The organism is Nocardia sp. NPDC046763 (assembly GCF_040645495.1).
GTDB lineage: Bacteria > Actinomycetota > Actinomycetes > Mycobacteriales > Mycobacteriaceae > Nocardia.
This window is the reverse complement of sequence record NZ_JBEYYI010000006.1, coordinates 338,822-393,384: the sequence shown is the minus strand read 5'-3', so window position 1 is coordinate 393,384 and position 54,563 is coordinate 338,822. Positions and strand designations below refer to the sequence as shown.

The 54,563-nt window shown below is 68.3% G+C and carries 60 protein-coding genes, 3 tRNA genes and 4 pseudogenes (2 of these 67 running past the window's edge); 36 read left to right on the top strand and 31 right to left on the bottom strand.

Features of this window, described 5'->3' with window-relative positions; translation table 11 throughout:
* A protein-coding gene (locus ABZ909_RS13475) for a DUF2786 domain-containing protein (protein ID WP_356998479.1) crosses the window boundary here: on the bottom strand, positions 1–860 show its 5' portion. 475 nt of this gene lie to the left of the window's left edge; only the first 860 of its 1,335 coding nucleotides appear in the window; its start codon is at positions 858–860; its stop codon lies off the left edge, out of view.
* A 330-nt stretch (positions 861–1,190) separates the two neighbouring features.
* Between ABZ909_RS13475 and ABZ909_RS13470 the strand changes: the two genes are divergently transcribed.
* Complete coding sequence (locus tag ABZ909_RS13470; RefSeq protein WP_356998477.1) at positions 1,191–1,541, top strand: hypothetical protein; 351 nt, start codon at positions 1,191–1,193, stop codon at positions 1,539–1,541.
* A gap of 338 nt (positions 1,542–1,879) precedes the next feature.
* Here the strand turns inward: ABZ909_RS13470 and ABZ909_RS13465 are convergent.
* Both ABZ909_RS13465 and ABZ909_RS13460 read right to left on the bottom strand, forming a co-directional pair.
* Positions 1,880–1,956: transfer RNA gene (locus ABZ909_RS13465), tRNA-Arg, on the bottom strand.
* A 534-nt stretch (positions 1,957–2,490) separates the two neighbouring features.
* Positions 2,491–3,114, bottom strand: coding sequence for a hypothetical protein (locus tag ABZ909_RS13460; RefSeq protein ID WP_356998475.1), 624 nt, complete (start codon positions 3,112–3,114; stop codon positions 2,491–2,493).
* Positions 3,115–3,162: 48 nt separating this feature from the next.
* On the opposite strand from ABZ909_RS13460, the gene ABZ909_RS13455 reads away from it, so the two are divergent.
* Positions 3,163–3,345, top strand: coding sequence for a hypothetical protein (locus ABZ909_RS13455; protein WP_356998473.1), 183 nt, complete (start codon positions 3,163–3,165; stop codon positions 3,343–3,345).
* 82 nt (positions 3,346–3,427) lie between these two features.
* Here ABZ909_RS13455 and ABZ909_RS13450 read toward each other — a convergent pair whose 3' ends face one another.
* A complete protein-coding gene (locus ABZ909_RS13450) occupies positions 3,428–3,676 on the bottom strand; it encodes a hypothetical protein (RefSeq protein ID WP_356998471.1) in 249 nt (82 codons plus the stop codon).
* Between the two features lie 212 nt (positions 3,677–3,888).
* On the bottom strand, positions 3,889–4,038 hold the full coding sequence (locus tag ABZ909_RS13445; RefSeq protein WP_356998469.1) for a hypothetical protein: 150 nt from the start codon (positions 4,036–4,038) through the stop codon (positions 3,889–3,891).
* A 278-nt stretch (positions 4,039–4,316) separates the two neighbouring features.
* Between ABZ909_RS13445 and ABZ909_RS13440 the strand changes: the two genes are divergently transcribed.
* Positions 4,317–5,237, top strand: coding sequence for an SGNH/GDSL hydrolase family protein (locus tag ABZ909_RS13440; protein WP_356998467.1), 921 nt, complete (start codon positions 4,317–4,319; stop codon positions 5,235–5,237).
* 111 nt (positions 5,238–5,348) lie between these two features.
* Here ABZ909_RS13440 and ABZ909_RS13435 read toward each other — a convergent pair whose 3' ends face one another.
* The 3 genes from ABZ909_RS13435 to ABZ909_RS13425 all read right to left on the bottom strand — a co-directional run bounded on the left by ABZ909_RS13435 (position 5,349) and on the right by ABZ909_RS13425 (position 6,561).
* The gene (locus ABZ909_RS13435) at positions 5,349–6,155 is read right to left on the bottom strand and encodes an LLM class flavin-dependent oxidoreductase (RefSeq protein ID WP_356998465.1); all 807 of its coding nucleotides are present in this window, start codon (positions 6,153–6,155) and stop codon (positions 5,349–5,351) included.
* Positions 6,156–6,344: 189 nt separating this feature from the next.
* Positions 6,345–6,420 (bottom strand) — tRNA-Arg (locus tag ABZ909_RS13430).
* A gap of 68 nt (positions 6,421–6,488) precedes the next feature.
* Positions 6,489–6,561, bottom strand: a tRNA-Leu gene (locus ABZ909_RS13425).
* A gap of 543 nt (positions 6,562–7,104) precedes the next feature.
* Here ABZ909_RS13425 and ABZ909_RS13420 point away from each other — a divergent pair.
* The gene (locus ABZ909_RS13420; RefSeq protein ID WP_356998464.1) at positions 7,105–7,614 is read left to right on the top strand and encodes an SRPBCC family protein; all 510 of its coding nucleotides are present in this window, start codon (positions 7,105–7,107) and stop codon (positions 7,612–7,614) included.
* Here ABZ909_RS13420 and ABZ909_RS13415 read toward each other — a convergent pair.
* The gene (locus ABZ909_RS13415) at positions 7,611–7,808 is read right to left on the bottom strand and encodes a hypothetical protein (protein ID WP_356998462.1); all 198 of its coding nucleotides are present in this window, start codon (positions 7,806–7,808) and stop codon (positions 7,611–7,613) included. The genes ABZ909_RS13420 and ABZ909_RS13415 overlap by 4 nt on opposite strands.
* Before the next feature lie 524 nt (positions 7,809–8,332).
* Between ABZ909_RS13415 and ABZ909_RS13410 the strand changes: the two genes are divergently transcribed.
* A complete protein-coding gene (locus ABZ909_RS13410; protein ID WP_356998460.1) occupies positions 8,333–8,821 on the top strand; it encodes a hypothetical protein in 489 nt (162 codons plus the stop codon).
* A 55-nt stretch (positions 8,822–8,876) separates the two neighbouring features.
* Here ABZ909_RS13410 and ABZ909_RS13405 read toward each other — a convergent pair whose 3' ends face one another.
* From ABZ909_RS13405 to ABZ909_RS13385, 5 genes are all read right to left on the bottom strand, one after another.
* Positions 8,877–9,803, bottom strand: coding sequence for a hypothetical protein (locus ABZ909_RS13405; RefSeq protein ID WP_356998458.1), 927 nt, complete (start codon positions 9,801–9,803; stop codon positions 8,877–8,879).
* A 45-nt stretch (positions 9,804–9,848) separates the two neighbouring features.
* Positions 9,849–10,658 carry a helix-turn-helix transcriptional regulator gene (locus tag ABZ909_RS13400; RefSeq protein WP_356998456.1) on the bottom strand — a complete coding sequence of 270 codons (810 nt, stop codon included), beginning with the start codon at positions 10,656–10,658 and terminating at the stop codon, positions 9,849–9,851.
* A 56-nt stretch (positions 10,659–10,714) separates the two neighbouring features.
* Positions 10,715–11,560, bottom strand: coding sequence for a 3-hydroxybutyryl-CoA dehydrogenase (locus tag ABZ909_RS13395; RefSeq protein ID WP_356998454.1), 846 nt, complete (start codon positions 11,558–11,560; stop codon positions 10,715–10,717).
* 180 nt (positions 11,561–11,740) lie between these two features.
* Positions 11,741–12,088 (bottom strand): hypothetical protein, encoded by a 348-nt coding sequence (locus tag ABZ909_RS13390; protein WP_356998452.1) that lies wholly within the window; start codon positions 12,086–12,088, stop codon positions 11,741–11,743.
* 191 nt (positions 12,089–12,279) lie between these two features.
* Positions 12,280–12,615, bottom strand: a complete 336-nt coding sequence (locus ABZ909_RS13385; RefSeq protein WP_356998450.1) for a hypothetical protein — start codon at positions 12,613–12,615, stop codon at positions 12,280–12,282.
* A gap of 454 nt (positions 12,616–13,069) precedes the next feature.
* On the opposite strand from ABZ909_RS13385, the gene ABZ909_RS13380 reads away from it, so the two are divergent.
* Both ABZ909_RS13380 and ABZ909_RS13375 read left to right on the top strand, forming a co-directional pair.
* Complete coding sequence (locus ABZ909_RS13380) at positions 13,070–13,651, top strand: NUDIX hydrolase (RefSeq protein ID WP_356998448.1); 582 nt, start codon at positions 13,070–13,072, stop codon at positions 13,649–13,651.
* Positions 13,652–14,027: 376 nt separating this feature from the next.
* Positions 14,028–15,623 (top strand): ABC-F family ATP-binding cassette domain-containing protein, encoded by a 1,596-nt coding sequence (locus ABZ909_RS13375; RefSeq protein WP_356998446.1) that lies wholly within the window; start codon positions 14,028–14,030, stop codon positions 15,621–15,623.
* Positions 15,624–15,652: 29 nt separating this feature from the next.
* Here ABZ909_RS13375 and ABZ909_RS13370 read toward each other — a convergent pair.
* A pseudogene (locus tag ABZ909_RS13370) lies at positions 15,653–15,784 on the bottom strand (gfo/Idh/MocA family oxidoreductase); the annotation flags it as partial.
* A 128-nt stretch (positions 15,785–15,912) separates the two neighbouring features.
* Here ABZ909_RS13370 and ABZ909_RS13365 point away from each other — a divergent pair.
* Positions 15,913–16,344, top strand: coding sequence for a hypothetical protein (locus ABZ909_RS13365; RefSeq protein WP_356998445.1), 432 nt, complete (start codon positions 15,913–15,915; stop codon positions 16,342–16,344).
* A gap of 83 nt (positions 16,345–16,427) precedes the next feature.
* Positions 16,428–17,807, top strand: coding sequence for a glycosyltransferase 87 family protein (locus tag ABZ909_RS13360; protein ID WP_356998443.1), 1,380 nt, complete (start codon positions 16,428–16,430; stop codon positions 17,805–17,807).
* On the opposite strand, the gene ABZ909_RS13355 is transcribed toward ABZ909_RS13360, so the two are convergent.
* Both ABZ909_RS13355 and ABZ909_RS13350 read right to left on the bottom strand, forming a co-directional pair.
* Positions 17,761–18,189, bottom strand: coding sequence for a TIGR03668 family PPOX class F420-dependent oxidoreductase (locus ABZ909_RS13355; RefSeq protein WP_356998441.1), 429 nt, complete (start codon positions 18,187–18,189; stop codon positions 17,761–17,763). The two genes, ABZ909_RS13360 and ABZ909_RS13355, sit on opposite strands and share 47 nt — an antisense overlap.
* A gap of 50 nt (positions 18,190–18,239) precedes the next feature.
* The gene (locus ABZ909_RS13350; RefSeq protein WP_356998440.1) at positions 18,240–18,833 is read right to left on the bottom strand and encodes a TetR/AcrR family transcriptional regulator; all 594 of its coding nucleotides are present in this window, start codon (positions 18,831–18,833) and stop codon (positions 18,240–18,242) included.
* A 90-nt stretch (positions 18,834–18,923) separates the two neighbouring features.
* Here ABZ909_RS13350 and ABZ909_RS13345 point away from each other — a divergent pair, with 90 nt between their 5' ends.
* On the top strand, positions 18,924–20,060 hold the full coding sequence (locus tag ABZ909_RS13345) for a Gfo/Idh/MocA family oxidoreductase (protein ID WP_356998438.1): 1,137 nt from the start codon (positions 18,924–18,926) through the stop codon (positions 20,058–20,060).
* Between the two features lie 60 nt (positions 20,061–20,120).
* Here ABZ909_RS13345 and ABZ909_RS13340 read toward each other — a convergent pair whose 3' ends face one another.
* Together ABZ909_RS13340 and ABZ909_RS13335 are read right to left on the bottom strand one after the other, a co-directional pair.
* Positions 20,121–20,405, bottom strand: coding sequence for a YciI family protein (locus tag ABZ909_RS13340; protein ID WP_354839554.1), 285 nt, complete (start codon positions 20,403–20,405; stop codon positions 20,121–20,123).
* A 43-nt stretch (positions 20,406–20,448) separates the two neighbouring features.
* Positions 20,449–20,991 carry an amino-acid N-acetyltransferase gene (locus tag ABZ909_RS13335; protein WP_356998436.1) on the bottom strand — a complete coding sequence of 181 codons (543 nt, stop codon included), beginning with the start codon at positions 20,989–20,991 and terminating at the stop codon, positions 20,449–20,451.
* 195 nt (positions 20,992–21,186) lie between these two features.
* On the opposite strand from ABZ909_RS13335, the gene pgsA reads away from it, so the two are divergent.
* The 15 genes from pgsA (at position 21,187) to ABZ909_RS13260 (ending at position 34,327) form a co-directional block, all read left to right on the top strand.
* Positions 21,187–21,789, top strand: coding sequence for a CDP-diacylglycerol--glycerol-3-phosphate 3-phosphatidyltransferase (gene pgsA, locus ABZ909_RS13330; protein ID WP_356998557.1), 603 nt, complete (start codon positions 21,187–21,189; stop codon positions 21,787–21,789).
* 40 nt (positions 21,790–21,829) lie between these two features.
* Positions 21,830–22,324 (top strand): CinA family protein, encoded by a 495-nt coding sequence (locus ABZ909_RS13325; protein WP_356998555.1) that lies wholly within the window; start codon positions 21,830–21,832, stop codon positions 22,322–22,324.
* Positions 22,325–22,405: 81 nt separating this feature from the next.
* On the top strand, positions 22,406–22,849 hold the full coding sequence (locus ABZ909_RS13320) for a helix-turn-helix transcriptional regulator (RefSeq protein ID WP_354839560.1): 444 nt from the start codon (positions 22,406–22,408) through the stop codon (positions 22,847–22,849).
* Positions 22,850–23,035: 186 nt separating this feature from the next.
* Entirely contained in the window at positions 23,036–23,863 is an 828-nt protein-coding gene (pspA, locus tag ABZ909_RS13315) for a phage shock protein PspA (RefSeq protein WP_356998434.1), read from the top strand.
* Between the two features lie 573 nt (positions 23,864–24,436).
* Positions 24,437–25,243 (top strand): hypothetical protein, encoded by an 807-nt coding sequence (locus ABZ909_RS13310; protein ID WP_356998433.1) that lies wholly within the window; start codon positions 24,437–24,439, stop codon positions 25,241–25,243.
* A gap of 231 nt (positions 25,244–25,474) precedes the next feature.
* Complete coding sequence (locus ABZ909_RS13305; protein ID WP_040859444.1) at positions 25,475–25,651, top strand: hypothetical protein; 177 nt, start codon at positions 25,475–25,477, stop codon at positions 25,649–25,651.
* A gap of 69 nt (positions 25,652–25,720) precedes the next feature.
* Complete coding sequence (locus ABZ909_RS13300; RefSeq protein WP_356998432.1) at positions 25,721–26,665, top strand: NADP-dependent oxidoreductase; 945 nt, start codon at positions 25,721–25,723, stop codon at positions 26,663–26,665.
* A gap of 124 nt (positions 26,666–26,789) precedes the next feature.
* A complete protein-coding gene (locus ABZ909_RS13295; protein ID WP_356998430.1) occupies positions 26,790–27,944 on the top strand; it encodes a substrate-binding domain-containing protein in 1,155 nt (384 codons plus the stop codon).
* A gap of 12 nt (positions 27,945–27,956) precedes the next feature.
* Complete coding sequence (locus ABZ909_RS13290) at positions 27,957–28,730, top strand: ATP-binding cassette domain-containing protein (protein ID WP_040859440.1); 774 nt, start codon at positions 27,957–27,959, stop codon at positions 28,728–28,730.
* A 13-nt stretch (positions 28,731–28,743) separates the two neighbouring features.
* Positions 28,744–30,171 (top strand): ABC transporter permease, encoded by a 1,428-nt coding sequence (locus ABZ909_RS13285; RefSeq protein WP_356998428.1) that lies wholly within the window; start codon positions 28,744–28,746, stop codon positions 30,169–30,171.
* 48 nt (positions 30,172–30,219) lie between these two features.
* Positions 30,220–31,371, top strand: a complete 1,152-nt coding sequence (locus ABZ909_RS13280) for an ROK family protein (RefSeq protein ID WP_356998427.1) — start codon at positions 30,220–30,222, stop codon at positions 31,369–31,371.
* Between the two features lie 76 nt (positions 31,372–31,447).
* Positions 31,448–32,161 (top strand): PIG-L deacetylase family protein, encoded by a 714-nt coding sequence (locus ABZ909_RS13275; RefSeq protein WP_356998425.1) that lies wholly within the window; start codon positions 31,448–31,450, stop codon positions 32,159–32,161.
* A gap of 320 nt (positions 32,162–32,481) precedes the next feature.
* Positions 32,482–33,645 carry a nucleotide disphospho-sugar-binding domain-containing protein gene (locus ABZ909_RS13270; protein WP_356998423.1) on the top strand — a complete coding sequence of 388 codons (1,164 nt, stop codon included), beginning with the start codon at positions 32,482–32,484 and terminating at the stop codon, positions 33,643–33,645.
* Positions 33,646–33,963: 318 nt separating this feature from the next.
* Positions 33,964–34,155 (top strand): DUF3046 domain-containing protein, encoded by a 192-nt coding sequence (locus tag ABZ909_RS13265; protein ID WP_040859434.1) that lies wholly within the window; start codon positions 33,964–33,966, stop codon positions 34,153–34,155.
* A gap of 10 nt (positions 34,156–34,165) precedes the next feature.
* A complete protein-coding gene (locus ABZ909_RS13260; protein ID WP_356998421.1) occupies positions 34,166–34,327 on the top strand; it encodes a hypothetical protein in 162 nt (53 codons plus the stop codon).
* 16 nt (positions 34,328–34,343) lie between these two features.
* Here the strand turns inward: ABZ909_RS13260 and ABZ909_RS13255 are convergent, their stop codons facing one another.
* On the bottom strand, positions 34,344–34,865 hold the full coding sequence (locus ABZ909_RS13255) for a CGNR zinc finger domain-containing protein (RefSeq protein WP_356998420.1): 522 nt from the start codon (positions 34,863–34,865) through the stop codon (positions 34,344–34,346).
* A 154-nt stretch (positions 34,866–35,019) separates the two neighbouring features.
* On the opposite strand from ABZ909_RS13255, the gene ABZ909_RS13250 reads away from it, so the two are divergent.
* The 3 genes from ABZ909_RS13250 (at position 35,020) to ABZ909_RS13240 (ending at position 37,266) form a co-directional block, all read left to right on the top strand.
* Complete coding sequence (locus ABZ909_RS13250; protein WP_356998418.1) at positions 35,020–35,472, top strand: VOC family protein; 453 nt, start codon at positions 35,020–35,022, stop codon at positions 35,470–35,472.
* A 301-nt stretch (positions 35,473–35,773) separates the two neighbouring features.
* The gene (locus tag ABZ909_RS13245) at positions 35,774–36,655 is read left to right on the top strand and encodes a pyridoxamine 5'-phosphate oxidase family protein (RefSeq protein ID WP_356998553.1); all 882 of its coding nucleotides are present in this window, start codon (positions 35,774–35,776) and stop codon (positions 36,653–36,655) included.
* A 158-nt stretch (positions 36,656–36,813) separates the two neighbouring features.
* On the top strand, positions 36,814–37,266 hold the full coding sequence (locus ABZ909_RS13240; protein WP_356998416.1) for a nuclear transport factor 2 family protein: 453 nt from the start codon (positions 36,814–36,816) through the stop codon (positions 37,264–37,266).
* A gap of 78 nt (positions 37,267–37,344) precedes the next feature.
* Here the strand turns inward: ABZ909_RS13240 and ABZ909_RS13235 are convergent, their stop codons facing one another.
* Positions 37,345–38,757 carry an MFS transporter gene (locus tag ABZ909_RS13235; protein WP_356998414.1) on the bottom strand — a complete coding sequence of 471 codons (1,413 nt, stop codon included), beginning with the start codon at positions 38,755–38,757 and terminating at the stop codon, positions 37,345–37,347.
* Between the two features lie 94 nt (positions 38,758–38,851).
* On the opposite strand from ABZ909_RS13235, the gene ABZ909_RS13230 reads away from it, so the two are divergent.
* From ABZ909_RS13230 to ABZ909_RS13210, 5 genes and pseudogenes are all read left to right on the top strand, one after another.
* Positions 38,852–39,874, top strand: coding sequence for an Lrp/AsnC family transcriptional regulator (locus ABZ909_RS13230; protein ID WP_356998412.1), 1,023 nt, complete (start codon positions 38,852–38,854; stop codon positions 39,872–39,874).
* A gap of 183 nt (positions 39,875–40,057) precedes the next feature.
* Positions 40,058–41,092 carry a recombinase RecA gene (gene recA / locus ABZ909_RS13225; RefSeq protein ID WP_354839607.1) on the top strand — a complete coding sequence of 345 codons (1,035 nt, stop codon included), beginning with the start codon at positions 40,058–40,060 and terminating at the stop codon, positions 41,090–41,092.
* A 1,017-nt stretch (positions 41,093–42,109) separates the two neighbouring features.
* Positions 42,110–42,583: pseudogene (locus ABZ909_RS13220) on the top strand (regulatory protein RecX); the annotation flags it as partial.
* Positions 42,584–42,754: 171 nt separating this feature from the next.
* Positions 42,755–42,838, top strand: a pseudogene (locus tag ABZ909_RS13215) (recombination regulator RecX); the annotation flags it as partial.
* 66 nt (positions 42,839–42,904) lie between these two features.
* Positions 42,905–43,084 (top strand): annotated as a pseudogene (locus tag ABZ909_RS13210) (recombination regulator RecX); the annotation flags it as partial.
* Between the two features lie 30 nt (positions 43,085–43,114).
* On the opposite strand, the gene ABZ909_RS13205 reads toward ABZ909_RS13210, so the two are convergent.
* The 8 genes from ABZ909_RS13205 to ABZ909_RS13170 form a co-directional block, all read right to left on the bottom strand.
* Positions 43,115–43,636: a hypothetical protein gene (locus ABZ909_RS13205; protein ID WP_356998410.1), complete on the bottom strand. Its 522-nt coding sequence runs from the start codon at positions 43,634–43,636 to the stop codon at positions 43,115–43,117.
* 112 nt (positions 43,637–43,748) lie between these two features.
* The gene (locus ABZ909_RS13200; protein ID WP_356998408.1) at positions 43,749–44,282 is read right to left on the bottom strand and encodes a DoxX family protein; all 534 of its coding nucleotides are present in this window, start codon (positions 44,280–44,282) and stop codon (positions 43,749–43,751) included.
* 157 nt (positions 44,283–44,439) lie between these two features.
* Positions 44,440–44,940: an HAD domain-containing protein gene (locus ABZ909_RS13195; protein WP_356998407.1), complete on the bottom strand. Its 501-nt coding sequence runs from the start codon at positions 44,938–44,940 to the stop codon at positions 44,440–44,442.
* An 82-nt stretch (positions 44,941–45,022) separates the two neighbouring features.
* The gene (locus ABZ909_RS13190; protein ID WP_356998405.1) at positions 45,023–45,298 is read right to left on the bottom strand and encodes a hypothetical protein; all 276 of its coding nucleotides are present in this window, start codon (positions 45,296–45,298) and stop codon (positions 45,023–45,025) included.
* 109 nt (positions 45,299–45,407) lie between these two features.
* Entirely contained in the window at positions 45,408–46,337 is a 930-nt protein-coding gene (locus ABZ909_RS13185) for an amino acid ABC transporter permease (protein WP_356998403.1), read from the bottom strand.
* A complete protein-coding gene (locus tag ABZ909_RS13180) occupies positions 46,334–47,005 on the bottom strand; it encodes an amino acid ABC transporter permease (protein ID WP_356998552.1) in 672 nt (223 codons plus the stop codon). The genes ABZ909_RS13185 and ABZ909_RS13180 overlap by 4 nt, the downstream gene beginning before the upstream one ends.
* Positions 47,006–47,100: 95 nt before the next feature.
* Positions 47,101–47,934 (bottom strand): glutamate ABC transporter substrate-binding protein, encoded by an 834-nt coding sequence (locus tag ABZ909_RS13175; RefSeq protein ID WP_356998401.1) that lies wholly within the window; start codon positions 47,932–47,934, stop codon positions 47,101–47,103.
* Between the two features lie 52 nt (positions 47,935–47,986).
* Complete coding sequence (locus ABZ909_RS13170; protein ID WP_356998551.1) at positions 47,987–48,715, bottom strand: amino acid ABC transporter ATP-binding protein; 729 nt, start codon at positions 48,713–48,715, stop codon at positions 47,987–47,989.
* Between the two features lie 290 nt (positions 48,716–49,005).
* Here ABZ909_RS13170 and miaB point away from each other — a divergent pair, with 290 nt between their 5' ends.
* Together miaB and ABZ909_RS13160 are read left to right on the top strand one after the other, a co-directional pair.
* A complete protein-coding gene (gene miaB / locus ABZ909_RS13165) occupies positions 49,006–50,532 on the top strand; it encodes a tRNA (N6-isopentenyl adenosine(37)-C2)-methylthiotransferase MiaB (RefSeq protein ID WP_356998399.1) in 1,527 nt (508 codons plus the stop codon).
* 315 nt (positions 50,533–50,847) lie between these two features.
* The gene (locus ABZ909_RS13160) at positions 50,848–51,429 is read left to right on the top strand and encodes a hypothetical protein (RefSeq protein WP_356998549.1); all 582 of its coding nucleotides are present in this window, start codon (positions 50,848–50,850) and stop codon (positions 51,427–51,429) included.
* A gap of 70 nt (positions 51,430–51,499) precedes the next feature.
* Here the strand turns inward: ABZ909_RS13160 and ABZ909_RS13155 are convergent, their stop codons facing one another.
* Positions 51,500–52,906: an MFS transporter gene (locus ABZ909_RS13155; protein WP_356998397.1), complete on the bottom strand. Its 1,407-nt coding sequence runs from the start codon at positions 52,904–52,906 to the stop codon at positions 51,500–51,502.
* A 95-nt stretch (positions 52,907–53,001) separates the two neighbouring features.
* On the opposite strand from ABZ909_RS13155, the gene ABZ909_RS13150 reads away from it, so the two are divergent.
* Entirely contained in the window at positions 53,002–54,015 is a 1,014-nt protein-coding gene (locus tag ABZ909_RS13150; protein WP_356998395.1) for a helix-turn-helix domain-containing protein, read from the top strand.
* Positions 54,016–54,257: 242 nt separating this feature from the next.
* Here the strand turns inward: ABZ909_RS13150 and ABZ909_RS13145 are convergent, their stop codons facing one another.
* On the bottom strand, positions 54,258–54,563 hold the 3' end of the coding sequence (locus ABZ909_RS13145; protein ID WP_356998394.1) for a DUF349 domain-containing protein. 1,140 nt of this gene lie beyond the right edge of the window; only the last 306 of its 1,446 coding nucleotides appear in the window; the start codon falls outside the window, past its right edge; its stop codon occupies positions 54,258–54,260.

The window sequence follows — 54,563 nt, the reverse complement described above, 5'->3', positions numbered from 1 at the left end:
AGCAGGGCCTTCGCGTCGGTGTACGGGGTATCGAGCCACATTCGCCGTGCCCCGGGGAGATCCGGGACGGCGGTGTCGGCGTCGACGAGCACCCGATCGAGCGCGTACTTGGTCATCAGCTCCTGTGCCTTGGCCGACAGGGCCTCGGCCTCCTCGGGGAAGGACGTGGACTCGGCCTTGGCGAGCAGTCCGCGAACGCGGCCGAGCGCCTTCTCGTCGACATGATGGGGGACAGCGGCCGCCGGACGTGCGGTACCGGGCAAGGGCCTGATGAGTTCCAGTTTCGGCAGCAGGATCAGCAGGGCGAGGGCCTCGATCACGGTGGTGAGCGCTTCGTTGGTAGTCAGCATGTGCTTCGCCGCCCACTGGCCGAAATGCGGCGCCGAATCCGACCACCACGCGTCCGCCGCCAACTCACCGAGCTGAGCAACCCAGGTTTCGTCGACGGTCGCAGGCGCGAAGGGCCGCACAGCGTCCGCCATGGTGTCGATCAGAAAACTGACCGCGAAGTCGTCGACGCGCCGTCGTGCCGCCTGATGAATGTCCGTCGGCAACCAGCCATTCCGGAAGACCCGCGTCATGAGGTGCTGCCCCGCGAGGTGCGCACCCCGCTCCACTTCGTGAACGAGCGGGTCGTCGGCGGCGAGCCGGCCGGTGAATACAACAACCGGATCACGCTGGACCGATCCACCCCGCGTTCCGCGCTGGGCCGATTCCATGGCGGCCGCCAGGATCGCATTGCCGATCTCCGCAGCGGTCGGCGGCCGCCCCTCGGCCCCGCCGTGCATGGCCGCAAAGTCGGCTCCGCCGTTTCGCGCCCGCTGCTTGGCCGCCCGATGCTTCCGATTCGGCTTACCCATGATCGACTCCGCCAACCCTCGAATCGCCATGACCTGTCACGACCTCGACCGTATTTCACCGCTGTACCGCTCCCGCATTCGCCTCCAGCCGCTCCAATCGACCCCCCGATTGGTCGCTCGGCACAATCAGCACCGTGAAGGCACGGTCGAGGCGGTCACCGACCACTTCTGCGCACCCCGAACCTGATTCGCAGACAGACCGCATCGGTGCGCGGACGGCGGGAACGATGTGGGCCGGACACGGCCAAAAATTTCAGAATGGAAACAAAATAGAGCTCGGCTACGACGAACAACACAACGCCAATCGGAAGGGTCTTCATGAAAAGGTCGTTGAGTGTTGCCGCACGGGTTGCGGTCGCGGGCATTTCGGGTTTGGGTTTCGCAGCGGTCGTCGGGTCGGGTACCGCGCAGGCCGCGCCACAGGACTGCACCGTGACGAAGGGGCTGTTCGACGCGTCGGCAGTCTGCCGGCCCGACGGTGGATCCAACTACGTACTCCACCTCGACTGTGTCGGCCTCTACGCCAGCGGACCGTTCCCGCTGTACGCCGTCGGCCCCTACAAGGTGCTCAGCTACCCGTTCACCCCGTCGGGTGACCGTATTACGGCGGCCTGCACCGGCACCGGACCTGGCGTCTTCGCCGTCGCCACCAACGCCTACGTGGAAATCTACAACCCATAGGCGACCTTCGCGGAGTGACAGCAGACGCGTCACGCGTCCCCGATACCGATTACAGCGCCACCCCCTCGGCGGTGCTGATCTTCTCGCCTGTCGGTGTGCTCCGTTAGTGTCGGGATTCGGCGGGGAAGAGCCGCTCGCCGTTGTGAGACAAGGATATTCGATGACAACGGTTCGGCGGATCGCCAGTGACGTTCATGGGGGCTGCGCTGTCGAGCGCCGGTGCCGGGATCTCGGGGGCGGACGATTCCAATGGGCATTCGGCAGGCCATGAGGACCGGATACGACGAGGGCAATAGTCTGGTCACCGCGTCGCCGTCGAGCCCATGATCGTCGAAAGTTGGTATGCCCGGGAGGAATCGAACCCCCAGCCTTCTCCTTCGTAGGGAGACGCTCTGTCCGGTTGAGCTACGGGCATGTGGCTCCGCGCGGATGTCGGCGTTGACATCTACTCGGCACCGAGGTGCGCGGAGATGGATCGGTGGGTTCCCTCCGGCGGTTCGAACGCATCCACAACAACGCCGACCCGCCGTGAGTTGCGGATTTCCGCTGAGACCGGAGTGGCTCGGTGTTGCTGTCGAAGATCCGAAAGCGGTTCTCGACGAGGGGGTTGCGGTAGCCGTCGCCCGTGCATGCGTCAACGGTGACGCCCGCTCGACGTTGAGGTGCGTGGGCTGGGTGGCTTGCTTCGGGCTGGATGAGAAAGGGTCGCTCCTGGCGAATGCCGGGGAGCGACCCTGAGTGGTCTGCGGTAGTCGAGACCTTCAGGGGCAGATCCGTACGCCGACGCGGACGAGACGGCTGCGGTCGAACGTGTTCGGGCGCTGCATAAATTCGGTCACGGTGCCGCCTTTCCTGTCGTCGGGGGAGGTGTTGGAATCACGGTAGCAGCCGAGTCCTGAAGTGGTAAAACGATTTTCGACCCGGGGATGCGATGGGTGATGCCGGTGCGTCAGCGCACGGGAACGTGCACCGTGATTTCCCCGCCGAGGTGATAGCCCTCGGCCAGACGCAAATTGTCGCCACTCCAAAACCTGCCCGGGTCATACCAGTTCGGACGCTTCTCGGGCAGCAGACCCATGGCCTGATAAGTCATGGCGACGATCTCCGCGCAGTACGCGTTCTCCAGACCGGCGTCGGTTTCACGCGTTCCCGATCGCTTCGGCAGCGCTACCCGGCCCCGCAACCACCGCCCCGCGAGCGCGCTGGTGGAGGGAAAGGGCATGCCGTCCAGCCGCGCGACCATCCGCAGCGCGGCATCTTCCATCTCGCGGGTAACCGGCCGATCCAGCTGGCGAATCCACGCTTGCTGCCCGTAATCGTTGGCCCAGCGCATGATCGCGGCCCGCAGGTCGTGCAGCTGTGCACCGCGATGGTGGTTGCCCGACCAGACATCCGGCAGTGCCCGGCCGAGTTCGGCGTGCCAGATCAGGGCCGGGAGGTCATCGATGACCACCGCCATGCCGACATGGTTGACCGGGCTGTTGGTCAGCCCCCGGATCGCGCGGTCGGCACCGGTATGGCCGCGGAACAGCCACAGATCGCCGGTCCGCGCGAGCTCGACCGCGTCATCCAAACCGATACTCGAGAGCGCTTCACGTGGCACAGCGACTAGCCTAGGCGTATGCGCTGGTGGAAGGTGCTCGGCTTGGCAGGGGCCGCGGGTGTCGCGGCGACGGGAGTGGTCATCGTGCGGTCCGAGCGCAAACGCCGCGCCTACACCCCGGACCAGATCCGAGACCGGCTACACGCCCGCCTCGGCGATGCGCCCGGGCCCATCGAGCCCGTCGGCGACAGCAAACGCTGATCCGGACCGCGAAAGCGTTCGCCCACAACGGCTTCGACCGTCACCGCGGGCTCGATGCGACAGCCCCCGGAACGAACGGAAATCACGCGACGTGCAACGGCATATCGAGGTCGTTGTCCAGCAGTCGTTGTCTGGCCGAGCGTTCGCCGAGTTCGGGCATGGCACCGGCGGGGCTGCCGGCCAAGTCGGCCAGGCTCCATCGCAGAACCGATTCCACCTGCTGCCGGGATGCGGTGCTGCCGAATTCGGCACACAGCCGCGTGACCGTCCGGTCGAACGTGCAGGGCTCGATCGCCGGCGTCGGCGCCACGGTGGCAAGAGTCATGATCACGGGTACAGGCTGCCGCGCGAACCCGCCGCTCGGCAGAGCCGAAAGACTCCTCGCCATGGTCCAGGTGTCGCTGGTTCCGCGCGGCCTGTCGGCCCACCATGGGCTCGAGGCCGTCCGCCCAGGGCGCGCCGCGACGTGATCGGTACGCGGGATCCATTTCGCGACAACGGATCACGGCATGCTCGTGTCCGTTCGGACATGACGTTGCCTGGTCAGAGCCCGAACAGCGGAAACAACCCGGAGCCGTGGAACGCGACGACCCTGCTGACGCCCTCGGCGGTGACTGTCAGTACGTGCAGTGCGTGTGGATGGTGCGCACCGTCGTGGCCGCGGGCGTACACCGCGAAGGCGGGGCTGTCCACTGGCGGAGGTGGCGACCAGTTCGGCCGGACCGATCATCCGCATCTGTCCGACCAGGAAGGCGAGGATGGTGTCGCGGCCTTCGAACCGGGTTGCGATCGGCGGCATTTCCCATCGTGCGTCTTCGGTCAACAAATCCGGAGCGTGATGAAATTCGGATCGCTGCCGAATTCGCGATCGATCGGCGGCGCTACCGGCGCGCAGCTACAGTAGGCGTTCGAATCTGAAGCGGTCGCGCTTCGCATGTTTTCGCAACGGATCGATAAGAGGTACACAGCCAGTGAAGAGTTCGGCTCGGTTGCGGTTGCTTGCAGCGTCCACGGTCTGCGGCACCGCAGCGGTGCTCGCCGCGATGGCGCCGCCGACCACGGCGGAGACCCCCAGCGGCAAAACGCTCGTGGTGATCGGCGATTCCTTCTCCGCCAACGGGGAAATCCTCGACCTGCTGAACGCAGGCGGGGATCCCGACTGCAAGCACGTGCCGACATCATGGCCGACACAGCTGACGCAGCGTATCGGCTTGTCACCAGACGACGTCGAGGACACCTCGTGCCAGGGCGGCACGATCGACACCTCCGGCTGGACCCTGGTGCACCAGGTGAAACGGGTCATGTCCGATAGCGCGTTCGGGTCACGCACCCGGACCGTGACGATTCAGCTCGGCATGAACGACGCCTGGGGAGCCGACAACCCGGTCGCCTTGTCTCGTGCCCTGACGTGTCTGACCGACCTGATCGATGGTTGCGGTACGGAAGCCGCAGCGCAAGGCCGCGCCCCCGACCTCGACACCATCACTGGTCAGGCCTACGCCGACCGAGTCCGCCAAGCGGTTGAGTACATCCGCTACTACGCCCCGAACGCGCGGATCGTTTTCGTGGGATACCCGGAGATACATTCTCCCGGCCAAGACTCCGCCTGCGCGAGCATCCTCGGCATCGACGCGGTCCAGCCCCGAGCCGGCGCGGTCACCGGGTTTCTGGACCGGATCGACTCGGCCCAGCGCGAGGCCGCCGGCATTCTGAACGTGGACTTCCTCGACACCCGAGCGGTAACCGCCGGGCATGGCGCCTGCACTGCGGATCCCTGGGTGGACGGAGCGTTCGACCCACGCACCGAACTGCTCGGGTTCCCCTGGCACCCCACCGCGCACGGCGACTCGATGGTCGCGGCCGCCATGCAACAGTGGATCGCTCGAGGTTGAAACAGCGGGCTCGTTCACGCGGCTCGGAGCAGCCACCGGCGGCTGAGCCCGACCATGTCGTCAGGGGTCGGGGAACTCGGTGAACGGAGGCCACGGGTTGCTTTCAGGCAACTAGCGTCCGGCGAGCTCGGCGACGACCGGAGCGAACCTGTCGGCGAAGTCGGCGCCGAAAATGAAGTAGGAGAAGCCGATCTCCTCCCGCCGCCGCTGGATTTCCTCGGCGGCGGCCGCCGGGTCATCCGGAAGCACGGTCATTGCGTCCGCCGCGTGAAGCGCAGCGGTGTCGGTGTCGGGGCGCGCCATGTGCGGCGCGACAGTATCACCGATAACCGGTACGGCGAGCGCGAGTTCGGCGTCGCTGAGGGTGCGGAACTCGCGTGCCAGCCGCTCGACTTCGCCGCGAGGCTGATCCCCCAGCACGAAGGTGACCGTGTCCGCGATCTCGGCCGCCAACGCTTGGGCCTTCGGGCCGATTACGGCCATCGCCACGGGCGTGTGACGGTCGGGGCCGTCGAGATCTCGCAGCGTCTCGACGGTCTCCCGGATCTGTGCCAGCCGCTCGCTCGGCGGCGGTACGACGGGCTGCCCCTTGTCGCGGAGCTCGTCCTCGATTCCCGGTCTGCCCGTGCCGATGCCCATCTCGAAGCGCCCCTCGGTCAGTAGCGACAGCGAGTGTGCTTCCCACGCCGTCAGCCAGGCCGGGCGTAGCGGAGAGGCGTACACCCAGGTGCCCACGCGCAGGTCGGTCAGGGCCGCGACGGTCGCCAGCACGGGGCCGGGCGCCGGTTGCATCTGCGGGAAGTCGGGCACCAGCAGCGTCGAGTAGCCGCTGTCGGCGATGCGGCGCACGCGATCTCGCCACGTCGGCAGGTCGGTTCTGAGCGGGGCAACGACCCCGAATCGAAACGGTCTCGTCATGTCTGGACTCCTGTCTTTCGGTCTATCCAGGGGAGCCGACGACGGATCCACCCGAAATTCATCGGTGCGGCCGAGATCGTGTACCACCGATCCGACTCCGCCGGACAACCTCGCCTGATCCGACGGGATTCGACCGGGCCTGAAAGACTGCGAACGGCGGGATTCGGCTTACCACGCTTCATCGAAAGTTGGTGTGCCCGGAAGGATTCGAACCTTCGACCTCCTGCTTCGGAGGCAGGCGCTCTCTCCACTGAGCTACGGGCGCTCGACCCCGCGCGGATGTCGCCGCTGACATCTACTCCGCACTCGGGTGCGCGGGTCGTGAAAGGTGGGTTCCCTCGGTGAGATTCGAACTCACACTCGACGGCATCTGAGACCGTTGCCTCTACCTTTGGGCTACGAGGGAATGGGGTGGGCGAGGGGATATGGAAAAGGGCCGCTCTCCGTGGCGTTTTGCCCGGAAGCGGCCCTGGCGGGTCGGTGATGCCGAGGCCGCTAGGAGACGCTCCGTGCGCCGAGTCGGACGCGGAGCAGGCGGGCGAGGTCGAATGTGGTTGCGGGCTGAATCAGCTCGGTCACGGGGCCGCCTTTCCGGTGTCGTCGAATGGAGGTGTTGAAACTACGGTAGCAACGAGTTCTGAAGCGGCAAAACGATTTTCGGAGCGGGGGTGGAGATCTCCGGCCGGGCTCCTATGAAGTCACAGCGCCACACCCGGTGAGTGCACACGAGCACCTCTCCGCCCGGGCCGAGCGTTCGCGGTCGGCCCGGCTGCGGTAGTGCGGGCGATCGCCCAGATTCCGGGCGGCGTCGTTCAGCCGGGCCGCGGCCGCGTCGCGGGCTTCGGCGCTCCACTGTGCGCATCCGAACGACTCCGGTCAGGTTTCCTCGACACGTTCTAGAGGGTATCCTCTAATTGAAATTGGAGAGTAATCGCTAAATGGAGGAATCATGATTCGTAACGTCCACAGCCGGGTGATCGCGGCCGACGCCCAGTCGGTCGGTCGGCTGCTCGACACGCTGGCGAGCGACGACGACCGGCTGTGGCCGGTCGACCGATGGCCCGCAATGCGATTCGATCGGCCACTGGGAGTCGACGCATCGGGCGGCCATGGTCCGATCCGCTACACCTGTGTGAAATACGTTCCGGGACGTGAGGTGCGGTTCCGCTTCCGTCGCCCGCTCGGCTTCGACGGAACGCACGGATTCGTCGTGGAGGAACTGGACGCCACGCACTCCCGCCTGACACACGAGTTGGTGATGCGGACGCACGGAAGGGACCGGCTCGCCTGGCCACTCGTGTGGCGATGGCTGCACGACGCCCTACTGGAAGACTCCCTCGATCTCGCGGAGTCAGCCCTGGTTCCGGGCACGCCACCGAGGAGCTTCCACAGCGGCTACGTTCGCTTCCTCCGCGCACGCGTGCACAACGCCGAGGTCCGAAAGGAGCTCGCCGGTTAGAGATTCGGCCTGACCAACGCCTCAGCGATCGGTATTCCCGTGCGTTGCGCGAGCAGCTGCCGCTCTCGAACCTCGCGTAACGTGCGCGGCCGATAGCCCGGACCGGTGCCGCAGCATCCGCCGTGGAAGGTCAGCCCGGAGTCGAGTACGGCCGCGAGCACCTGCCACCCGGCCTTGTCGACCTTCCGGGGCACCGCGAGATGTGGTCCGGCATCGATGAATTCGCCACCACAGTGTGAACACCGCTTCGGCCCGCACCCGGTCGAATGCTTATAGGACACCCGGCATTGCAGGCACACGAGATGTGTCCGACTCGGGTAGAAGCACATGCGAAGCAAGGTATGTCCCCGCCCATATCGAGTCGAGTGATCAACCCTCGGTCGCCGATGCGTGGAATTCGATCGGCGTCGGCCCGACCTCGCCGCCCATATCCGACGGAGTCGACCCCTCGGATCTTGACCTCGGGCCGCAGATTGTGTATCGGGAAGTGTGCTCTCAATCGCCCGGAACAGAGCGCGCGAAACGGCTGCGGCGGGACTGAGGGAGAATGAGGTCGTGGGCGACGCAATGAAGAACAAGTTCGGAGATCGGCTCGGCGTTCGGGCGGTCGTGGCGGGAGCGGGTGCCGTGGCACCCGTCGGCGGCTAGGTCGATGTCGGATCGGGAAGTACCTGGACGTGGATCCCTGCCGGGACCCGGCGGGAACAGGTTCGATGCGGTGGAACGGCTACGCAGGCAGCTGGAGGCATTGAAGGCCGCCGAGCGCGGTGCTGCCGAAGCGGGGGATGGCTCGTCGAAGATCACCAGGCTGCCGCGTCGCCCGCGGCGTAAGAACGAGGAAGCGGCCGAGCGTCCTCAGCATCCTTGGCGTCCGGAAGGCGGCTCGGTCTACGATCCGGCGCCGACCAGGCCCGTCCTTCGATCCGAGCTGCAGCGTGAGACCGGGTGGTGGCCGGTCGACCCCGGGCCGGGACCGTACCCCGCTCCGGTCAACGATCCGGGCAGCGCCGACCAGGGTGGGAGTGTCATCGACCTCGGTGCCATGCGGCGCAAGCGAGCCGGTGACGATGCCCCGGTCACCGGTATCCGGCCCGTGGCCCGGCCGCGCAGAATCGGCCCCGCTGCGGGTGAAGGATCCGGCGGCGCACAGGACAGCGGCAGCGACCCCGATCTTCCATCGCCGGACGGGCCCGGTCGGCGGCACTGACTTTCCACGGCGCGCCCGCGCATACCGCCTGCGGAGGCAGCTCCTGCGGCGGGATTCACCCGACTCGGTCGTTGAGGTGCACGCGAAGAACGTCACCGCGGCCGGTGGCAACCATGAGGTCGCGTTCGGAGCCGGGGGCCGTCGCCACCGCGGCCAGCGGGTCTCTGGTCAAGAGCGAACAGCTGGCGTGGCTGTCGGGGTCGACGCGGAGCAGGGTGCCGGACGTCGTGGCGGTGTAGAGAAATCCGCCCGGGCCGACAGCCAGGTCGTCGGCGAGTGGGGTGTCCGTGGTGGTGCTCTGGCGGGACGGGTCGGCGAGCGGGATCTGGACGAGCCGGCCCTGCGGGGTGAGGTAGACCGTCGTGTAGATCGAATCATCGTGGACGGCAATGCCGTTGACGCCGAATATCTTCGCCTGCGCCGACCACTCGGTATCGACGGTGCCATCGCGCCGGACCCGGACCACCCCGGACCCGGTGTCGGCGACGTACAGGTTGCCCTCGGCGTCGAAGGCCGCACCATTGGCCATGCTCAGGCCGTCGACGAAGGTCTCGGGAACCGGTGTGGCGGCGGTCGGGTCGAAACGGACGACACCGCTGTCGTGATGGCCGGGCAGCAGGTTCACCGAGTTGTCGCCGTAGACGATATACAGCAGCTGATCGGGTCCGAGGCGGATCGCGCCGGGCGAGGTGACCGGGACGGTCGCCGTAACCCGGCCCGCGCTGTCATAGCGCTGCACTTCATTCCGGTACAGCCGTGCGACCCACAGGTTGCCCTGCGCGTCGAATCCGAGGTTCTCGGCCCAGTCGACGAACGGGATCACCGCGGTGGCAACGGTCGATACGGTGACGGCGGGGCATGAAACCGGTTGGGACCGAGCGGTTCCCGGCGCGGCGAGACCGGCGGCTGCCACCGCGAGCAGGGTCGCGCCCGCCGCGGCGATCCGAGGCGGCCGAGTGTGCGTGTGGGGGAATGGCTTCACGGTCGGTCATGCTAGGTACCAGAACCGGTCGGTTGCCTGGGTGCGCTACACCCAGGCACGCAGGCGAGCCAGGCGCGCGGCGGTCGGGCTGCCGGGCTCGGCCTGATAGACCATCAGCCGCTGGCCCGCGGCGGCGCGCACGTCGAAGGACTCATACGTCAGGAACAGCTGACCGGCCTCGGGGTGGCAGAACTCCCGGGGCTCGGTCGTCGCGGTGCACAGCGTGTAGGAATGCCAGAGTTCGGCGAATTCGGTACTGGCTGTGGTGAGTTCGGCGATCACGCGACGTAGGCGCGGATCATCCGGATTCAACGCCCCCGCCTGCCGGAAGCCCGCGACCATGGCCTGACACGTCCACGTCCAGTCGGCGCAGAATCGGCGAGCGGCCGGTTCGAGGAATGTCATGCGGGCCAGATTGTCGACGCACGGGAATCCGGAGAAGAACGCGCCGGCGATGGCATTGGCGGCGAGGATGTCCATGGCCGGATTCAGCACCAGGGCCGGTGCGGCCGGGTAGTCGTCGACGATGCGGCGCAGCGTGGGGCTGACCGTCTCGTCCGGGCTCGGCCGCCGCGCGGGCGGGGCCACCCCCGTGAGGCGGTAGAGGTGCTCGCGCACAGCCTCGTTCAGTCGCAGCGCACCGCTCAGGGCCTCCAGCATCTGCGCCGACGGGTGGCGCTCCCGCCCCTGTTCGAGGCGCGTGTAGTAGTCGCTGTTCATTCCGGCGAGCTCGGCGACCTCCTCGCGGCGCAGCCCCGCCACGCGGCGGCGGCCGTGCGAGATCAGCCCGATCTCTTCGGGACGCAGTGCCGCGCGGCGGGCGCGCAGAAAATCGCCGAGCTCGTTGCCGGTCATGCCGACCACGCTATGTGTTCGCCGCAGCCGGTTGCCCGGCGGCGGTCCCTACGGTGTCAGTAGGTGTAGAAGCCGCGGCCGGTCTTGCGGCCGAGATAGCCCGCATCGACCATGCGGCGCAGCAGCACCGGGGGCGCGTACTGCGGTTCGCCGAATTCGGCGTAGAGGGATTCGGCGACCGCGAGGGTGACGTCGAGGCCCACGGTGTCGGTGAGGCGAAGCGGACCCATCGGGTGGGCGCAGCCGCTGACCATGCCCTCGTCGATGTCCTCGGCGCTGGCGAAGCCGGTCTCGAACATGCGGATCGCGCTGCAGAGGTAGGGGATCAGCAGGGCGTTGACGATGAAGCCGGCCTGATCCTTGGACTCGATGGTCCGCTTGCCGAGGATGTCGCGGGCGTAGGCGGTGACCTTGTCGACGACCTCGCGGTCGGTCTTGAGGGTCACCACCACCTCGACCAGCGGCAGCACCGGGACCGGGTTGAAGAAGTGCACACCCACGACGCGGCCCGGGTTGGCGGTGGCGTTGGCCAGCCGGATGACCGGGATGGACGAGGTGTTGGTGGCCAGGATGGTCTCGGGGGAGACGATGGCGTCCAGCTTGGCGAAGAACTCGGTCTTCAGCGTCTCGATCTCCGGGGCCGCCTCGATGACCAGCTCCCGGTCGGCGAAGTCGTCGATCGAGGTGGTGAGGGTGATGCGGGCGCGGGCCTCGTCGGCTGCGGCCTGCTCGAGACGGCCGGACTTGACCGCGCGGGCCAGGGACTTCTCGATGCGTGAGACAGCGGCGTCGGCCGCCGCGGTGTCGCGCTCGAGAACCAGGACCGACCCGCCTGCGCGGGCGGCCACCTCGGCGATGCCGGCACCCATGGTGCCGCCGCCGATCACGCCGATGCGTTGCACTTGCTTCTCCTTGTACCTCGGGGAAATCGCCACCTATCTTGCTCGACCACCCGCGCCCGCGTTCCGCCGGGCGGCAGCGGCAACAGCCACTGGACAGTGTGCGTGTCTCAGGCCACAGGTCCGGATCCGCGGCACTCCGGGCCGGTACTGTCCAGAGCCGTCAAACATGCTGAGCGATCATCATGGGCGATTACCCCCGAGCGAGCCCCGAGCCGACGCAGACCGGTCCGGGGCTCGATCGGTCACCGTGGGCGTCCGGCCCGCCGTCCCCATTGCAGCCGTCGGCGATTCATGCCGAGCCAGGTACCGCCGATGTTCGACAGTGATCCAGCCGACGCCGGCGATCAGTCCGATCGCGGCCGCGGCGGCCCACGGACCACTCCAGGTGTCACCGGGCGTCATGGCCAGCGCGATGACACCGACCAGCAGCAGGGCGAAGCCGGGCCACGACACACCGTCCAGCAGGGTCGGCACGGTGTCGCCCGCGGGCGGCTCGTGAATCGTTTCGGGGTGGAGATTGCTTGGCATAGGAGCGCGCTCCTTCCGGTTCGTACACTGCGCCTTCCATCGGGTTCCCGATTGCGCGTTCCCGAAACAGGCTGCGGTCGGCCGCGCCCACCATGCGCAACTCGAAATGTGTTGTGTACGAACAAGAATCGACAAATTCGCGTGCGCTCGCCGAGTTGCGCGCGGCCGTGCCGAGTGCCTTCCCGCTGGAGTCAGTCCCAGGCGCCGCTATCGACGACCCAGATACCGTGGCTGCCCTGTGTCACCGGCTGACTGACCTGCAGCGTGAGTTTGCTGCCGTCCTGATTGGTGACCACGACGCTGGTCGGACCGTCCGCGGCGGCCTGGACAGTGGCCCAGCCGAATCGCTGCTGCACGAAGGCCTTTGCGACCTGGACACGATCCAGGCGCCACGGCTGGTGCCCGCCGTCCACACCCTGCTGCAGGTCACGGGCTTGCTGAGCAGTGAGGCCCTCACCGGGAAAGGTCGTCCCGGCCTGCGGCTCGGTGCTCGACTCCGGCTGCTTCGACGGAGCCTGGGTCGGCACGACAGGAGATTCGGCCACCAACGATGTTGTCGGCACGAGGGTTGTTTCGGGTACCGAGTCTGGGACAGTCGCCGTGGCAGTAGCCGTCGCCGCGTCCGATGGCTGACTGGTGGGCGAGACCTTCGATGTCGTCGTGCAGCCCGCAATCGCGGCCGCACAGGTGAGGACGCCGAGAACGATCGCCCCCGCCCGCCGCCCTACCAGCGCGAACGCGCTCGGCCGACGGCTGACATGTGTGCTGCGCATAGGTATCCCCTGACCTCGGGCCCGAATCACCCCGACCGCGATCCACAAGGATCAGCTGCCCTGATGTCGTCCCACCGACCCCGATCGTTAACCGCCAAAACCATTCTGGTGCAGACCTCCCGAACCCCGCCGACGATCGCCCCAATTCCCGCGCGAAACATCCCCACGCACCCGCTGGGTGTCGTACCCGTGGGGTAGGTTCGCCGGCATGCAGCCTGCTACCGCCATGGTCGCGGATGTCGTCGCGGCGATCACGCCCTTCGATGACATCGAACGGCAGCACCGCGCAACCACATTGGAGTGGCTCGCGTCGACCGACGACATCTTCCGGCGCGTCAAACCCGCCACGCCGTCACCGCATCTGGTCGCGTACGTGGTGCTGGTCGATACCCGCGAGCACGGGATCTTCCTCGGCCGGCATCGGATGGCGGGCCTGCACCTGCCGATGGGCGGCCACGTCGAAGCCGGCGAGCATCCACGGGATACCGCCCGACGCGAGGCGGGGGAGGAGCTCGGCATCGACCCGATCTTCGACCTGATCGGGGAGCATCCGCTGTTCCTCACCCGGACAACGACGGTCGGTCGGGCGGCGGGCCATATCGATGTGTCGCTCTGGTACGTGATTCGCGGCGACCGCGCCCGCGATTATCCGCTCGATCCGACCGAGTTCGACGGCGGCCGGTGGTGGGACCTCGACCCGGACGGTCTGCCCGCCACCGACCCCCACCTGCCCCGATTCATTCTCAAGCTCGACGACTGTCAGCGGGGTGCCGCGGTCACGACAGCCTGATTGCCGTCGACCCAGGTTGTGCGGAGGGTCAGTTCGTCGATCGCCCAGTGCCGAGTCCGTCCCGATCGCGGTCGTCGATCACGCGGCCGTACCGGGTGACCAGCTGGCTCAGCCGGTATTCCTGTTCGAAAGATACCGGGGGAGTGTCGCGGCGGCTGCCGGCAGTGCACTGACAATCGGCGACGGGGATGGAGGTGTGCGGGCCCTGGTAGGGTGGCCGGATGCTCATCGAGGTCGACAGACTCTAGCCGCCTACTCGAAGGCGGCGTTGCGACCACACCTACTGCTCGGCGTTCCGAATCGGGAATGGGCCGTTGATTTCTGGTGTGTGTCGGCGGCGTCGGTAATCCCATGAGCAGGAAGAGTCTGTCGACACATGTCTTCATCCATGCAAGCGGCGATCACGCTGCAGAATCTGTCATTCGAATGGCCCGACGGGACAATCGCTCTCGCGGGGGTCGATGGTGTGTTCGCCACCGGGCGCACCGGTTTGGTGGGGCGGAACGGCGCGGGGAAGTCCACGCTGCTGCGTCTGATCGCCGGCATCCTGACCCCGACCTCGGGGCGGGTGGAAACCAGCGGCGATGTGGGGTATCTCCCGCAGCACCTCACACTTGCCCGGAACGACACCATCGCGCAATTGCTCGGTATCGCAGGCACACTCGCGGCCCTGCGGGCGATCGAGGCCGGCGACACCGAGGAGAAACACTTCGAGACGATCGGCGATGACTGGGACATCGAAGCCCGCGCCGACGAGATGCTCAACGAAATCGGTTTCAGCGCAGCCGATCTCGACCGCAATGTGGGCGAGATCTCCGGCGGTGAGGCCGTTCTCATCGCCGTCACCGGGCTGCGAATCAGGCGCACGCCGATCACGCTGCTCGACGAGCCCACCAACAACCTCGATCGCGAAACCCGCGCCAAGCTGGCCGAATTCGTGGATTCCTGGCCGGGCACCCTCGTCGTGGTGAGCCACGATCCGGAACTGCTGGAGCGCATGGACGCCACCGCGGAACTGCACGGCGCGACCCTCGAGGTGTACGGCGGTCCCTACAGTGCGTGGCGGGAGCACCTCGAGCAGGAACAGGCCGCGGCCCAGCAGGCGGCGCGAACCGCCGAGCAGGCATTGAAGGTCGAGAAGCGGCAGCGCATCGAGGCCGAGACCAAACTGGCCCGGCGCGAGCGCACCGCACGCGCGACGCAACGTGACGGCGGCATTCCACGCATCCTCGCGGGCAATCGGGCGAGCCGGGCGCAGGGCTCGGCCGGAGCCATGCGCACCACGCTCGACGCCAAAGTCCGTGCCGCCCAGGATGTCCTGGACGCTGCGGCCACGCGGGTCCGCCGGGACGAGCACATCCATCTCGATCTGCCGGACCCCGACGTGCCGCGCAGCCGCCGTATCGCGGAACTCGGCGACGGCGACCGCACCATCGTTATTCAGGGCCCGGAACGGGTCGCCCTGATCGGCCCCAATGGCGCGGGCAAGTCGACGCTGATCGAGCATCTGCTCAGCGGCCGCCACCCCGAACGCGGCACCCTGCTCACCGACCGGGTGGGCTACCTGCCGCAACGCCTGGACAATCTCGACGAGCAAGTCGGCGCGCTCGACAATGTGCATGCGGTGGCCACCGCCACCGCACCGGCCACGATCCGTAATCAGCTGGCCCGCTTGCTGCTTCGCGGCAGTAGTGTCGAACGCCCGGTCTCGACGTTGTCGGGCGGTGAACGCTTCCGGGTGTCGCTGGCGCGCCTGCTCCTGGCCGATCCACCGGCACAGCTGCTGATCCTCGACGAGCCGACCAACAACCTCGATATCGCCAGCGTCGATCAACTGGTGGAGGCGCTGGCCGAGTATCGTGGCGCGATCCTGGTGGTCAGCCACGACTATCCGTTCCTGCACCGGATCGGCATCGACACCGTCGTCGAGCTCGACCGCACGGGGAACCTGCGGCAACGCGGCTCCCTGTAACCGCCTCCGGCGCCGGGCCTCACTGTGGCCCGGCGATCGGAGAACTTGGGCAGGGGGAAGCACAGTGCGGTCTCGACCCGCCGCAGCGTCCCCGATTCGCCTGAGGCGATGATCTTCTCGGCCGCCCGCATCAGCGGGTGACAGCGGTAGTGGAACGCCTCCGAGTGGTCACCGCCGGGCCCGATCGTTCACGGGTCCTCGGCGGACGGCCACCGCGGCGGGCGGAGCACGACCGGATACTGCCTGCGCCGGGCTTACGATTCAACCCGGTTGCGATCTCGAGGTAGGCGTGGCCGGGTTAATGCGCAGCGACTTCTGTGCTGTACTCGGCAGTCTTCCGGACTCCGAGGTGCAGGCCGTCACCACCACCTTCGAGCGATTCTTCGACAGCTCCATCCCCGTCGATCAGAAGGCGGCGTTGCTGGAGAACGGCCAGGCCTTCACGGAAACGCTGGAGAATCAGGCGCATTCGTCGATCGCGGGCGGCGCGACGGCTGGCGTCTCACAGGTGAACGGGGACGGGCCCGGACGGGCCGCGGTGACCTTCACCATCAAGAAGCACGGAATTCCGTTGCTGCTCAACCGTCATGGCACGGCGCTGCAGATCGACGGCGGCTGGAAGGTCGCCGCCCAGACCTTCTGCGATCTGCTGCGGGTGCAGGGCAGCCCGCCCGCGGTCTGCGGGACATCGACCACCACCGCCCCGGCGCCCACGAGCTGATCGCGGCCGGTGTCGCCGCGAGAACCGTGGTGTAGCACCGTGATTGAGAGGATCCGCCGGGCCGGACTGGTTATGGTAGCCAGATGGTTTTGGGGGCCAAGGAGTTTGCCGAGGAGTTCTCCGGGCAGCGTGACATCACCCGGATCGGTCGCCGGAGCACCGAACCCTGTGTGACCAACCGGATGCTGGCCGGCGGGCTCGTCCTCATGGCGGCCGCACTGCTGTGGCACATCTTCGCCATACCCATCGGCAATCCGTACTACGGCCTGTTCGACAACGGGCTCGACCTGGAGGTGTATCAGGCGGGTGGTGCGGCCCTCCGCAACCGGACCGGGCTCTACGACGGGCCGGTCGTGTTCGGCATGGACTTCACCTACACCCCGTTCGCGGCCCTGGTCTTCGTTCCGCTCACGATCGTCTCCCTGGTCACCGCCAAGGCGATGTGGTGGGCCGCGACCTTACTGGCCCTGATCGCGCTGACCGGATGCTGCCTGCGCAGCCTGAAATACCCGAATACGTTGCGCACCTGGATGTTCGCGCTGGTGCTGGCGGTGATCTGCACGGTGCTCGAACCGGTGCGCTCCACGATCTGGCTCGGGCAGATCAATGTCTTCCTGGTTCTGCTGATCGTCTGGGACCTCACCTGCCTGCCCGCGGCCCGGCTGCGTGGTCTCGGGGTCGGCATCGCCGCCGGGATCAAACTGACCCCCGCGTTCTTCCTCGTCTATCTCGTCTGCACCCGGCAGTGGCGGACGCTGGGAGTGGCGGCCGGGGCGTTCGCGGCGACCATCGCCCTCGGCTTCCTCGCCCGGCCCGGCGACGCGTACTCGTACTGGCGCGGACAGGTCACCGCCGCCGGCCGGGTCGGGGCGGTCGATTCGCCGGGCAACCAGTCCGTCAACGGTCTGCTCGCGCAGTTGCTGCGGTTCTTCGACGTCGAGCGCTACGCGTCGAATGCGTTCGGAGCGACCGTGTTCCAGCCGCCGACCTGGATGTGGCTGCTCGCGTTGCTCCCGGTCGTGGCCCTCGGGCTCGCCGCGGCGACCCTGGCTCATCGCGCCCACCGGGAGCTGCTGGCGATCACGGTCACGGGCATGACCGCCGCATGCGCGTCACCGTTCTCGTGGGGCCACCACTGGGTGTGGTTCGTGCCCTTGCTGATTCTCGCCTGGCAGCACGCCCGTACCGCCGCAACCCGCTGGACCTGGCTCGCCCCGGCAGTCGTCGTCCTGGTCGCCTTCAGCTGGTGGTGGACCTTCTCCGACCGGCCGCCCATGGAGGATTCACCGCACCCCATCGGAATCGGCCTGTTCATGATGCCGCGCGCCGACAACTCGGTGTGGTTCGCGTACATCACGGTGCCGGCCTATGCGGGCTGCTACGTCCTGCTCCACATGCTGACGAGTTGCTACGTCATCAGGCGTACGACCAGCCGCGCACCGAGTCGACAGCGATCCGAATGATCGGCCCCGCGGGTGGATCTACTTGGTACTGAGGATATTTGGCGACCAGCCAGCCGAGCGGCAGCTCACGGTCCACCGTGCCGTGCAGGATGTCGGCGGCGCCGTCGAGGCGTGTCCACCACAGCCGGGTCCAGTCCTCGTCGTAGTGATCGGCGAGGACGGAGACGCGACGGTTGGCGGCGATATTGCGGAGGCGGCGGAGATCGGTGGTGGTCTTCGGTTTGTTGTCGATGGCGATCACCACCAGCAGCGGCGAATCGGCGGGGGAGACCGCGAACGTGACGGGCACCAGGTGCGGCACGCCGGTGGTATCGGCGGTGGCCAGCCGGGCCACCCGGGCGGCGCGGAACCTGGACAGAGCCGTGGCATCATCCGATCGCACGGGATCGACGGTAGACCGTCGGTCGGGTTGCGCCACCGCCGGTCCGATGGTCACCGTCGTGCGGACAGCCCGTCCAGCACGATGCGCAGCGTGCGCTGCCACTGGTCCGGGGCGGCCCGCAGGCCGACGGTGTGATCGGCGGTGCCGACCCCGGCCAGTGCGAAAGCCACGTCCTCCCAGGCGGTATCGCCGCGCATCGAGCCGTTCCGCTGTGCCCTGCCGACCAATTCGCGCAGCCGGTCGCGCAAATCGCTTATGCAGCGGTCCACCTCGCCACTGCCCGCGCCGCCCAACGCGTCGTTGACCCCGCAGCTCTCCGCCCGCAAACCCACGTACGCGGCGGCGAATTCGGTGAATCCCTGCCATGGATCCGGTTGGGCGAGGGCGCGGTCGGCGGCGGCGATGCCCTCGTCGAGGACCTCCTCCAGCACCGCCGTCAGCAGTGCGTCGAGCGAGGGTACCCGCCGATAGAAGGTCCCCTTGCCCACCCCGGCCCGCTGCGCGATCTCCTGTGCGGTGACCGCCACCCCGACCTCCGCCACCGCCGCCCGCGCGGCCGTGACCAGCCGTTCGAGATTGCGGCGGGCATCGGCGCGGGGAGTCGGCGCGGCATCCCGGGCGAGCAGGCGATCGACGGCGGTCATGGCCGGACTCTAGCAAAAGTGGACTTTCCGGGTCCGTTTGACTAGCGTCCAAAGCGGACGCATCGAGTCCGTTTAATGGAGGAGTGAGTGATGTCGGACCGCATCCGAGTGGGAATCATCGGCGCGAACCCGGACCGTGGCTGGGCCTCCCGCGCCCACATCCCGGCCCTGCGCGCCCTGCCGGACTACGAGCTGACCGCGGTCGGCACCAGCCGGCGCGAGAGTGCCGAACGCGCCGCCCGCGTGTTCGGCGCGGACCATGCCTTCACCGACGCACGCGAGCTCGCCGAACATCCCGACGTCGACCTGGTCGTCATCACCGTGAAGGTCCCCGCGCACGCCGAACTGATCCGCGCCGCACTGGCCGCGGGCAAGCATGTCTACTCCGAATGGCCGCTCACCCGGACCACCGCCGAAGCCGAGGCCATCGTGGCCGCGGCCGCCGCTGCTCCCGGACTGCACGTCGTCGGACTGCAGGCCGGGCTCGCCCCCGCCGTCCAGCGAGCCGGTGCATTGATGGTCAACAGTCGCTTTGTGGGCAAGGTGGTTTCGGTCACGGTCTATGCGGCCCGCGGCAAGGGCGCGGGCGGCCGCATCCCGCAGTGGGCGGCCTACACCCTGGACCGCGAGAACGGCGCGGGAATGCTGGAGGTCGCGGGCGGCCACACCCTCGCGACCGTCGAATCCCTGGTCGGCCCGCTCACCGAGGTCTCGGCCGAGCTCGCGATCCGCCACCCGCTCACCATCATCGACGAAACCGGCGAGCGGGTATCGGTCACCAGCCCGGACCACCTGCTGCTGACCGGCCGCACCGAGACAGGCATACCGGTAGCGGCCCACATTCACGACGGCAAGGTCACCGACGGCCGCACCCGCATCGAAATCGCCGGCACCGACGGCGATCTGGTGCTTGTCAGCGACGGCCCCTCGGGAGCGGGTGGCATCCAGATGAGCGACCTGCGCCTGCTGGGCTCCAACGGCCCGGGCGGCGCGTGGCAGGACCTGACCCCCGAGGAGGTCGGACCCTTCGCGACGCTGCCGATCGAATCCCGCAACGTGGCAAGGCTTTACGACCGTCTGGCGGGCGACCTCCGCCGCGATCTCCACCTGGTCCCGTCCTTCGAGACCGGCCTGCACATGCATCGCGTCCTGGACGCCATCCGCCGCAGCGCCGACTCCGGCAGGCGCGAGACGGTCGAAGCCGGAACACCGGTCACTACCCGTTGAATCCCGGCAAGAAAGAGCCCCGCCCCGCATCGGCGGGGTGGGGCTCCCGGGGTATCTCGTTCAGGACACGAACGCGCCCATGGTCGGCTGCCATTCGACGATGCGCTTGTCGGTCAGCAGGCCCTCGCGGTTGAACGGGTCGTTCTCGAACAGCGTGGTCACCGCCTCCAGGTCGTCGGCCTGGACCAGGATGAGCGCGCCCGACCCGTCCGGGTACGGACCGCTGGTGAGCACGGTGCCCGCATCGACCAGGCTGTTCAGCCAGGCTCGGTGGTCGGGCCGGTGGATGTCGCGGCCGGGGACGGTGGCCTCGGAGTAGACGTAGTGGACGGCGAAGACGGCCATGGGCTCTCGCTCCTGATCGAAGTCGGTACGGATACGGAGAAGGTCAGAGCGTCAACAGCATTCGGGTATTCCCGAGTGTGTTCGGCTTGACGTAGGACAGATCCAGGAATTCGGCGACGCCGGTGTCGTAGGACCGGCACATCTCGGCGTACACCTCCGCGGTCACCGGCGTGCCCTCGATCTCCGCGAACCCGTGCCGGGCGAAGAAATCCACCTCGAAGGTCAGCACGAACACCCGCTCCAGCTCCAGCTCGCGCGCGACCGCGATGAGCTGCTCCACGATCAGCCGCCCCGCGCCAGTGCCCTTGATGTCCGGGTGCACCGCGACCGTGCGTACCTCGCCGAGGTCGGCCCACAGCACGTGCAGCGCGCCGCAGCCGAGGATCTGGCCGTCGCGCTCGGCCACCCAGAATTCCTGGACCGCCTCGTACAGCGTCACCAGGTTCTTCTCGAGCAGGATCCGGCCGGCGTAGATGTCGATGAGACTCTTGATCTCGGGCACGTCAGAGGTTCGCGCTCGGCGGACGATCGGCGCGACCGCCGCATGCCCGCCGATCGAACCACTGTCAGGTGCCCGTGTTGTCATGGGGTGCACAGTAGTCGGCCCGCGTACCGATAGGCTTGTCGGTGTGTTGCACATCCAGCTTCCCCACATACCGGCATGGTCCGGAAACCATGGCCGGTGTCTCGGCCGGTGGGGGCGCTGGTGACCGTGCAACGTGACGAGTTGGAGGGTCGCTGGATCGATGCCGGTCCCGCGGCGAGTCCGGGATTCGCCCCCGTGCCCCGCCCGGAGGCGGCGGTGGAACCGCCGGTCGTCCCACTGCTGAACATCGCCAATGTGCTGACGGTGCTGCGCATCCTGATCGTGCCGCTGTTCCTGCTGGCGCTGTTCGCCCACGGCGGGCACGACACCGAGTGGCGCTGGATCGCGGCCGGGCTGTTCGGCGTCGCCGCCATCACCGACCGTATCGACGGGCAACTGGCTCGCAAATACGGCCTGGTCACCGACTTCGGCAAGCTGGCCGACCCGATCGCGGACAAGGCGCTCATCGGGGCCGCGCTCATCGGATTGTCGATGCTGCACGATCTGCCCTGGTGGATCACGATCGTCATCGTGGCCCGCGAACTGGGCGTGACGCTGCTGCGGCTGGCGGTGGTCCGGCGCGGGGTGATTCCCGCGGGCCGGGGCGGCAAGCTCAAGACGCTGATCCAGTCCGTCGCCATTGCCGTGCTGTTGCTACCTCTCTCCGGCGGATTCGCTTCGGCCGGAATGGACTTGATGTACGTGGCCGTCGCACTGACGGTGGTCACCGGTCTCGACTACGTCGTGCAAGCGGCCCGCCTCTGGTTCGGGTCGCCGGGCGGCAGCCGTGCGGCCTGACGTCGAGGCCGCGCTGTCCCGCGTAGCGACCGCTCCGCCCATTCCGCCCGACCCGCTCGTCACCTCGGCGCCCGCCGCCGAACTGGTGGCGGCGCTCGCCGCCGCCGGTCAGACCGTGGCCACCGCGGAATCGCTGACCGCCGGACTGCTCAGCGCCGCCATCGCGGGAATTCCGGGCGCCAGCACGGTGTTGCGGGGTGGACTGATCGTTTACGCCACCGACCTCAAGCAGTCGCTCGCCGGTGTGAGTGCCGACACCCTGGCAGTCGACGGACCGGTAGCCGCGAGCACGGCCGAACAGCTCGCCGTCGGGGCCCGCCACCGCTGCGGAGCGGACTGGGGAATCGGGCTCACCGGAGTCGCCGGACCCGAACCACAGGACGGGCGACCGGTCGGCACGGTATTCCTTGGTATAGCGGGTCCGGAGTCCACCGAGGTACTTCGGTTGAAGTTGTCGGGGGACCGGTGGACGATCAGGGTGGGCGCGGTTCGCGCCGCGGTCACCGAGCTCGTCCGCATCGTCAGGGACGAGTGACGAGGCCGGGAACGCGCGGCCGACGCCGGACGTTGTCCAGTCAAACGCTGGGTCCGGCGAGACGAGTGTGAGGAGAACGAGATGACGCTGCTGCGAGAAGCCATCGGGGAAAGCCTGCGGCGCGCTCGGGTTGCCCAGAGCCGGACGCTGCGTGAGGTCTCCACCTCCGCGCGCGTGAGTCTGGGGTACCTGTCGGAGGTCGAGCGCGGCCGCAAGGAGGCGTCCAGTGAGCTGCTGGCCGCCATCTGCCAGGCGCTGGACGTGCCACTGGCGCAGGTGCTCTTCGACGTGAGCTCCACCATGGCCGACGCCGACAAGGCCACCGCGCTGGCCGCCGACAAGGCCACCGCGGGGGTGGGAGCCGGCAAAGTGCCCGCCAAAGCTGGGCTCGCCAAGGTGGCCGCGAAGGTTACCCCGCGGGGTGGTGACGGCGACGTGGCCCTGGCCGCGGATGGAACTTTCGGGCCCCGCATTGTGATTCCGGCCCCGAAGTCGGATCGTCTGGTGCTGGTGGCTGCCAAGTGACCACTGTGCTGTGGAGCCGAAAGGGATAAATTCTCTGTAGGCTTCGTGCCGGAGACGTCGTGCTGTTGCCGAAGTCTCCGGAACGGCCGTTGCACAGTGGAGATAGGGACAACAGGGGTGCGCGACGGTCGCGCACTACTGTCGCGCTACGGGGCGCGGCACGTCATATGGAGGCGGGATCAATCGATGGCTAATCCGTTCGTGAAGGCCTGGAAGTACCTGATGGCCCTCTTCGATTCGAAGATCGAGGAGCATGCGGATCCGAAGGTTCAGATCCAGCAGGCCATCGAGGAAGCCCAGCGCCAGCATCAGGCCCTCTCGCAGCAGGCCGCGTCGGTGATCGGCAACCAGCGCCAGCTGGAGATGAAGCTCAACCGCCAGCTGGACGAGGTCGAGAAGCTCAATGCCAATGCGCGCCAGGCGGTTATGCTGGCCGACCAGGCCAGTGGCGCCGGCGACACCGAGAAGGCCATCCAATACACCAATGCCGCTGAGGCTTTCGCCGCCCAGCTGGTGACCGCCGAACAGTCCGTCGAGGATCTGAAGGTGCTGCACGACCAGTCGCTGCAGGCCGCGGCGCAGGCCAAGAAGGCGGTCGAGCAGAACGCCATGCTGCTGCAGCAGAAGGTCGCCGAACGCACCAAGCTGCTCTCGCAGCTGGAGCAGGCCAAGATGCAGGAGCAGGTCTCGGCCTCGCTGCAGCAGATGGACTCCACCCTGTCGGCCCCCGGCGCCGTCCCCAGCCTGGATGCTGTGCGCGAGAAGATCGAGCGTCGCTACGCCAACGCGCTCGGTGCCGCCGAGCTGGCGGGCAACTCGGTCCAGGGCCGCATGCTCGAGGTCCAGCAGGCCAGCGTCCAGATGGCGGGCCACAACCGCCTCGAGCAGATCCGCGCCTCCATGCGCGGCGACTCGCTGCCCGCCGGTGGCGCCCAGCAGCAGATCCAGCAGGGTCAGCCCGCGCAGCCGGCCGCCCAGCCCAACTTCAACAAGGGCCAGGCCGCCCAGCAGTAACTGCTGCGCGAAAGGTAGTGCACGATGGGGAGATCGCGGGCCGACAACAGTCCCGCGACCTCCCCTGCCCGTTTTCTGCGCCGCACTCGCGCCAAAACCCCGGACCCTATCCCGGGTTTCCCCTCCCCGTTCCCGCCGCCCGCAAACCCGCAGCCTCCCGCGCACTCCGAAACCGCCCGGCCTGAAACAGCTTCCGCACCGCCTAGGGGCACTGTCCCAGCGCCGGAGCACAATCCGCCCCACTCGACCGGTTCCGACGGCCACTCCGCCCGCACCGATGCAGCACGGCCGTCCACCGCGGCGAGTCGGACCGCCGCCGGTGCGACACCACCTCCGGCATATGTGCCGTCGGCTTCGCCGCCCGGCTTCGAAACGAGCACGGCTCGCCCGGGTTTCACGAGCCGTTCCGCCCAGCGTGGTCGGACCGGTGGCGCTGCAGCTGAAGTCGGCCGTCGGTCGGATGGCGCGCAGCCTGGCTTCGGGGCGGGCGGGCCAGGGGCCGGGCCCGGTCCGGCCGGAAGCGGCCGGGGGAAGCGGGCGCGGCGGGAGCGGGCCACCGAGGCGGTGCGAGACGTGTTGGCGCCCACCGGGTTCGAGCCCGAGGAGTTGGCGCAGCGGCTGCCGGATACGTTGCGGGGTGTGGGGGAGCAGGCGTTGGTGGCCGTGCGGAAGTGGGCGGATCCGCGGGAGCGTGAGTTGCGGAAGCGGCGTCGGGCACGGCGTCGGAGTTTCCGGCTGGGAACAGCTTCGGGGTTGACGACGGCCGGAACCATTGGACTGGTGCTGATTTCGGCACCGGCGTGGGCGGTGGTCGTGGTCGGTGGTGGTGCGGTGGCGCTGGTTACCGGGACCGCGGTGACGGCCCGGCGGTATCTGGAGATGCGCCGGGAACCGCTGCCGCAGGCCGCTTTCGTTCCTCGGAAGCTGCCGCCGATCCGGTCCGCGGCGCGGGCGTCGATCGCCCGATTGGTCCGGGCCGAGCGGGCACTGCACGGACTGCACTCGCAGATCGCACGGACGGGCAGGCTTCCCGAGGACGATCTCAACGACACTCTGGAAACAGCCGCGTCGGGGGCCGCCGCACTGCACGCGCTGGCACAGGACGTTGTCGCCATGGAGCGGGCCGCCGGTGCGCTCGGCGCGAATTCGCCACTGGGCGAGCACGTCCAGGCCGTCTCCATCCGCCTCGACGGCGGAGTCGTCGAGTTCGAGGGCATGGTCGCGGCCGCGGCCCGGGTGCTGGCTGTCCCCGAGAGCGCAGCCATCGCCGACGATCTCGGCTGGGCCATGGTCGGCCTGCGCGACGCCGCCGACCGCCTCGACGGCTGGGCCCAGGCCCTCACCGATCTGGCCGACCAGCGCTTCCGCGTCAATCCCTGACCTGTCTGCATCGCTATGAGCCGGGCCTTCCCGGGGCGTGGCTCGGGCTGTCGCAGGTCGGCGGGCCGCCGCCCCGCGAACATGGCCTGCTGCCCCCGGTCGGGGGACTCGGGGAGAACCCTGATCTGTCCCGGATTTCGGTGCTGACCTGGTGATTTTCTCAGGTGGGCGACGCAGTATGGATGGTGTCGGATCGCGCGGACGGCGGTTCGGAGACTAGGGAGGTTAGGAATGTTCTGGAAGATTCTCGGCGTCGTCGTCCTGGTGTGGATCGCCTTCGCGGTGCTCGGGTGGCTGATCAAGGCACTGTTCCCGATTCTGCTGGTCAGCGCCATCATCTTCGGTCTGTACGTGCTGTACAAGGCGGTGTCGGGCTCGAAGGACAAGTCGCCGCTGAGCAAGTTCTGATCGGTCGAAACTTTCGGACTGTCCGCCCGGGTAGCCGGGCGGACGGTCCTTTTTTCGTATGATCGCGGCATGGCTACTGCTGTCGTTGCCACCGCTTACGGTGGACCGGAAGTCTTGTCGCTGGTCGAGGTCGAGGTGCCCGATCCGGGGCCGGGTGAGGTCAGCATCGCGGTGCGGGCCGCCGGGGTGAATCCCTTCGACTACAAGCTCTACAGCGGTGCGTTCGGCACCGATCCCAGCAAGCTGCCGCTCCGGCTGGGCCTGGAGGTGGCCGGAGTGGTCACCGCCGTGGGTCCCGACGCCGAGGGGCCGGCCGGGCCGATCTCGGTCGGTGACGAGGTGATCGCGCCGGTGGGTGGCGGCTACGCCACCGCCGTCACCGTGCCGGCCGCCCGGGTCGTGCCCAAACCCGCGGATGTGGACTGGAAGCATGCGGCCGGTGTGCTCAGCGTCGGCGGGACCGCGGTGCATCTGCTCGCCGCGACCGGCGTCGGGCCGGGGGACGCCGTACTGATCCACGGCGCCGCGGGCAGTGTCGGCGCGCTGGCCGCGCAATTGGCGGTGGCGCGGGGCGCGCGGGTGATCGGCACGGCCTCGCCGAGCCGGCATGAACGCTTGCGCGCCTACGGTGTCGAGCCGGTCGCATACGGCCCCGGACTGGCTGATCGCGTCAAGGCGTTGGCTCCCAACGGAATCGACGTGGCCCTCGACACGGTGGCCACCGAGGAAGCTGTCGACGTCTCTTTGGAACTGGTGGCCGATCGGAGCCGGATCGCGACCATAGTGGCGTTCGATCGGGCGGCCGCGGAGGGGTTCAAGGCCCTCGGTATGGGTCCCGGGGCCGATCCGGGCACCGAGATCCGCGGCAATGCCTGGCGTGAGTTGCTGCCGCTATTGTCCACGGGCAAGCTGGATTTGGCGATCGCCAAGACGTTCCCGCTGTCGGAGGCGGCCGCGGCGCACGAGTTCATCATCGAGGGGCACGCGGGTGGAAAGGTTATTCTGCTGCCCTGAACCGGGCCGCATCGATTTGGCGAAACGTCCCATATGAGTGACTCACACGGCATATGTTGTTGCCCACAACATATGCCGTGTGTGCGGTCGCAACCCAGTGACCGCCGCGTGAAAGGTCACCCTGATGAGGACGAAAAGCGCGCTCCCGCCGACGAAGTCCGGACGCCGACGGGGTTACGCCGCCGCCGCGCTCGCACTGTCCGGCCTGCTCACCCTCACCGCATGCGGATCCAATTCCAGCAGTACGACCTCCTCGTCGAACGCGCCCTCGGGCGGCGGCGCCAATGGGACGGTCGGGGTCATCCTCCCCGAGACCGCCACCTCGGCCCGCTGGGAATCCTTCGACAAGCCGCTGCTGCAGAAAGCCTTGAACGAAGCCGGATTCGACGCCGACGTGCAGAACGCACAGGGCGATGTCCAGAAGTTCTCCACCCTCGCCGACGGCATGATCGCCAAGGGCGTGAAGGTGCTGCTCATCGCCTCCATCAACAGCGAGGTGGGCAGCGCGGTTGCGGCCAAGGCCAAGCAGGCCGGCATTCCGACCATCGACTACGACCGCCTCAACCTCGGCGGATCCTCCGACTACTACGTGTCTTTCGACAATGTGAAGGTCGGCGCCCTGCAGGGCCAGGGGCTGGCCACCGCGCTGAAGGACAAGCCGGGCGCGCAGGTCGTCGAGATCGAAGGCGCGCCGACCGACAACAACGCCACCCTGTTCCACCAGGGCCAGGAGCAGGTGCTCCAGCCCCTGTACGACTCGGGCGCGCTGAAACTGGTGCGCAGCCAGGCCATCGACGACTGGAACAACCAGAAGGGCGGCACCACCTTCGAGCAGATCCTCACCGGCGCCAATGGCAAGGTCGACGGCGTCGTCGCCGCCAATGACGGCCTGGCCGGTGCGGTGATCACGGTGCTGAAGAAGAACGGCCTCAACGGCAAGGTGCCGGTGACCGGTCAGGACGCCACCGTGGACGGTCTCAAGGCGGTGCTGCGCGGGGACCAGTACATGACCGTGTTCAAGCCCATCAAGGACGAGGCCGAGAACGCCGCGAAACTCGCTGTGGCCCTGGCCAAGGGCGACAAGGCCGCCGCGGATGCCCTGGCGCAGGGCGTGAGTCAGGATCCCAAGGGCAAGCGCGACGTGAAATCGGTGCTGCTGCAACCGCAGTTGATCACCAAGGCAGAGGTCAAGCAGGTGGTGGACTCGGGCTTCGTGAAGGCCTCCGACGTCTGCTCGGGCGACGTGAAGTCCGCCTGCACCGAACTCGGCATCGCCTGAGGATCGAGAGACATGAGTGAGCCGCTGCTCCAGATCACCGGCCTGAACAAGAGTTTCGGACCGGTGCACGTGCTGCACGACGTGGACCTCACCGTGCCGGCGGGAGAGGTCACCGCACTCGTCGGCGACAATGGCGCGGGCAAATCCACGCTGGTGAAATGTGTTGCCGGAATCCACGCCGCCGACTCCGGCGAAGTGCGATTCCGTGGTGAACCCGTACACCTGCGTGGCGCCAAGGACGCGGCGGCGCTCGGCATCGAGGTCGTCTACCAGGACCTGGCCCTGGCCGACAACCTCGACATCGTGGCCAATATGTTCCTCGGCCGGGAGCGCGGCAAGCCGTGGCTGCTGGACGAGGCGAGCATGGAGGAGGCGGCGCGGCGCACCCTGGCCTCGTTGGGGGTGCGCACCGTGAAATCGGTGCGCACCCCGGTCGCAGCCCTGTCCGGCGGGCAACGCCAGACCGTGGCCATCGCGAAAGCCGTGCTGTGGAACAGCAATCTGGTGCTGCTGGACGAACCCACCGCGGCACTCGGGGTGGCGCAGACCCGGCAGGTGCTGGATCTGGTGCGGCGGCTGGCCGAACAGGGGCTGGGGGTGGTGCTGATCAGCCACAACCTGGCCGACGTGTTCGAGGTCGCCGATCGGATCGCGGTGCTGTACCTGGGCCGGATGGCCGCGCAGGTGCGGACCGCCGATGTCACCACCGGCCAGGTGGTGGAGTTGATCACCGCCGGACGTTCCGGCGATCTGGGCTTGGCGCGGCCGGAAGCCGCGGTGCTGTGAGGAAGCCACTGCTATGACCAATGTTTCGGAATCGGCGGCGGCCGAACCGGGTACCGCCATCACCGACTTCGGGATCGACACCACGACGCGGTCGACGCGAGAAGCCTTGCGCGACTATGCGGCCCGGCTGCGCGCCGGGGATATCGGATCCCTGCCCGCGATCCTGGGCCTGATCGCGCTGGTGGTGTTGTTCTCGCTGATGTCGGATGTGTTCTTCTCGCTCAACAATATTGCGAACCTGCTGGCGCAGGGGGCGGGGCAGACCATCATCGCCATCGGAATCGTGTTCGTGCTGCTGATCGGGGAGATCGATCTGTCGGCGGGCACGGCGTCCGGGGTGGCGGGGGCGGTGCTGGCCATGCACTACGTGGACAACGGGAACCTGTTGACCGGCATGGGATCCACGGTGTTCTTCGTGTTCAACGCCATGCTGGTGCTGGCCGCGATCCTGGCGGGGCTGCTGCGGATCTGGCCGGGGGTGGTGTTCTCGGTGCTGGGAATCGTGCTGACGGTCATCGGGTTTCAGGCGAATCCGTGGATCGAGATGCTGCTCGCGGTGTGCGTGGGCGCGGCCATCGGATGCATCACCGGGTTCCTGATCGCGAAGATCGGGATGCCGTCGTTCGTGGTGACGCTGGCGCTGTTCCTGGCGTGGCAGGGGGTGATCCTGCAGCTCATCGGTGAGGGCGGGGTGCTGGGGATCAGTTCCTCGCACGTGCTCAATGCGGTGGCGAACGGGAATCTGTCCACGGCCGGGAGCTGGGTGCTGTGCGTGGTGGCGGCCGGTGGGTATGCGGCGGTCACGCTGGGCGGGCATCTGCGGCGGCGGCGTCGCGGGCTGGTCACGTCCCCGACACCGCTGGTGGTTGCGAAAGTGGTGGCGCTCAGCGGGTTCGCGATCGTGGTGACGACGTTGCTCACCGTGAATCGTTCACCCAGCAAGCTGATCGTGATCTCCGGTGTGCCGTATGTGGTTCCGATCGTGCTGGTGCTGCTGGCAGCCGGGAGCTATGTGCTGACCCGTACCACCTACGGCCGTCACATCTATGCCGTCGGTGGGAACCTGGAGGCGGCCCGGCGCGCGGGCATCAATGTAACCCAGTTGCGGGCAAGCGTTTTCGTCATCTGCTCGGCCTGCGCGGCGGTCGGCGCCATCGTCTACTCCTCGAAGGTCGGTTCGGTCGATCCGCAGGCGGGCGGGCTCAACACCCTGCTGTTCGCGGTCGGCGCGGCCGTGATCGGCGGCACCTCCCTGTTCGGCGGCCGGGGCCGGGTGGCCGACGCGGTGATCGGCGGCGCGGTGCTGGCCGTGGTCTCGAACGGCCTGGGCCTGCTGCGGCAGCCCGCGGCGGTGGTGTCCATCGTGACCGGGCTGGTGCTGCTGCTCGCCGCGACCGTCGACGCGCTCTCCAGACGCCGCGTGGCGATAACGGGCCGCTGAGCGTGGCGATTACAGGTTGGTGAGCCGCGCAATGGTATTACCGAGTCCATGACCGTCGCCCGACCGGACGAGGTGCGCCGATTCAACCGGTCGAGCCTCCTGCGGCTGCTACACATCGGAGGCCCCGCCACCCGGGCGGCGCTGGCGGTCGAGCTCGGGCTCAATCGGTCCACCATCAAAATGCTCGTCGACGGGCTCGCCGAGGACGGGGTGGTGGAGGAGAAGGTGCCGCGGCTGGCGCGCGGCGCCGGGCGGCCCTCGCTGCTGGTGCTGCCGCAACCACAGGCGGCGGTGGTGCTGGCGGTGGATGTGCAGGTCGAGCATGTGGGGATCGCGCTGGTCGGCTTCGGCGGGCAGGTCATGGGGCGCAACAGCTGGAATCTGCGTGGGCGGCAACGGGAACCGGACGAGGTGATCACCCACGTCGCGGAATCGGCGGCCATGCTCGCGGAGGATCTGGGCATGCGGCCGGTGGCGGCGGGCGTCTGTGTTCCCGGCGTGGTGCGGCGGGCGGACGGCCTGGTGCACCACGCCGCCAACCTGCGCTGGGGTGAGGTGGCGCTGGGGCAGCGGCTGCACGCGGTGCTGGACGTGCCCGTCACCGTCGGCAACGACGGTGAATTCGGCGCGCTCGCAGAGCATGTCAGGGGTGTCGGGCGTGCGGCCGCCGATGCGGTCTTCGTTTCGGCCGATGTCGGGGTCGGCGGCGGGCTCATCGCTCAGCGTGCGCTGTTGCGAGGATCCGCGGGGTATCTCGGCGAGATCGGTCATATGACGGTGCGGCCCGGCGGACGAAAGTGCTACTGCGGCAACGAAGGCTGCTGGGAGACCGAGGTGGGTGAGGCGGCGCTGTGCCGCGCCCTCGGCATGCCCGAGCACGGTCCGCGCGGGGCGATCGTCGCCGAACTCCGTGAGCTGCAGGGTGATTGGGAAGCCCGGCTCGACGGCTATCTCGAATGGATGACCCTGGGCCTGGTCAACGTGGTCAATATCCTGGGGCCCGAACTCGTGGTGCTCGGCGACCTCTTCACCGCGCTCCCGGAACCGGCCATCGACCGGGTTCGCGACCAGGTCCACCGACGCAGCATGGTGAGCCGTGCCTTCGGCGGGGTTCGCATCGAAAAGTCACGTCTGGGCCCGGATCTGAAGCTGCTCGGGGCGGCGGAAGCGGCCTTCGAGGACGTGCTCGCCATGCTGTGACACCCCGCGTGGCGGTGGGGTGCGAAGTTCGCGTCGGCCATGTGTGGGCGGTCGCGGCTGGTGTTCAATGCAGGATATGGAGCAGCTTCCCGAGGACTGGCAGCGCGGGATCGTCATCGCCGCGCATCCCGATGACATCGAGTACGGTGCGGCCGCCGCGGTCGCGCGCTGGACCAGGCAGGGCAAGGACATTCGCTACGTGTTGGTCAGCAGTGGCGAGGCGGGGATCGCGGGGCTGCCGCCGGCCGAGTGCGGGCCGCTGCGGGAGGACGAGGAGCGGGCCTCGGCCAAGATCGTCGGTGTCAGCGAGGTGGAATTCCTCGGGCACCCGGACGGGCGGATCGAGGAATCCCTGGCGCTGCGACGGGATCTGGCCGCCGCCATCCGCCGCCACCGCCCGGACATGGTGGTGCTGTTCAACTTCGGCGACACCTGGGCGCGCGGCTACGCCAACTCCGCCGACCACCGCGCCGTCGGCCGCGCCGCCCTGGACGCCGTGTCCGACGCGGGCAACGAATGGATCCATCCCGAACTCGCCGAGCTGCCCGCCTGGTCGCCGCGCTGGGCCGCCGTGTACGGCGTTCCGGACGGCAGCCACGGGCTGGACGTCACCGACACCTTCGGGACCGCCGTCGAATCCCTCACCGCCCACCGCCGCTACCTCGAGGCCCTCGGCGCCGAGCCGGCCGAAACCCAGGCCCGCGCCGTCCTGGAAATGACCGCCGGCCCGAAGGAAGGCGTCCCCGGCGCCCACGCCCTGACCTTCGAGCTTTATCACTTCGCAAGCTGAGCAGGTTCGCGTTCGATGCCAACGTGACAACTGATTTCGTAAGCCTCCGGGTAACTCCGGGGGTACCCCCGAAATAGGTGATGATTCGGACCGCCGGCACGCGTGCCTGACGTTGACGGCTCTCAGCCGTGCGCTGGAGTGGCGGGGAGGCGGGGGAGCCCGCCGGCACGCGTGCCTGACGTTGACGGCTCTCAGCCGTGCGCTGGAGTGGCGGGGAGGCGGGGGAGCCCGGCCGGCCACGCGTGCCTTACGTTGACGGCTCTCAGCCGTGCGCTGGAGTCGCGGGGAGGAGAGGGAGCGGGGTGTGGCACCCTGGGGCCGTGCGAGTAGCGGTGGTGGCCGGGCCTGATCCGGGGCATGCCTTTCCGGCGATTGCGTTGTGTCAGCGGTTGCTGGCGGCCGGCGATGAGCCGGTGCTGTTCACCAGCCCGCGGTGGTTCGACGCGGCCCGTGAGGCCGGGATCGGGGTGCGGCGGCTCAAGGGCCTCGCACCCCGGGCCGAGGACGACGACAGTGACGCGGGCGCCAAAGTTCATCAACGGGCCGCGCATATTTCGACCGAGATCCTGCCCGACCTGAGCGCCATGCTGCCGGAACTGGTGGTGTCGGACGTGCTCACCGTCGGGGGCGGGATGGCGGCGGAGCGGCTGCGGCTGCCCTGGGTGGAACTGTCGCCGCACCCGCTGTACCTGCCGTCGAAGGGCTTGCCGCCCATCGGGAGTGGGCTCGCCGCGGGGGAAGGCATGCGCGGGCGCGCCCGGGATTCGGTGCTGCGCGGGCTGACGTCGCGGGCCATCCGGCGTGGGGAACTGCAACGTGAGCAGGCCCGCGCGAGTATCGGCCTGCCACCGGAGGACCCGGGCCCGACCGCCCGCCTGGTCGCCACCCTGCCCGCCCTCGAGGTGCCGCGCCCCGACTGGCCGGACAATGCGCACCTGGTCGGCCCGCTGCTCTGGGAGCCGACCGACCACATCCTGGATCTACCGCCCGGTGACGAACCCTTGATCATGGTCGCCCCGTCGACCGCCCAGACCGGCACCGCGGGCCTGGCCGACATCGCCCTCGAGGCCCTCGAAGGCGCGGGCGTCCGGGTCGCCGTCTCCATGCTCGACACCCCGCCCGCCGACCTCCCGCCCTGGGCCACAGCCGGTTTGGGCCGCCAGGACGAGATCCTGCGTCACGCCTCGGTCGTGATCGGCGGCGGCGGCCACGGCCTGCTCGCCAAATCTCTGCTGGCCGGCGTCCCCATCGTCACCGTCCCCGGCGGCGGCGACCAGTGGGAACTCGCCAATCGCGCTGCCCGCCAGGGCAGTTCCATCCTGGTCCGCCCCGTCACCCCCGAAGCCATCCGGGACGCCGTCAAACGCATCCTCGACGACGCCTCCTACACCGACGCCGCCTACTCCGCCGCCACCGGCATCACCGTGGTCACCGACCCGGTCGAAATCTGCCACGCCGCCGTCGAATCCCCACCTGCCGCCTGACTTTCGGTCGCGACGCCGGTTGGAAGTTCCGACGTCCCCTGCGGCCTGGTCTGTCGGACCTGCTCTGGATAACGCGGCGGTCGAACCCATACCCGCCGTCATGACTTTCGGTGATGACGCGGAACGGTCGTGCCGACTGCTGTGGCCCACTCGATCGCCACGGAGGCGCCCGGCACAGTCGAGATCTGGCTGGTCGCCGCGACAGTTGTTTCGGGTGTTCGTCCTTTCAGCCGGCCATCGCGAGGCGGTCGTCGGAGGCGGTGGCCGGCCACTGCTGGGTTTGGCTCGGGCGCGGGGCGGTGGCGTAGGCTCGCGGCCGTGCGGTTGACGGAGTTCCAGGAGCTGTTGCATACCGAGTTCGGGACGGCGCGGGGAGACGTGCTGCTGACCGATCATGTACTGCCGTCGATGGGGCGGACGGGCGCCCAGGCCATCGAGGCGGGGGTGGATCCCCGCGACGTATGGCGGGCGCTGTGCGCGGAATTCGACGTGCCGAAGTCGCGATGGTGATCAGATCCGCGTGAGGCTGCGGCTGCCCCCGCGCGTGGCGGAGTTGGCCGCACGGGATCTCGCCGACGATTTCAGCGACGGCGAGGTGGAGACCTGCTTCGCCGCCTACGGCCTGCCCGATCCCGATCCGGCGCGGCTGGCCTACTACCGTCTGCTCGACGAATTGTTCTGAGCCGCAGCGGGTTCGCCTACTCCGCCTGCGTCTTCCTCGCGTAGTGCCGGGTGGCCTTGGCGCGGTTGCCGCACGCCGCCATGGAATGCCAGCGGCGGGTGCCGTTCTTCGAGGTGTCCAGGAAGTACAGGATGCACTGCGGGTGCGCGCACTGCTTGATGCGGTCCGGGGTGCTCGCCAGCAGGTGGAGCAGGTTGTCGGCGGCGAGCCAGCCGGGCAGCCAGGCCGGCTCGGCGACCTCGGGGAGCGCGGCCGGGCCGTCCGGGGTGAGGGAACGGCGGATGCGGCCGTGCGCCAGGACGGTATTGAGGTCTGCGGCGGTCTCGCCGCGGACCGCGCGCAGGATCGCCTCCCGGGTCGTCACGAGCGCGTGCAGCGTCGGCTCGTCGGCGGGCAGGTCGAGGTCGTTGTCGGCCAGCCACTCCCGCAGCCCGGACACGTCGGTGAGCAGGTCCTGGGGTCCGCTCGCCGCGATCCAGCGGGTGTTGAGCAGGTCCAGGGCGAGCGGTTCACCGAGGTGGGGGCGTGGTTCTGGCACGCCTGAGGGTAACCGCCGTAGTGCGCGCATCGGCCCGACGACTCCTTTCTAACCGGCAAAACCAACTATAGGGGTTGACGGCAAGCGTGCACCGCCGCTAGCTTCTAACCTGTAAAAGGAACTACGATGGTTAAATCTTCCGAAGGGGGTCTCCATGACCGCACCTGTTCTCGTCACCGGGCACATCGGCCTCAATGTCACCGACCTCGATCGCTCGGTGGACTTCTACCGCAGCGCGCTCGGCTTCGAACAGCTCGGCGCCGGCGGCGAGGGCGCCCAGCGCTTCGCCTTCCTCGGCCGCGACGGCAAACTCCAGGTCACCCTCTGGCAGCAGAGTGACGGCGAGTTCTCCGCCGAAACTCCCGGCCTGCACCACCTCTCGTTCCAGGTCGACACCATCGACCAGGTCCGCGAGGTGGAATCCGCCCTGAAGGCCCGGAATGTCACCTTCGCCCACGACGGCGTGGTCGCCCACGGTGAGGGCGCCTCCTCCGGCGGCATCTTCTTCACCGACCCCGACGGCATCCGACTCGAGATCTACGCCCCCTCCGGCGCCGACCACGCCCCCGCCCCCGCCGGCACCGCCCCCACCTGCGGCTTCTTCTGATCCGGAATACCGCCACCAGCACCAGAATTCACCCGAGAAGACCGGTCACCTCCGCAGGCGGCCGATGGGAGCTCACATGAACGCCATCTCGACACGCGATGCGCACCACGACGGGAAGGCATGGGCCACAAATGAGCCCGGTGCGCCGTCGGGCGAACCCGGATCGACCACCGACGCGGTGACCGCCAGTGGTGCGATGACCGCAAGTGGTGCCGCGACTGCTGGTGGCGCAGAGACCGGCGGCGGTGCGGTGACCACCGGTACTACCGCGGCGAAGGGTGGTGCCGTGGCGGCGAGCGGGATCGGCTATCACCCTGGGGAATTGGCCGTGCAGCGACGCATGGGGCAAGAGGATATTGCGCAACGGGTCGGGCGGATGATTCGCGCCGATATTCCGGCCGCGGCAGCGGAATTCCTGGCGGAGCAGCCGATGATCGTGGTGGCTGCCGCCGATGACGGTGGGCGGATGTGGGCGGGTCAGCTGGTTGGGTCGCCCGGGTTCGTGCATGCGTCCGGTGAGCGGGCCATCGAGGTCGAGGCGCGGCCGGTGGCCGGTGACCCGCTCGCTGAATCACTGCACACCGCACGGCATATCGGCATGATCGCGTTGCAGCCGCAATTGCGGCGGCGGATGCGCGTCAATGGTGTGATCGCACCCACCGCGACCGGGCTGCACATCGATACCGAGCAGGTGTATTCGAACTGCCCGAAGTACATCTCCCGCCGTGGCATCGAGGAGTGGGCGGCGAGCGGGACTCCGACGGTGCGCCGGGCCAGCGCGCTGGACGAGTCTCAGCGGCAGCTCATCGCCCGCGCCGACGCGTTCTTCGTCGCATCCGCCGATGTCGACGGCAACGCCGACGCCTCTCATCGCGGCGGCAATCCCGGCTTCCTGCAGGTTTTTTCCCCGACCCGCCTGCGCTGGCCCGACTACCGTGGCAACTCCATGTTCATGACCCTCGGCAATATCGCCGCCGACCCGCGTTGCGGCCTCCTGATTCCCGACTGGCGCACCGGCGCCACCCTGCAACTCACCGGTACCGCCGAGATCACCTGGGAGGAAGCCGCTTTCACCGCCGGTGCCCAATGCGCCATCGACTTCACCCTCACCGAAGTCGTCGAAATCACGGACGCCACACCCTTGCGCTGGGGTGAACCCGAGCTGTCCCCGACCAACCCTTAGCCAATACCGGGCGCATCCGCCCTCCACGTGCTGCCTGGCAACTTCGTCCTCGGTGATCGACTCCGCCCACATCCGGCGGCATTACACCCGTCCATCCCCCTGCCGTGTCCCGGCAAGGTGCCCAGCCCACTCCACACCCGAATCGAAAGGTCTCCTTCATGCGTCCTCCGCTACCTCCGTTCGACCTGGAATCCGCCAAGCTCAAAGTCCGCGCGGCCGAAAATGCCTGGAACACGCGCGATCCCGAGACGGTCGCCCAGGCCTACACCGAGGATTCCGTCTGGCGTAACCGCGACGAATTCCTCACCGGCAGCGCCGAAATCGTCGACTTCCTGAAGCGCAAGTGGGCCAAGGAGAACGGCTACGCCCTGCGCAAGGACCTGTGGTCCTTCACCGAGAACCGCATCGCCGTCCGCTTCCAATACGAATGGCACGACGACGAGGGCCAGTGGCACCGTAGCTACGGCAACGAGCTCTGGGAATTCGCCCCCGACGGCCGCATGTCCCGCCGCGAGGCCAGCATCAACGACGTCCCCATCGCCGAGTCCGACCGCCGTATCTTCGGCCCCCGCACCCCCGAAGAGGACGCCCTGGGCTTCCCCCTCCGGTGACAACAAGATCAGGGAGCTCTCACTGCGGGGAATTCGGGCGAATTCCACCGCGAGAGCTCCCTGATCTCGATTTCCCGGTCAGGCGACCGTCGCGGGCTCGGGCGGGACGAGGACGGGGTTCTCGGGGATTGGGTGGGATGCGCGGGTGTAGAGGGCGAAAACCACTGCGGCTGCGATGATTCCGAAGACGCCCGCCGTGAGCGTCGCCGAGTTCAGGCCGTCCACGAAGCCGTGAGTCATCGGGTGCGCATCGCTCGCGTTGCGGAAGACGGTGCCCAGCACCGCGACTCCCAGCGCCAGGCCCAGCTGCCGCGCGGTGTTGATCGCACCGGCGGCGGTGCCGCTCTGGCGTGGCGGGACCGCGGCCATGCCTACCGCCATCAGCGGCGGAGCCATCACACCCACGCCGACACCGATCACCAGGAAGCCGGGAATGGCGGCGGTCCAGGATGATCCGGAGCCGATGAGGGTCAGCAGGGAGCTGCCCGCGCCGATCGCCAGCAGGCCGCCGCCGATCGTCCACCTCGGCGCCACCTCGTGCAGGAACCGGCCGAAGATACCCGAGGTCAGGAAGGCGCACACCGACATCGGCAGCATCGACAGCCCGGCCCGCAGCGGGGTCAGGTGCAGGTACTGCTGTAGCCACAGCGACACCAGCGGGCTGGACGCGAAGGCCGCGAAGCTCATGCCGACCGCGGCGATCAGCGTCGCGGTGAAGCCCGCGCTGCGCAGCATGGGCAGCGGCAACATCGGTGCCGCACTGCGGGATTCGAGCAGGACGAACACGATCAGCGCGACCGCGCCGCCGATCAGCGCCACCGCCGCCCCGCGATCATCCCAGCCGTGCTCGCCGCCCCGGATGATGCCGTAGGTGACGGTTGTCGCCGCGACGGTGAAGCTCAGCATCCCGCCGACGTCGATGCGTCGGTCCGCGTGCCGCGGCGACGGCCCGAACACCAAGGCGGACAACATGATCGCGACCACGGCGATCGGCAGGTTGACGAAGAAGATCCACCGCCACGACAGCAGATCGGTCAGCACGCCGCCCAGCACCACGCCGATACCGGCCGCCGCACCCGACACCGCGCCCCACGCGCTGAAGGCGATGCCGCGATCGCGTCCGGTGTACGTGGCGTGCAGCAGCGACAGTGTGGTGGCCAGCATGGCCGCGCCGCCGATGCCCTGCGCCGCGCGCGCCACCACCAGCACGCCCGCCGACCCGGCGACGCCGCAGGCCAGGCTGGCCGCCGCGAACAGGGCCAGGCCGATCAGATAGGTGGGCTTCGCGCCGAATCGGTCGGCGAGCGAACCGAGCATGAGCAGCAGTGCGGCCAGCGCCAGCGCGTAGCCGTCGACGACCCATTGCAGCCCGGACAGCCCGGTGCCCAGGTCGGCGGCGATGTCCGGCAGCGCCACATTCACGATGGTGACGTCGATGAGCAGCATCAGTGAGCCCAGGCACGCGGCGAAGAGGGGCAACCACTTCCGCATGAGAACCTCCAGAGAACGAACGATTTCGTCTCCAAGCATGGGGTAGCCGCTCGTATCCACCTAGCTGTCGAGGTTCATGCGGTATATTCCTCCTATGTTCGAGGAAGACTGGGATGATTCCTCCGTCCTGGATGTGCTCGACAAACAGATCGTGCACGGCCTGGTCACCGATGCGCGCATCCCGTTCGCGCGGCTGGGGGCGATCCTCGGCGTCTCCGAGCAGACGGTGGCGCGGCGGTATCGGTCACTGCGCACCCGCGGAATCATCCATGTCGCGGGGCAGGTGAACACCGTGCCGCTCGGTCAACCCCGCTGGATCATGCGCATCACCTCCACACCCGCCAAGGCGGTGGCCCTGGCCGAATCCCTGGCCCGGGTGCGGGAATTGAGCTGGGTGGCCTTGCTGACCACCGGTTTCGAAGTCATGTGCGTGGGGCGGACACGGTCGATGCAGCGGCGGGACGAATTGCTGCTGCGCATGATCCCGGGGGCCACCCCGGTGCTCGGCATGACGGTGTACGAGGTCATGCGGCAGTTCCCCTTCGTCGAGGAGTGGCCGCGCTACAGCCGCCTGCTGACGCCCGCGCACTTGGCCGAACTCGGGCCGCGGCCGCCCATGTGGGATCCGCTGGGGCCGGAGACGCCGGTCACGCTGTCGCGGGAGGACGAGGCGATGCTGGCCATCCTGGCCAAAGACGGCCGCGCGCCGTACGCGCAACTGGCCGCCGCGACCGGGTGGAGCGCGACCCGGGTGGCGCGGCGGATGAACGAGCTGATCGAGTCCGGCGTGCTCTACTTCGATCTCGATTTCGCCTTGGAACTCATGGGTTACACCTCACGGGCGCTGTTGTGGCTGCGGGTGCATCCGGCGCATCTGGAGGAGGTGGGGCAGGCGATCGCGAGGCATCCGGAGGTGGCGTACCTGGCCGCGATCACCGGCACGGCGAATCTGACGGTGTCGGTGGTGTGCCGGGACAATGCGCATCTCTACCGGTATGTCACCGAACGGCTGGGTGCGCTGCCGGGGATCAATGATGTGGAGGTGACGCCCGCGCTGCGGGTCTTCAAGCAGTCGCAGAGCCTCATCGACGCCAAGAAGATCGCGATCGCGCCCTGAGCCGCGCCGGGTCGCAGTGCGCTTGCCGACCGTTTGCCATCGGGTCTTTCGCGTGTCGCCCAGCGCGTCACTTGCATCGAACACCTGTTCGTCTAAGCTCGTCGTCGGAACTTGTCGGTGCCGCCCTCTAACGTGGGCGCCAACCACAGCATGAGACACACCCGTTGAGAAGGGGATCAGACGATGGCACCACAGGCTTTCGATCGTGACAAGGCGCTCGAGCTCGCGCTCGCGCAGGTGGAGAAGAGCTTCGGCAAAGGCGCGGTCATGCGTCTGGGCGAGGAGGCGCGTCAGCCCATTTCGGTGATTCCGACCGGCTCCATCGCGCTGGATGTGGCGCTGGGCCTGGGCGGCCTGCCGCGCGGCCGCATCGTCGAGATCTACGGTCCGGAATCCTCGGGTAAGACCACCGTCGCCCTGCACGCGGTCGCCAATGCGCAGGCCGCCGGCGGTGTCGCCGCCTTCATCGACGCCGAGCACGCGCTGGATCCCGACTACGCCCGCAAGCTGGGTGTCGACACCGACGCGCTGCTGGTCTCCCAGCCGGACACCGGTGAGCAGGCCCTCGAAATCGCCGACATGCTGGTGCGTTCCGGCGCCATCGACATCATCGTCATCGACTCCGTCGCCGCCCTGGTGCCGCGCGCCGAGATCGAGGGCGAGATGGGCGACAGCCACGTCGGTCTGCAGGCCCGCCTGATGAGCCAGGCGCTGCGCAAGATGACCAGCGCGCTCAACAACTCCGGCACCACCGCCATCTTCATCAACCAGCTGCGCGAGAAGATCGGCGTCATGTTCGGCTCCCCCGAGACCACCACCGGTGGTAAGGCGCTGAAGTTCTACGCCTCGGTCCGCCTGGACGTTCGCCGTATCGAGACCCTCAAGGACGGTTCGGACGCGGTCGGTAACCGCACCCGCGTGAAGGTCGTCAAGAACAAGGTGAGCCCGCCGTTCAAGCAGGCCGAGTTCGACATCCTCTACGGCATCGGCATCTCCAAGGAGGGCTCGATCATCGACATGGGTGTCGATCAGGGCTTCATCCGCAAGTCCGGCTCCTGGTACACCTACGAGGGCGACCAGCTCGGCCAGGGCAAGGAGAACGCCCGCAAGTTCCTCCTCGAGAACACCGATGTCCGCGACGAGATCGAGAAGAAGATCAAGGAGAAGCTCGGCATCGGCGCGGACGTCACCGCCGAAGAGGCCCCCGCCGACTTCTGATCCATGACTCCTCGGGAACCCGAAGGGCCCCGGCCTGATTCGCCGGGGCCCGCTCGCCTGGAAGCGGTGGAACGCCTCCGCCGCCAACTGGAGTCCTCCGCCGCCCGAGCCGCCGGCCGCGCGTCCCGCCCCGCCGCTCCCAGGCCCCGAACCCCCGAGCCCGGTCACGATCTCTTCGACTCCGCCGACCCCTACACCACCGGCGTCGGCACCTGGAACTACGGCCCGTCCACCTCCGTCGCGTCCTATCACCCTGTCCCCGAAGACAATTCACCGGACATCAATCGCTCCACCTGGCGCACCACCGACGACGCGACCACCACACCCGAGCCGCCACCGTCGCACCGACCGAAGCTCTCCGAGCTGTCGCGACCACAATCCTCCGATGCGAGCCGAGACCCCGGGCCGCCGGACCATCAATCCGGCAACCGCTCCGCTCAGGCCGCGTCCGCCATCGGCCCCGCGCCTGCCGACGACTCCACGCCGCATGCCGCCCAGCTGGGCCGGTGCGCCCGGGCCGGAGATGATCCAACGGACGGAGAGAACCCACCCGCGCCGAGCGCGACTCGGGACGGTGAATCGAGCACTACCCGCGCCGAATCCGCCGATCTGGAACCAGTCGGTGCTGGTCGATCGCGGGAGGACAAGCTGCGTGCGGCTCGAGCGGTGCTTGCCGCGGCCACCGCCGCCGCCACCGACTCCGGACAATCCGGTCGAACTCGACGTGAGCGAGCCGACGGCGGAGCCGCCCGCCGGTCACGGCAGCGGCATGGCGATACCGAGCCCCTCACCGGGACGGATACCGGCAGCGACGAGGATCGGTCCGGCAATGGGGCGGCCGTAGCGGACTACGCGGAGGATGGGGAGGAGGCATTCCCGCAGCGCCGTTCGACGAGTCGCGTTGACGCGCAATCGGATCGGGGGCGCGATCGGAGGGGAGGGCGCGGGGCGGAGCCGTCAGGGCGGGGAAGGCGCGGGCGGTCGCGGCCGGATTCGGGTGAGGGGCACGGGGAATCGATCGGATCTGCGGGTGGGGGTACCGAGGCGCAGGCGAAAGAGGTGTGTCTGCGGCTGCTGGCCGATCGTGCGCGAAGTCGCTCCGAACTCGCGGATCGGTTGGCCGACAGAGGTTTCAGCGTGCCGGTGGCCAAGCGTGCACTGGACCGGCTTACCGAGGTCGGACTGATCGATGATGCCGCCTTCGCTCAGCAGTGGGTGCGTTCCCGGCACCTGTACGCCGGGAAAGGGAAGAAGGTGCTGGCGGAGGAGTTGCGCCGCAAGGGAATCGCGCCGGAGCAGGCCGAACCAGCTCTGGAATCGGTGACCACCGAGGACGAGGACGCGCGCGCCGCGGAGATGGTCCGCCGCAAGCTGAAGACCTTGTCCCCGGAGGTCGATCGCGACAAAGCCATCGCACGCTTGGTCGCCATGTTGGCCCGGCGTGGCTACAGCCCCGCCACCGCCTTCGGCGTAGTGACCGCCGAACTTGCCACAATGACAATGCAACGCGGCGAAGCGGACGCCCCCGGCACCGTGCCGCCGCTCCGTTCGAAGCCCGCCGCAGCACGCCCCGAATCCGCTTCCGACGACGCGGATTCCGCCGCCGACCTGGTCCGGGCCAAACTGCGCACCCTGTCCCCGAGCCTCGACCGCGACACGGCCACTCGCCGCCTGGTCGGCATGCTGGCCCGCCGCGGCTACCAACCGGGCACCGCCTACCAGGTGGTGTCGGCCGAATTGGCCGCCACCGCGACGCCCCGGGCGGCCGAGCAGCCCGGCGACCAGGCCGAGCCATCGGATCCCGCCTCGCACGACGACGAGCACACCCGCGCCACCGACCTGGTCCGCGCCAAACTCCGCACTATGCCCCGGGATCTGGACCGCGAGAAAGCAATTCGCCGCCTGGTCGGCATGCTCGCCCGGCGCGGCATTACTCAATCCACGGCCTACGCCGTGGTGAAGGCTGAATTGGCGGAGGCCGGACGCGGGTAGCGGTCCCGGAGCCGCTGCTGCCGGGACCGGCTACCAGCGGACCATCGGTAGTGGCCGGAGCGGATGGGCGACGGCGTAGGTGAGGGCGCGGCGGGCCAGGTAGGTGTGGAAGCCGAGGTAGGGCAGTTGTCCCACGACCGTGTCGATGTCGGCGCGGGTCAGCGGTCGGTACAGGCGGCCGCGGGTGGCGTCTATGCGATCGGCGATGCGGAAGGTCTCGACCACCCTGTTGTCATTGCGACGCAGGCGGTGATGGTCGAGCACCATGCGTCGAACCGCGTCGATGTCGGTGATGCCGAACTCGGCCGCGTGTACGTCGGCCAGATCGGCGGAGGGCTCGAGATAGTCCCACGTCTCCGCGGTCCACACGCCCAGGTCGTGGATCGCCCAGGCCAGCGCCGCCGCATCGGACACCGGCTCGCCCAGCAACAGGCTCTGGTAATTGAGGCTGCGCAGCACATGGTTTCGGTAGGCCGGAAGTTGGGTCCCGACCGCATCGCGATGCTGATCCAGTACCGCGTCCACGATCGGATGGGACGTTTCGACGATCATGCATAAACCCCCGAGTCACTGATCAACTAGGTCACGGATGCTACGCGAACGCCATGGGCTGGACCCCGGCATCGTGCTGGGCAAGCTGGCGCAGTCGATATACGTACGGCGCCTATCCCGACCACTTGATGACCAAGGTGATCACCGCGGCCACCACACCGAGGGCGAGGGCCGCGGTGCCCCATATGACGCCGCGGCGCGCCCATGGCCGGTTGTGGTCGAGGGAGAATCGGCCCGGCCCCGCGATCGCCAGCGTCAGCGCGGCAACGGCGAACAGCAGGGCGCTCTCATAGCCCATCAACCCGTGATGCCAGGTCACATTCATCGCGTTGATCATGGTGCCGATGGCGATAGCCGCCCCGAGCGGCGTGAGCAGTCCGAGGAACAGCAGCGCGCCACCGGTGAATTCACACAGCCCCGCCAGCGTGCCGAACACCCGGCCGGGGTGATACCCGAGCTTTTCGAACCCCACGGTGGTCTGGTGCCAGCCCGCGCCATTGAACCATCCGAACAGTTTCTGGCTGCCGTGTACAAACATCAACCCACCGAAGAACACCCGCAACACCAGCAGCCCCACATCGACCGCACTGGAATCGATATTCTTGCCCGGATCCCTGACGTTGTCATCGGTGACGTTGGTGGTCATGACGTCCCACTTCGTGTGATGAAGCAGGTTGATGAAACAACCTGTCCTCCCGTCCCACCGATGAATACGAGCCGGCTCCCGAACCGGTTCAATCGCCCGGAAGAGCGAGTCCCGAGACCAATTGCCGTCGCCCGTACTCACGCCGTCACATGTGTGGTCACTGTGACCTGAAACCACCATCGGCCCACTCGGTGAATACGGTGAAGTCCTTGCGCCGCAGCCCTGTCCGAGGGTCCACGCGGTACAGGAGAGCCGAACTGCCGTGCTGTGCCGACACCCACTCCCGGTCATGGTCGCGAATCTCGTCGTCGACCCAGATGAAAGGCCGTCCCGCCGCCCACTCGACCACGGTCCGGGTCTTCCAGTGCAATCCGAACCATTCGTCGACCTGCTCATCCGCGCGTTCCGGCCATTCCACCACCGCCAGGTCCGGCAATCCCAGCAGCGGACCGACAATCCGGTTGGCGTCGTGCGTCCACGACGTCGCCCACACCAATTCGCAGGGGAGCGCGGACAGCAGCGGCCCGAGTGCCGGATCGAGTCGTGTCACCAGCGGGTTGGCCGCGTTCCGCTCGGCCGGTGCGTCATTCCCGGGCGGTCCGCCGAACGGCAGTAATGGTCCGTCGATATCGAGAAAGAGGATTGGGTAATGCGGCACGACTACAGATATGAGGGGTTCCACGGGTCGAAAAGAACTGGCTTCGATTGTGTCACGGTTGAGGATGCCGTACGCACAGCGTTCAGTGCAGGACGCCACCCGGGCGGCGGGTGGAGAGTGCCCGGCGGGTGTGGCGGTGGTTGGTGTGGCGGAGGGCACGGGGGGTGGCCATGCGGGGTGCGGATGGGTGGGGCGGTTTGTCGTGGCGGGCGGCGAGGAGGCGGCCTGCGGCATCGTAAACGGCCAGTGCTCCGATGACGGCGGCGAAGGCCGTGAGGCCGGCGAGGAGGGGGGTGACGATGGTGGTCAGGAACAGCCCGAAGACGAATTCTCTTCGAGCGCTGTCGTCTTCGTTCATGGAGACCAGTATGCGAGCTGGATGGAGTAATTGTCCCCGGGTCGGCTGACCATTCCCGGAATGCCCTGTCCCGGTTCGGGAGTCACGGCTCCCGAACCGGGGTCAGCGGTCAGCTCCCCGACCGCGTGTCGCCGATCACGCCGGGTACGGACTGGTCCGCCAAGACGACATCCATGCCCGGGGGAGGGGTGACGGCGCCTGCCGTGAGCGCGGCCCGGGAGCCGCGCTTGCGGGTGCGCAGCCACTTCTCCACGCGGGTGGCGATCACGGTCAGCGCGTAGTTGATGACGATCATGATGATGGCCACCACGATCAGCGACGGGATCGGATTCTTTTCCGCCGCACCGAGCTGCGTGCCTCTGCGCACGATTTCCAGATAGGTGATCTGGTAGGCCAGCGCGGAGTCCTTCAGCGCCACCACCATCTGCGAAATGAGCGCCGGCAGCATGGCGGTGACGGCCTGCGGCAGCAGAATGGTCACCATCACCTGGGTTTTGCGCATGCCCAGGGCGACGGCGGCCTCGGTCTGTCCCCGGGGCAGCGCACGGATGCCCGAGCGCACGATCTCGGCGATGACCGATCCGTTGTAGATGGTCAGCGCCGCCACCGCGGCCGCGAGCGCCAGCTGGTCGGAGGGGAAGACGTTCTGCTGGGCGAACAGGGTGAACAGGAACAGCATCAGGATCAGCACGGGAATGGCCCGCGAGATCTCCACCACCACACCGGCGAACCAGCGCACTGCGCGATGGTCCGACAGTCGCAGAATGCCGAACACCATTCCGAGAACCAGCGCGAGCACGATAGACAGCGCCGCCGCCTCGAGGGTGCCGCGCAGACCCGGCAGAAGGTAGGTACGCCAGGTATCGCTCTCGGTGAAGGGCTTCCACTTGTCGGCGGTGAACTGCCCCTTGTCGGCCAGTCCGTGATACACGAACCAGACCGCTGCCACCGCAGCCGCGATGAAGACGACCGAGTAGATCCGGTAGCGCAGCCGCGCGCGGGGTCCCGGCGCGTCGTAGAGCACGGACGCCGCAGTCATCGCGCCACCTCGAATCGCTTGGCCAGCCAGCCGAAGAACAGACCGGTCGGCAATGTCAGGATGACGAACCCGAGCGCGAAGATGGCGCCGACACTGAGCGGCGCCGCCTCGTTCTCGTTCATCTCCGACATGAGCAGCGCGGCCTCACCGACGCCGATGGCCGAGGCGATGGTCGTGTTCTTGGTCAAGGCGATGAATACACTGCCCAGCGGTGCGATGACCGCCCGGAACGCCTGCGGCAGTACCACGATCCGCAGATTCTGCCCGAAGGTGAGCCCCAGCGAACGTCCCGCCTCCGACTGCCCGAACGGCACCGTGTTGATGCCCGCGCGCAGCGACTCGCACACGAAAGCTGCCGTGTAGATACTCAACCCGACGATCGCGAAGCGAAAGCTGTTCTCCGCGATGCTGTTCGGTCCTTCGGCGGCCAGCCGCCACCCGAGGGTCTGGTACAGGCCCAGTGAGCAGAACACGATGATCAGCGTGAGCGGCGTATTGCGAATGATGTTGACGTACAGCGCGCCGATCCAGCGTGCGATCGGGGTCGGCGACACCCGCATGGCCGCCACGACGGTGCCGAGAATCAGCGCGACGAACGCCGAATACAGCGTCAGTTTGATCGTCACCCAGAACGCGTCGAGCAGTTTGGTGTGATAGTTGGAGATCATGTCGAACACGACTGCCCCATTCCTCCGATCGGAAGACGAAGCGCGGCAGGTGATTTCGCGAATCAAAGCGTGAAATCACCCGGCGCGCCCGCGAATCAGTACCGGTCGACCTTGGGCGGTTCCGGGATCTGGAAGCCGGTGCTGCCGAATTCCTTCTCCAGTGCCGCCTTCCACGCGCCGGAGGTGATCATGGTGTCGATGGCATCGTTGATCTTGCCGCGCGATTCGGTGTCGCCCTTCTTCACGCCGATGCCGTAGTTCTCGACGGAGAAGGTCTTGCCGACCACCTTCAGCGCACCCGGCGACTGCGCCGCGTAACCGCGCAGGATGATGTCGTCGGTGGTGACCGCGTCCACCGCGCCCGACTTCAGCGCCTCCACGCACAGCGAGTAGGTGTCGTACTCCTGCAGCTGAACTTCCTTGGCGTACTTGTCCTTCACGTTCTGCGCCGGGGTGGAGCCCTTGACCGAGCACAGCTTCTTGTTGCCGGTCAGCGATTCCGGCCCGGTGACGTCGGTGTTGTCCGACCGCACCAGCAGCGACTGCCCGGTCACGAAGTACGGGCCCGCGAAGTCGACCTTCTGCTTGCGGGCGTCGGTGATGGAGTAGGTAGCGACGATGAAGTCGACCTGCCCGTTCTGGATCAGCGTCTCGCGCTGCGCCGACGGCGATTCCTTGAAGGTGATGTTCTCCGGCTTCACGCCCATCTTGTCGGCCACGTACTTGGCGACGTCGACGTCGAAACCGCTGTAGCTGCCGTCCTTGTTGAGCAGTCCCAGGCCCGGCTGGTCGAACTTGATGCCGATGGTGAGCTTGCCGTCGGCCGCGTGCTGGCTGGCGGTCTTGTTGCTGCCGCCGCCGCATGCGGTGACGGCGAGCGCCAGGGCAGCCACTCCGGCGGCGATCCGGATTGCGTGGTTGATCCTCATCGAACGTCCTGTTCTCTTGTGGAGTGCGGGAGAGTTCCCTAGTGGAGTGGAGTCAGTGGGAGAGGATCTTGCCCAGGAAGTCCCTGGCGCGATCCGATTTCGGTGCGGTGAAGAAGGATTCGGGCTCGGTGTCCTCGACGATCTGCCCGTCGGCCATGAACAGCACCCGATTGCCCGCGCGCCGCGCGAAGCCCATTTCGTGGGTCACGACGAGCATGGTCATGCCCTCCTTCGCCAGCCCGACCATGACCTCGAGCACCTCGGACACCATCTCCGGGTCGAGCGCGGAGGTCGGCTCGTCGAACAACATCACCTTGGGGTCCATGGCCAGCGCCCGCGCGATGGCCACGCGCTGCTGCTGACCGCCCGACAGCTGCGCCGGATACTTGCCGGCCTGATCGGCGATGCCCACCCGGTCGAGCAGTTCCAGTGCCCGGGTGCGCGCCCTGGTCTTGTCGACACGCCGCACCTTCACCGGCGCCAGCATCACGTTCTCGAGAATCGTCTTGTGCGCGAACAGGTTGAACTGCTGGAACACCATCCCCACATCGGCGCGCAGCTTCGCGAGGGCCTTGCCCTCGTCGGGCAGTTTCACGCCGTCGACGGCGATCTCACCGGCGTCGATGGTCTCGAGCCGGTTGATGGTTCGGCACAGGGTCGACTTGCCGGAGCCGGAGGGCCCCACCACGATCACGACCTGCCCTTTGGGCACTTCGAGATTGATGTCACGCAACACGTGCAGCGAGCCGAAGTGCTTGTCCACATTCCGCATCGAGATCATCGGCGCGGGAGTGCTGATGGAATCGGCCACGTCGGTCATGACCAGTGACCCTAATCATGTCGTGGCCGAAATGCTTGTCTTTGCCCGGGCGGCCCGAACTACGCCGGGACTCGACACCCCCGCGTAACCAGCGATTGATGCTGCTGAGACCACCATCGCCCGGTCGGACGATGATTCGCCGACAATTCCACGACCATCCGCCGGGCCGTTACCGTTCCGCACGCAAGACCCGGGTCACCCAGCACGGACGGCGTTTATGGCCTGCGCCGGGCACCTATTACCCTGGTTGGGTGAATTCCCCGGCCCGGACCTACGAGGTCCGCACCTATGGCTGCCAGATGAACGTGCACGACTCCGAGCGGCTCTCGGGTCTGCTCGAGGACGCCGGCTACGTCAAGGCCGTGGCCGGCGATACCGCTGACCTGGTCGTCTTCAATACCTGCGCGGTGCGCGAGAACGCCGACAACAAGCTGTACGGCACCCTCGGTCACCTCGCGCCCATCAAGGCCGACCGCCCCGGTATGCAGATCGCCGTCGGCGGCTGCCTGGCACAGAAGGACCGCGACACCGTGGTCAAGAAGGCGCCCTGGGTGGATGTGGTGTTCGGCACCCACAACATCGGCTCGCTGCCGGTGCTGCTGGAGCGGGCCCGCCACAACGAGCAGGCCCAGGTCGAGATCATCGAATCGTTGGAGGCGTTCCCGTCGACGCTGCCCGCCAAGCGCGAGTCCGCGTACGCGGGCTGGGTGTCGATCTCGGTGGGCTGCAACAACACCTGCACGTTCTGCATCGTCCCGGCGTTGCGCGGCAAGGAGGTCGACCGGCGTCCGGGCGACGTGCTCGCCGAGGTGCAGGCGCTGGTCGAGCAGGGCGTGCTCGAGGTGACGCTGTTGGGTCAGAACGTCAACTCCTACGGCGTCTCCTTCGCCGATCCGGAGGAGCCCCGCGACCGCGGCGCCTTCGCGAAACTGCTGCGCGCCACCGGGAATATCGAGGGCCTCGAGCGGGTGCGCTTCACCTCCCCGCACCCGGCCGAGTTCACCGACGACGTCATCGAGGCCATGGCCGAGACGCCGAATGTCTGCCCGCAGCTGCACATGCCGCTGCAGTCCGGTTCGGACCGCGTGCTCAAGGCCATGCGCCGCTCGTACCGCAGCGCCAAGTTCCTCGGCATCATCGAGAAGGTGCGCGCGGCCATGCCGCACGCCGCCATCACCACCGACATCATCGTCGGCTTCCCGGGCGAGACCGAGGAGGACTTCCAGGCCACCCTGGATGTGGTGCGGCAGGCGCGTTTCACCAGCGCCTTCACTTTCCAGTACTCCATCCGGCCCGGCACGCCCGCGGCGACCATGCCCGATCAGCTGCCCAAGGAGGTCGTGCAGGAACGCTACGACCGGCTCATCGCGCTGCAGGAGCAGATTTCGCTGGAGGGCAATCAGGCGCTGATCGGCTCGACCGTCGAGCTGCTGGTCGCCGAGGGCGCGGGCAAGAAGAACGACAAGACCGCGCGGATGTCCGGTCGCGCGCGCGACGGCCGGCTCGTGCACTTCCGCCCGCCCGTGGATCCGGCTCCCGGCACCGAGATTCGGCCCGGCGATGTGATCACCGTCGATGTCACCGGTGCGGCACCGCACTACCTGATCGCCGATGGCGAGGTGCTCACCCACCGCCGCACCCGTGCCGGAGACGCGCACGAGCGTGGCATCACCCCCAAGACCGCGCCGATCGGCGTCGGCCTGGGCCTGCCGAGTATCGGCGCGCCGGTCGTGGTCGAGACCGTGGCCGCGGGCTGCGGACCGGCCTGCGGCGAGTAGTCCGGCCCGCGGCGACCGAGCGGTCGGCGCGACCTCGCGCAGCAAATGGTGGGGTCGCTGTCAACTACACAGCGTCATAGGGCAGGATCGCTGGAGTACGTGCGAGGGATCGATCCGTCACGGGTACCCCTCGCACACCGCCTGACCACATCCCCGGCGCGGGAGCGCTAGCCGTCAGCAAGGATCTCGAGTGGTATGACCGAGCAGCAGCCCACCGGCCCGGACGAGCCTCGTGACCGGCCGGAGCATCCGGAAGACGAAGCAGCACAATCGGAACCGGCGTCGGAAGCGACGCCCGAGGCGAACGAGGAGAGCATGCAGGCCGCCGAGAACAGTCAGGACTTCGAGCAGTTCCGCGCGGACCTCGAGGCCGTCGAACGCAAGATCGCCGGCGAGATCGACCCGGGCGTGCGTGCCATGGTCGTGGCCGGTTCGGTGTTCGTGCTGCTCGCGTCGCTGGTGCTGCCGCACGCGGGCAAGACCCGCGGCTTCGACGTGCTGCTGTACGACACGGTCGCCCAGGCCGACCACATCGGCCTGCCCTCGCGGGTCTTCGTCTGGTTCGTGGTGGTGTTCGGCATCGGCTTCTCGGTACTGGCGCTGATCACCCGCCGCTGGCTGCTGGCCTGGATCGCGGTCGCGGGGTCGGCCATCGGCAGCGTGTTCGGCGTGCTGTCCATCTGGCACCGCCAGACCCCGGGCATCGGCAACTACCACGGTGCGGGCCCGGGCATCGGCCTGATCGTGGCGACCATCGCCATCGTCGTGCTGACCTTCCACTGGGTCCGGGTGGTGTGGGCGCGCACCTCGGTGCATCTGGCCGCCGAGGAACAGCGCCGCCTGGCCGAGGCCAAGGCCGAGGAACAGCAGCGCCGCCGCCTCTTCGGCGAGGACTGAACCTTCGATACAGGCCCGGTGGCAACCGAATTCGGTTGCCACCGGGCCTTTTTCGTACCAGCGGGCGAGGTCAGGCGGCGGCGCGGTCGGGGCGGTAGGCGAGTCCGGCGACCATGGCGGCCAGGCCCGCCGCCACCATGTACAGCCAGCCCGCGCGGAACTCGGTCATGGTGCGGTGGGCGGCGTCGCCGAGGATGGCGGTCAGGACGGCGACGCCGAGGGCGGAACTGGTCTGGCGGGCCATCATCAGGGTGCCGGAGCCGAGCGAGATCTGGTCGGCGGGCAGCAGGGTCGAGGCGCCGAACAGCGGCGGTTGCAGCAGCGCGGTGCTGGCCCCGGCGAGGATTGCGCCCGGGACCATCACCACCGCATAGGAATTCGAGAAGCCGCTGGCCAGCACCCACCAGGCGCAGCCCAGTGCGATGGCCGCCCCGCCCAGCGCCGCCGAGGCGCGCGCCCCGACCAGCGCGACGAAGCGGCCGGACAGCGGCGACAGCAGCAGGCAGCTGATCGGCATGGCCGCGACTCCGAGGCTGGCGCGCAGGGTCGAGTACCGCCATTCCTCGGTCATGAACAGCGTGGCCTCCAGGATCATGGCGGCGAAGGCCAGGTAGTAGCAGAAGACGCCGAGGGTGGCGGTGCGGAACAGGCGGTGCCGCAACACGATCGGGCTCACCACCGGGTCGGGGTGGCGGCGGACGTGGCGGACGAACAGGGCCGTCAGGGCGAGGGCGGCGACCAGGCAGCCCAGGGTGCCCGGCGCGGTGTAGCCCCAGTCGGTGGCCTGCACGAACACCGTGGTGAAGGCGGCGGTGGCCCCGAGTATCAGCGCCGCGCCCAGCAGGTCCAGCCGCCGGTTGGCGCGCTGCTGGATATCGGGCAGCACGCGCAGCCCGAAGGCGAAGGCCACCACCGTGAACGGCACGTTCAGCAGGAAGATCCAGCGCCAGCCGGCCTGCAGCAACAGTCCGCCGATGACCGGGCCGCTCGCGCCACCCGCCGCGGCGATCGCGGTCCAGATGCCCATGACCGTGGCGTGCTCGCGCTTCGGGAACACCGGCAGCACCAGGCCGAGCCCGGTCGGGATGAGCAGGGCCGCGGCCGCGGCCTGCAGCACGCGGGCCACGATCAGGACGGCCAGGTTGGGGGCGAGGCCGCAGGCGATGGACGCCAGCCCGAAAAGTGCTATGCCGAGCAGGAATCCGCGTTTGCGGCCCGTGTCGTCGGCGAACCGGCCGGCCGGAACCAGCAGGGCGGCCATGACGATGGTGTAAGCGTTCAACGTCCACGACACCGCGCCGGTCGACGCGTGGCCGAAGGACTGCTGCAGCGCCGGGAAGGCGACGATGACCGCGAACAGATCCAGGATGGCCAGGTACTGGGCGATCGCGGCAATCGCCAGTACCCGCCATCGGCGCGGGTCGGGAGCCGTATCCGGTTGGGGGAGTGCGGTTGTGGCGTCGGTCGTCGTGGTCATGTCTTCGACTATGCGAAGCGGCGGCACGATCCACGAGTGGCAGGAATGCCACACTGCGCTAGATTTCTGACACCCGGCGGCGTTAGATTCGAGCCATGGAATCGACCGGTCCCGGAACCCTGGCCGTCGCCGTCGCGCCCGGCATGCCGATCTTCGAGGTGGCCATTCCGTACCAGGTCTTCTACGAGCCGCCCCTCGGCGTCGACCCGGCCGCCTGGTACGACTTCCGGCTCTGCGGCCCCCGCGGCACCCAGCACGCCACGCTGCGAGATCCCTTCGTGGCCTTGACCGATCACGACTACGACGACCTGATCCGCGCCGACACCGTGATCGTCCCGTCCACCCCGAACGTCCGCGAGGACCCGCCCGCCGACCTGGTCGAGGCGGTCCGCGTCGCCTACGACCGCGGCGCCCGCATCGCGTCCCTGTGCACCGGCGCCTTCGTGCTGGCCGCCGCGGGCCTGCTCGACGGCCGCCGCATGACCACCCACTGGCGCCACATCGCCGCCCTGCGCGAGCGCCACCCCCACCTCGACATCGACCCCGGCGTCCTCTACATCGACGACGGCCGCATCCTCACCAGCGCCGGCACCATGGCCGGCATGGACCTGTGCATCCACTTGATCCGCAAGGACCTCGGCTCCCAGGCCGCCAATGCCGCCGCCCGCTACCTCGTCGTCTCACCGCACCGAGCCGGCGGCCAGGCCCAATACCTGCGGTCCCCGGTCCCCGCCCAGCCCACCGACTCCGGCCTCGCCACCACCCTCGAATGGGCCCTCACCAATCTCGAACACCCCCTGACCGTGGCGGACCTCGCCGGCCACGCCAACCTCAGCGAGCGCACGCTGGCCCGCCGCTTCCACTCCGAACTCGGCGGCACCCCGCTCCAATGGCTCCTCACCCAACGCCTGATCCGAGCCCGCGAACTCCTCGAACTCACCGACCTCCCCGTCGACGTCGTGGCCGCCCGCTGCGGCCTCGGCACCGCCGCCAACCTCCGCACCCACTTCAACCGCGAAGTAGGCCTCCCCCCGAGTGAATACCGCCGCTCCCACCGCCCCACCCGCCACGAGATCATCACCGAACCCGCCCCGGCACAACTCAACTGAGCGCGGCAATCAGCCCTGGCCGAAGAGCGGCCCCGCCACCGCGCCAACCATGGTCGGCCACAACCAGATCCGGCATCGGCTCGCCGGAGGGTGTTCAGCGCCAGGCGACCCGACCGGCGATGCCGGTGGCCACCGGCCGCGCGATCAGCTCTTCCCGGCTCGGTGCCGTCCACCGAGCCTGATCGCGACCGCGCACCCGAGGTGCTGATCGCCTGGGCCACAAGGGAACCCAGGCGGTCGGCTCAGCGCTGGCTGACCGCGCCCTCGGCGGCCTCGGCCCACTCGCGCCACTGCTTGGCCTGCTCGAGGGCCTTTTCGGCGTCGCGGGTCTTGCCCGCGGCCTGGGCCTTGGCGGCCTGCTCCTCGAACTGGGCGACGCGCTCGCGGAATTGGGCGGCGCGGGCCATGGCCTCGGGGTCGGTGCGGCGCCACTGGGCGTCGACGGCCTCGCGCACCTTCTTCTCGATGGTGCGCAGGCGCGATTCCAGATCGTGCATGCGCTCGCGCGGGACCTTGCCGATGGCGTCCCACTTCTCCTGCAGCTCGCG

What these genes read in the sequence shown, in the direction of transcription:
- ABZ909_RS13455 (WP_356998473.1), top strand. Translation starts at nt 3,163, where the DNA reads ATGCGCTGGTGGAAGGTGCTCGGCTTGGCAGGGGCCGCGGGTGTCGCG.
- ABZ909_RS13435 (WP_356998465.1), bottom strand. Translation starts at nt 6,155, where the DNA reads ATGACGAGACCGTTTCGATTCGGGGTCGTTGCCCCGCTCAGAACCGAC.
- ABZ909_RS13420 (WP_356998464.1), top strand. Translation starts at nt 7,105, where the DNA reads ATGATTCGTAACGTCCACAGCCGGGTGATCGCGGCCGACGCCCAGTCG.
- ABZ909_RS13400 (WP_356998456.1), bottom strand. Translation starts at nt 10,658, where the DNA reads ATGACCGGCAACGAGCTCGGCGATTTTCTGCGCGCCCGCCGCGCGGCA.
- ABZ909_RS13390 (WP_356998452.1), bottom strand. Translation starts at nt 12,088, where the DNA reads ATGCCAAGCAATCTCCACCCCGAAACGATTCACGAGCCGCCCGCGGGC.
- ABZ909_RS13380 (WP_356998448.1), top strand. Translation starts at nt 13,070, where the DNA reads ATGCAGCCTGCTACCGCCATGGTCGCGGATGTCGTCGCGGCGATCACG.
- ABZ909_RS13375 (WP_356998446.1), top strand. Translation starts at nt 14,028, where the DNA reads ATGTCTTCATCCATGCAAGCGGCGATCACGCTGCAGAATCTGTCATTC.
- ABZ909_RS13360 (WP_356998443.1), top strand. Translation starts at nt 16,428, where the DNA reads ATGGTTTTGGGGGCCAAGGAGTTTGCCGAGGAGTTCTCCGGGCAGCGT.
- ABZ909_RS13350 (WP_356998440.1), bottom strand. Translation starts at nt 18,833, where the DNA reads ATGACCGCCGTCGATCGCCTGCTCGCCCGGGATGCCGCGCCGACTCCC.
- ABZ909_RS13345 (WP_356998438.1), top strand. Translation starts at nt 18,924, where the DNA reads ATGTCGGACCGCATCCGAGTGGGAATCATCGGCGCGAACCCGGACCGT.
- ABZ909_RS13340 (WP_354839554.1), bottom strand. Translation starts at nt 20,405, where the DNA reads ATGGCCGTCTTCGCCGTCCACTACGTCTACTCCGAGGCCACCGTCCCC.
- ABZ909_RS13335 (WP_356998436.1), bottom strand. Translation starts at nt 20,991, where the DNA reads ATGACAACACGGGCACCTGACAGTGGTTCGATCGGCGGGCATGCGGCG.
- ABZ909_RS13320 (WP_354839560.1), top strand. Translation starts at nt 22,406, where the DNA reads ATGACGCTGCTGCGAGAAGCCATCGGGGAAAGCCTGCGGCGCGCTCGG.
- pspA (WP_356998434.1), top strand. Translation starts at nt 23,036, where the DNA reads ATGGCTAATCCGTTCGTGAAGGCCTGGAAGTACCTGATGGCCCTCTTC.
- ABZ909_RS13305 (WP_040859444.1), top strand. Translation starts at nt 25,475, where the DNA reads ATGTTCTGGAAGATTCTCGGCGTCGTCGTCCTGGTGTGGATCGCCTTC.
- ABZ909_RS13300 (WP_356998432.1), top strand. Translation starts at nt 25,721, where the DNA reads ATGGCTACTGCTGTCGTTGCCACCGCTTACGGTGGACCGGAAGTCTTG.
- ABZ909_RS13295 (WP_356998430.1), top strand. Translation starts at nt 26,790, where the DNA reads ATGAGGACGAAAAGCGCGCTCCCGCCGACGAAGTCCGGACGCCGACGG.
- ABZ909_RS13290 (WP_040859440.1), top strand. Translation starts at nt 27,957, where the DNA reads ATGAGTGAGCCGCTGCTCCAGATCACCGGCCTGAACAAGAGTTTCGGA.
- ABZ909_RS13285 (WP_356998428.1), top strand. Translation starts at nt 28,744, where the DNA reads ATGACCAATGTTTCGGAATCGGCGGCGGCCGAACCGGGTACCGCCATC.
- ABZ909_RS13280 (WP_356998427.1), top strand. Translation starts at nt 30,220, where the DNA reads ATGACCGTCGCCCGACCGGACGAGGTGCGCCGATTCAACCGGTCGAGC.
- ABZ909_RS13275 (WP_356998425.1), top strand. Translation starts at nt 31,448, where the DNA reads ATGGAGCAGCTTCCCGAGGACTGGCAGCGCGGGATCGTCATCGCCGCG.
- ABZ909_RS13250 (WP_356998418.1), top strand. Translation starts at nt 35,020, where the DNA reads ATGACCGCACCTGTTCTCGTCACCGGGCACATCGGCCTCAATGTCACC.
- ABZ909_RS13240 (WP_356998416.1), top strand. Translation starts at nt 36,814, where the DNA reads ATGCGTCCTCCGCTACCTCCGTTCGACCTGGAATCCGCCAAGCTCAAA.
- ABZ909_RS13235 (WP_356998414.1), bottom strand. Translation starts at nt 38,757, where the DNA reads ATGCGGAAGTGGTTGCCCCTCTTCGCCGCGTGCCTGGGCTCACTGATG.
- ABZ909_RS13230 (WP_356998412.1), top strand. Translation starts at nt 38,852, where the DNA reads ATGTTCGAGGAAGACTGGGATGATTCCTCCGTCCTGGATGTGCTCGAC.
- recA (WP_354839607.1), top strand. Translation starts at nt 40,058, where the DNA reads ATGGCACCACAGGCTTTCGATCGTGACAAGGCGCTCGAGCTCGCGCTC.
- ABZ909_RS13205 (WP_356998410.1), bottom strand. Translation starts at nt 43,636, where the DNA reads ATGATCGTCGAAACGTCCCATCCGATCGTGGACGCGGTACTGGATCAG.
- ABZ909_RS13200 (WP_356998408.1), bottom strand. Translation starts at nt 44,282, where the DNA reads ATGACCACCAACGTCACCGATGACAACGTCAGGGATCCGGGCAAGAAT.
- ABZ909_RS13190 (WP_356998405.1), bottom strand. Translation starts at nt 45,298, where the DNA reads ATGAACGAAGACGACAGCGCTCGAAGAGAATTCGTCTTCGGGCTGTTC.
- ABZ909_RS13185 (WP_356998403.1), bottom strand. Translation starts at nt 46,337, where the DNA reads ATGACTGCGGCGTCCGTGCTCTACGACGCGCCGGGACCCCGCGCGCGG.
- ABZ909_RS13180 (WP_356998552.1), bottom strand. Translation starts at nt 47,005, where the DNA reads ATGATCTCCAACTATCACACCAAACTGCTCGACGCGTTCTGGGTGACG.
- ABZ909_RS13175 (WP_356998401.1), bottom strand. Translation starts at nt 47,934, where the DNA reads ATGAGGATCAACCACGCAATCCGGATCGCCGCCGGAGTGGCTGCCCTG.
- ABZ909_RS13170 (WP_356998551.1), bottom strand. Translation starts at nt 48,715, where the DNA reads ATGATCTCGATGCGGAATGTGGACAAGCACTTCGGCTCGCTGCACGTG.
- ABZ909_RS13160 (WP_356998549.1), top strand. Translation starts at nt 50,848, where the DNA reads ATGCAGGCCGCCGAGAACAGTCAGGACTTCGAGCAGTTCCGCGCGGAC.
- ABZ909_RS13155 (WP_356998397.1), bottom strand. Translation starts at nt 52,906, where the DNA reads ATGACCACGACGACCGACGCCACAACCGCACTCCCCCAACCGGATACG.
- ABZ909_RS13150 (WP_356998395.1), top strand. Translation starts at nt 53,002, where the DNA reads ATGGAATCGACCGGTCCCGGAACCCTGGCCGTCGCCGTCGCGCCCGGC.